Source organism: Pseudomonas sp. RGM2987, assembly GCF_022952855.1.
Taxonomy (GTDB): domain Bacteria; phylum Pseudomonadota; class Gammaproteobacteria; order Pseudomonadales; family Pseudomonadaceae; genus Aquipseudomonas.
Genome location: NZ_JALJDX010000217.1, coordinates 1 through 57,671, shown reverse-complemented (window position 1 = coordinate 57,671; position 57,671 = coordinate 1). Strand labels below are relative to the sequence as shown.

Annotated in this window: 43 protein-coding genes (1 of these 43 running past the window's edge); 13 read left to right on the top strand and 30 right to left on the bottom strand. The window is 61.8% G+C overall.

Features of this window, described 5'->3' with window-relative positions; all coding sequences use genetic code 11:
* A protein-coding gene (locus RGM2987_RS22760) for an efflux RND transporter periplasmic adaptor subunit (protein ID WP_245145062.1) crosses the window boundary here: on the bottom strand, positions 1 to 809 show its 5' portion. The gene continues 301 nt to the left of window position 1, outside the view; 809 of the gene's 1,110 nt are visible here — the first part of the coding sequence; it begins with the start codon at positions 807 to 809; its stop codon lies beyond the left edge, outside the window.
* Positions 810 to 1,029: 220 nt separating this feature from the next.
* On the opposite strand from RGM2987_RS22760, the gene RGM2987_RS22755 reads away from it, so the two are divergent.
* Together RGM2987_RS22755 and RGM2987_RS22750 are read left to right on the top strand one after the other, a co-directional pair.
* Positions 1,030 to 2,487, top strand: a complete 1,458-nt coding sequence (locus RGM2987_RS22755; RefSeq protein ID WP_245145061.1) for an efflux transporter outer membrane subunit — start codon at positions 1,030 to 1,032, stop codon at positions 2,485 to 2,487.
* Positions 2,488 to 2,629: 142 nt separating this feature from the next.
* The gene (locus tag RGM2987_RS22750) at positions 2,630 to 3,415 is read left to right on the top strand and encodes an SDR family oxidoreductase (RefSeq protein WP_245145060.1); all 786 of its coding nucleotides are present in this window, start codon (positions 2,630 to 2,632) and stop codon (positions 3,413 to 3,415) included.
* Between the two features lie 58 nt (positions 3,416 to 3,473).
* Here the strand turns inward: RGM2987_RS22750 and RGM2987_RS22745 are convergent, their stop codons facing one another.
* The 24 genes from RGM2987_RS22745 to tssB all read right to left on the bottom strand — a co-directional run bounded on the left by RGM2987_RS22745 (position 3,474) and on the right by tssB (position 33,713).
* A complete protein-coding gene (locus RGM2987_RS22745) occupies positions 3,474 to 4,745 on the bottom strand; it encodes an outer membrane protein transport protein (RefSeq protein ID WP_245145059.1) in 1,272 nt (423 codons plus the stop codon).
* A 50-nt stretch (positions 4,746 to 4,795) separates the two neighbouring features.
* Positions 4,796 to 5,575 carry a thioesterase family protein gene (locus RGM2987_RS22740; RefSeq protein ID WP_245145058.1) on the bottom strand — a complete coding sequence of 260 codons (780 nt, stop codon included), beginning with the start codon at positions 5,573 to 5,575 and terminating at the stop codon, positions 4,796 to 4,798.
* Positions 5,576 to 5,799: 224 nt separating this feature from the next.
* Positions 5,800 to 6,420 carry a TetR/AcrR family transcriptional regulator gene (locus RGM2987_RS22735; RefSeq protein ID WP_245145057.1) on the bottom strand — a complete coding sequence of 207 codons (621 nt, stop codon included), beginning with the start codon at positions 6,418 to 6,420 and terminating at the stop codon, positions 5,800 to 5,802.
* 278 nt (positions 6,421 to 6,698) lie between these two features.
* Positions 6,699 to 7,826 (bottom strand): OmpA family protein, encoded by a 1,128-nt coding sequence (locus RGM2987_RS22730; protein ID WP_245145056.1) that lies wholly within the window; start codon positions 7,824 to 7,826, stop codon positions 6,699 to 6,701.
* Between the two features lie 22 nt (positions 7,827 to 7,848).
* Positions 7,849 to 8,286 carry a type VI secretion system baseplate subunit TssE gene (gene tssE / locus RGM2987_RS22725; protein ID WP_245145055.1) on the bottom strand — a complete coding sequence of 146 codons (438 nt, stop codon included), beginning with the start codon at positions 8,284 to 8,286 and terminating at the stop codon, positions 7,849 to 7,851.
* Between the two features lie 3 nt (positions 8,287 to 8,289).
* Positions 8,290 to 8,823 carry a type VI secretion system lipoprotein TssJ gene (gene tssJ, locus RGM2987_RS22720; protein ID WP_245145054.1) on the bottom strand — a complete coding sequence of 178 codons (534 nt, stop codon included), beginning with the start codon at positions 8,821 to 8,823 and terminating at the stop codon, positions 8,290 to 8,292.
* Positions 8,804 to 9,901 (bottom strand): type VI secretion system baseplate subunit TssG, encoded by a 1,098-nt coding sequence (gene tssG, locus RGM2987_RS22715; RefSeq protein WP_245145053.1) that lies wholly within the window; start codon positions 9,899 to 9,901, stop codon positions 8,804 to 8,806. The genes tssJ and tssG overlap by 20 nt, the downstream gene beginning before the upstream one ends.
* Complete coding sequence (gene tssF, locus RGM2987_RS22710) at positions 9,865 to 11,634, bottom strand: type VI secretion system baseplate subunit TssF (RefSeq protein WP_245145052.1); 1,770 nt, start codon at positions 11,632 to 11,634, stop codon at positions 9,865 to 9,867. The genes tssG and tssF overlap by 37 nt, the downstream gene beginning before the upstream one ends.
* Positions 11,635 to 11,659: 25 nt before the next feature.
* Positions 11,660 to 13,240: a type VI secretion system protein TssA gene (gene tssA, locus RGM2987_RS22705; RefSeq protein WP_245145051.1), complete on the bottom strand. Its 1,581-nt coding sequence runs from the start codon at positions 13,238 to 13,240 to the stop codon at positions 11,660 to 11,662.
* Entirely contained in the window at positions 13,237 to 16,539 is a 3,303-nt protein-coding gene (locus RGM2987_RS22700) for an ImcF-related family protein (protein ID WP_245145125.1), read from the bottom strand. The genes tssA and RGM2987_RS22700 overlap by 4 nt, the downstream gene beginning before the upstream one ends.
* A gap of 52 nt (positions 16,540 to 16,591) precedes the next feature.
* Positions 16,592 to 17,740 carry a hypothetical protein gene (locus tag RGM2987_RS22695; protein WP_245145050.1) on the bottom strand — a complete coding sequence of 383 codons (1,149 nt, stop codon included), beginning with the start codon at positions 17,738 to 17,740 and terminating at the stop codon, positions 16,592 to 16,594.
* The gene (locus tag RGM2987_RS22690) at positions 17,737 to 17,994 is read right to left on the bottom strand and encodes a PAAR domain-containing protein (RefSeq protein ID WP_245145049.1); all 258 of its coding nucleotides are present in this window, start codon (positions 17,992 to 17,994) and stop codon (positions 17,737 to 17,739) included. The genes RGM2987_RS22695 and RGM2987_RS22690 overlap by 4 nt, the downstream gene beginning before the upstream one ends.
* A 4-nt stretch (positions 17,995 to 17,998) precedes the next feature.
* Complete coding sequence (locus tag RGM2987_RS22685; protein ID WP_245145048.1) at positions 17,999 to 18,586, bottom strand: DUF3304 domain-containing protein; 588 nt, start codon at positions 18,584 to 18,586, stop codon at positions 17,999 to 18,001.
* On the bottom strand, positions 18,573 to 20,864 hold the full coding sequence (locus tag RGM2987_RS22680) for a DUF2235 domain-containing protein (protein ID WP_245145047.1): 2,292 nt from the start codon (positions 20,862 to 20,864) through the stop codon (positions 18,573 to 18,575). The genes RGM2987_RS22685 and RGM2987_RS22680 overlap by 14 nt, the downstream gene beginning before the upstream one ends.
* The gene (locus tag RGM2987_RS22675; protein WP_245145124.1) at positions 20,852 to 21,337 is read right to left on the bottom strand and encodes a DUF3304 domain-containing protein; all 486 of its coding nucleotides are present in this window, start codon (positions 21,335 to 21,337) and stop codon (positions 20,852 to 20,854) included. Before RGM2987_RS22675 ends, RGM2987_RS22680 begins: the two co-directional genes overlap by 13 nt.
* Positions 21,338 to 21,401: 64 nt before the next feature.
* Positions 21,402 to 22,175 carry a DUF4123 domain-containing protein gene (locus tag RGM2987_RS22670; RefSeq protein ID WP_245145046.1) on the bottom strand — a complete coding sequence of 258 codons (774 nt, stop codon included), beginning with the start codon at positions 22,173 to 22,175 and terminating at the stop codon, positions 21,402 to 21,404.
* Positions 22,172 to 24,568, bottom strand: coding sequence for a type VI secretion system Vgr family protein (gene vgrG, locus RGM2987_RS22665; RefSeq protein WP_245145045.1), 2,397 nt, complete (start codon positions 24,566 to 24,568; stop codon positions 22,172 to 22,174). The genes RGM2987_RS22670 and vgrG overlap by 4 nt, the downstream gene beginning before the upstream one ends.
* Positions 24,565 to 27,228, bottom strand: a complete 2,664-nt coding sequence (tssH, locus tag RGM2987_RS22660) for a type VI secretion system ATPase TssH (RefSeq protein ID WP_245145044.1) — start codon at positions 27,226 to 27,228, stop codon at positions 24,565 to 24,567. The genes vgrG and tssH overlap by 4 nt, the downstream gene beginning before the upstream one ends.
* Positions 27,229 to 27,339: 111 nt before the next feature.
* Entirely contained in the window at positions 27,340 to 27,831 is a 492-nt protein-coding gene (locus tag RGM2987_RS22655) for an Hcp family type VI secretion system effector (protein ID WP_245145043.1), read from the bottom strand.
* Between the two features lie 21 nt (positions 27,832 to 27,852).
* Positions 27,853 to 29,574 (bottom strand): OmpA family protein, encoded by a 1,722-nt coding sequence (locus tag RGM2987_RS22650; RefSeq protein WP_245145042.1) that lies wholly within the window; start codon positions 29,572 to 29,574, stop codon positions 27,853 to 27,855.
* A 7-nt stretch (positions 29,575 to 29,581) separates the two neighbouring features.
* Entirely contained in the window at positions 29,582 to 30,262 is a 681-nt protein-coding gene (tssL, locus tag RGM2987_RS22645) for a type VI secretion system protein TssL, short form (protein WP_245145041.1), read from the bottom strand.
* On the bottom strand, positions 30,259 to 31,614 hold the full coding sequence (tssK, locus tag RGM2987_RS22640; RefSeq protein ID WP_245145040.1) for a type VI secretion system baseplate subunit TssK: 1,356 nt from the start codon (positions 31,612 to 31,614) through the stop codon (positions 30,259 to 30,261). Before tssK ends, tssL begins: the two co-directional genes overlap by 4 nt.
* Positions 31,615 to 31,638: 24 nt before the next feature.
* Entirely contained in the window at positions 31,639 to 33,174 is a 1,536-nt protein-coding gene (tssC, locus tag RGM2987_RS22635; RefSeq protein ID WP_245145039.1) for a type VI secretion system contractile sheath large subunit, read from the bottom strand.
* A 44-nt stretch (positions 33,175 to 33,218) separates the two neighbouring features.
* A complete protein-coding gene (gene tssB / locus RGM2987_RS22630; protein ID WP_245145038.1) occupies positions 33,219 to 33,713 on the bottom strand; it encodes a type VI secretion system contractile sheath small subunit in 495 nt (164 codons plus the stop codon).
* An 865-nt stretch (positions 33,714 to 34,578) separates the two neighbouring features.
* Between tssB and RGM2987_RS22625 the strand changes: the two genes are divergently transcribed.
* The 7 genes from RGM2987_RS22625 to RGM2987_RS22595 all read left to right on the top strand — a co-directional run bounded on the left by RGM2987_RS22625 (position 34,579) and on the right by RGM2987_RS22595 (position 46,225).
* A complete protein-coding gene (locus RGM2987_RS22625) occupies positions 34,579 to 35,343 on the top strand; it encodes an ABC transporter substrate-binding protein (protein ID WP_245145037.1) in 765 nt (254 codons plus the stop codon).
* Between the two features lie 197 nt (positions 35,344 to 35,540).
* Complete coding sequence (gene mexE / locus RGM2987_RS22620) at positions 35,541 to 36,809, top strand: multidrug efflux RND transporter periplasmic adaptor subunit MexE (protein ID WP_245145036.1); 1,269 nt, start codon at positions 35,541 to 35,543, stop codon at positions 36,807 to 36,809.
* A gap of 15 nt (positions 36,810 to 36,824) precedes the next feature.
* Positions 36,825 to 40,004 carry an efflux RND transporter permease subunit gene (locus RGM2987_RS22615; protein ID WP_245145035.1) on the top strand — a complete coding sequence of 1,060 codons (3,180 nt, stop codon included), beginning with the start codon at positions 36,825 to 36,827 and terminating at the stop codon, positions 40,002 to 40,004.
* Positions 40,001 to 41,422, top strand: a complete 1,422-nt coding sequence (locus tag RGM2987_RS22610) for a TolC family protein (RefSeq protein WP_245145034.1) — start codon at positions 40,001 to 40,003, stop codon at positions 41,420 to 41,422. The genes RGM2987_RS22615 and RGM2987_RS22610 overlap by 4 nt, the downstream gene beginning before the upstream one ends.
* Before the next feature lie 369 nt (positions 41,423 to 41,791).
* The gene (locus tag RGM2987_RS22605) at positions 41,792 to 42,847 is read left to right on the top strand and encodes a tetratricopeptide repeat protein (protein WP_245145033.1); all 1,056 of its coding nucleotides are present in this window, start codon (positions 41,792 to 41,794) and stop codon (positions 42,845 to 42,847) included.
* A gap of 208 nt (positions 42,848 to 43,055) precedes the next feature.
* A complete protein-coding gene (locus tag RGM2987_RS22600; RefSeq protein WP_245145032.1) occupies positions 43,056 to 44,558 on the top strand; it encodes an ATPase domain-containing protein in 1,503 nt (500 codons plus the stop codon).
* Positions 44,555 to 46,225 carry a response regulator gene (locus RGM2987_RS22595; RefSeq protein ID WP_245145031.1) on the top strand — a complete coding sequence of 557 codons (1,671 nt, stop codon included), beginning with the start codon at positions 44,555 to 44,557 and terminating at the stop codon, positions 46,223 to 46,225. The genes RGM2987_RS22600 and RGM2987_RS22595 overlap by 4 nt, the downstream gene beginning before the upstream one ends.
* Before the next feature lie 188 nt (positions 46,226 to 46,413).
* Here RGM2987_RS22595 and RGM2987_RS22590 read toward each other — a convergent pair whose 3' ends face one another.
* From RGM2987_RS22590 to RGM2987_RS22570, 5 genes are read right to left on the bottom strand one after another with little or no spacing between them, the layout of a single operon-like run.
* Positions 46,414 to 46,791 carry a response regulator gene (locus tag RGM2987_RS22590; RefSeq protein ID WP_245145030.1) on the bottom strand — a complete coding sequence of 126 codons (378 nt, stop codon included), beginning with the start codon at positions 46,789 to 46,791 and terminating at the stop codon, positions 46,414 to 46,416.
* Positions 46,784 to 48,064 carry a hybrid sensor histidine kinase/response regulator gene (locus tag RGM2987_RS22585; RefSeq protein ID WP_245145029.1) on the bottom strand — a complete coding sequence of 427 codons (1,281 nt, stop codon included), beginning with the start codon at positions 48,062 to 48,064 and terminating at the stop codon, positions 46,784 to 46,786. Before RGM2987_RS22585 ends, RGM2987_RS22590 begins: the two co-directional genes overlap by 8 nt.
* A 5-nt stretch (positions 48,065 to 48,069) precedes the next feature.
* Complete coding sequence (locus RGM2987_RS22580) at positions 48,070 to 48,657, bottom strand: chemotaxis protein CheB (RefSeq protein WP_245145028.1); 588 nt, start codon at positions 48,655 to 48,657, stop codon at positions 48,070 to 48,072.
* On the bottom strand, positions 48,654 to 49,469 hold the full coding sequence (locus tag RGM2987_RS22575) for a protein-glutamate O-methyltransferase CheR (RefSeq protein ID WP_245145027.1): 816 nt from the start codon (positions 49,467 to 49,469) through the stop codon (positions 48,654 to 48,656). Before RGM2987_RS22575 ends, RGM2987_RS22580 begins: the two co-directional genes overlap by 4 nt.
* Positions 49,469 to 52,957 (bottom strand): response regulator, encoded by a 3,489-nt coding sequence (locus RGM2987_RS22570; protein ID WP_245145026.1) that lies wholly within the window; start codon positions 52,955 to 52,957, stop codon positions 49,469 to 49,471. The genes RGM2987_RS22575 and RGM2987_RS22570 overlap by 1 nt, the downstream gene beginning before the upstream one ends.
* A gap of 259 nt (positions 52,958 to 53,216) precedes the next feature.
* On the opposite strand from RGM2987_RS22570, the gene RGM2987_RS22565 reads away from it, so the two are divergent.
* The 4 genes from RGM2987_RS22565 to RGM2987_RS22550 all read left to right on the top strand — a co-directional run bounded on the left by RGM2987_RS22565 (position 53,217) and on the right by RGM2987_RS22550 (position 57,593).
* Positions 53,217 to 53,588, top strand: a complete 372-nt coding sequence (locus RGM2987_RS22565; protein ID WP_245145025.1) for a response regulator — start codon at positions 53,217 to 53,219, stop codon at positions 53,586 to 53,588.
* A gap of 76 nt (positions 53,589 to 53,664) precedes the next feature.
* Positions 53,665 to 54,957: a glycosyltransferase gene (locus tag RGM2987_RS22560; protein WP_245145024.1), complete on the top strand. Its 1,293-nt coding sequence runs from the start codon at positions 53,665 to 53,667 to the stop codon at positions 54,955 to 54,957.
* Positions 54,958 to 55,040: 83 nt separating this feature from the next.
* A complete protein-coding gene (locus RGM2987_RS22555; protein ID WP_245145023.1) occupies positions 55,041 to 55,946 on the top strand; it encodes an AraC family transcriptional regulator in 906 nt (301 codons plus the stop codon).
* 336 nt (positions 55,947 to 56,282) lie between these two features.
* Positions 56,283 to 57,593: a sugar ABC transporter substrate-binding protein gene (locus RGM2987_RS22550; protein ID WP_245145022.1), complete on the top strand. Its 1,311-nt coding sequence runs from the start codon at positions 56,283 to 56,285 to the stop codon at positions 57,591 to 57,593.
* Positions 57,594 to 57,671 lie beyond the last annotated feature (78 nt).

Here is a 57,671-nt window from a genome sequence, read left to right as displayed (position 1 = left end):
CCCAGCGGTGCATTGGCCAGGGCACCTTCGAGCACATAGCGGGCTTCAAAGGTGCGGGTCACCCGGTCAGCCGAATCGGACAGCAACCTCAGTTTCGCGGCGACCGCCCCGCTGGAGCTGCCATAGAGCGTCGCCTGGGCGCTGGAGCCGACGGCGGGCCGCAGGGTTTCGGGCAGTTGCACGACGGCTTCGCGCTGCCCGGCGCGTGCCAGGCGAACAACAGGCTGACCGGGGCTGACGACCTGCCCCGGCTCGGCCAGCGTTTCCATCACCACGCCATCGGCGTCAGCGACGAGCACCGCGTAGCCGGACGCATTGCGGGCCACATCCGCTTGCGCCTCGGCGGCACTGAGTTGGGCCTTGGCGGTATCGGCAGCAGCTTTGATCTGGTCGTAGCCCGACGCCGAAATCGCCCCGGCGGCCACCAGCTCGCGATAGCGCGCTTCATCATCGGCGGTCTGCTTGGCCCGAGCGCGCGCAGCCGTGACCGCTTCTTGCTGGGCTCGCGCCTGCAATCCCAGGTCGATCGGGTCCAGACGCATCAAAGGCTGGCCCTTTTTAACGGTCTGGCCGGCATCCACCAATCGCTCCAGCACCTTGCCGGACACGCGAAAGCCCAGGTCGCTCTGGACCCGGGCCGCCACGACCCCGGTGAACGAACGCGCGCTGACGGACGAACCCTGCACCTGCGCAACCCTTACCAGAGGGGCAAGCGTGCGCGGATCGGTGGCGGTGGATGAGTCACCACACGCCGTGAGGACGAGCGGCAACAAGCAGGCGGCAAGGGTGACAGGTCGGAGCCGGAGCATAGGTTCCCTTTATTGAGCAGAGGACTGGGAGCTCATTCTTACGCCTGTGACCAATACTGTCAATGGTCACTAGTTGAGGTTTCATTCCTCTCCCGTGTGATCATCTACAAATCCTTAGTAAATAGGGCGCCTTGGATCCATACAGTCGTGCTCACCACCAATTGACAGGTTGTGACCATACTATAATATGGTCACCAATATCGATTCCGAGGAAACCTCAATGCCCCCCTTTCGCCCCCTTGCTCTTTTAGTAGGCGTCAGCTTGATGGCCGGCTGTGCGGTCGGTCCGGACTATCAGCGCCCGGACGCTGCGCTCTCGGATCGGTTCCTGGGCCAGCCTTCTGTTGAACAAAGGCACGGCGCGACTCAGGCCAGCCTCACAACCTGGTGGGAAGGTTTTGGCGACCCGGTACTAAACGATTTCATCGCCAAGGCCCTGGGGCAGAACCTCGACCTCGCCCAGGCATCGGCTCGCGTGGCCCAGGCCCGGGCCGGCCTTGGCGCAGCCAACGCCGCCCTGCTGCCCTCGGGGAACATCAGCGGCCAGGCCGCACGCGCCTATCAATCGGTCGAGACGCCGCAGGGCCAGATGCTCAATTCGACGCCTGGCTTTGATCGATACGGCAATGCCTACGAGCTGGACCTGGGCGCGAGCTGGGAACTGGATGTCTTTGGTGGCCTGCGACGCGGGCGAGAAGCTGCGTTGGCCGAGTACCAGGCCTCCGAGGCCGGCGCCGCCGCTACCCGGCTGGCCGTCGCCGCGCAGACTGCGGACATCTACGTCACCCTGCGCGGCTTGCAGGCACGGCTCGACATTGCGAACCGCCAGATCAAGACCCAGCAGGAGCTGCTGGAGAAAGTCCAGTTGCTCTACAGTAAAGGCCTCGCCGCCAGCTATCAGGTCCGCCAGACCGAGGGCGCGCTTGCCCAGGTCCAGGCAACGGTGCCCGTCCTGCAAACCGGCCTGGATGCCGCCATGAATGCATTGGATGTGATGCTCGGCACCCCGCCAGGCACCCATCGCCAGCAGCTGGCCGAGACCGGCAGCATTCCCCTGCCCCCGCAAATCAGCGGGATGGGAACGCCGGCCGACCTGCTGCGCCGCCGCCCGGATCTGATCGTCGCCGAGCGCCGTCTCGCCGCCTCCAATGCCCGCATCGGTGAGGCCATCGCCGAGTACTACCCGAAATTTTCCCTCAGCGCGTTGCTCGGCAGTGCCACCTCCGTTTCGGCCGGGCATTTGTTCTCCGGTGGTGCCAGCCAAGCCTCGGGCGCGCTGGGTCTGCGCTGGAGACTGTTCGACTTTGGCCGCATCAACGCGCAGATCGACCAGGCCAAGGGACAGGAAGCCGAAGCGCTGGCTGCCTACCGCCAGTCTGCGCTACGGGCCACTGAGGATGTCGAGAACGCACTTTCCGCCCTGGTGAACCGAGAGTCCCAGGCCACCACGCTGACCGCAGGCGAAGCGTCACTGACCGAAGCGCGCCAGTCGTCCTTCATCGCCTATCAGAAAGGCGCCGCCAGCCTGATCGACGTGCTCAATGCCGATCAGACGCTGCTCCAGGCTTCCGATGCCCGGGCGCAAGCACGGACCGAATCGGCCAGAGCAGCGGTCGCGACCTTCCGAGCGCTTGGCGGCGGCTGGCAAGCGCCACAGCAGCCCGTGGCGATTAGATGATCTGCCATGAACATCAAGCCCTCATCGCGAGCAGGCTCGCTCCCACAGGGTTAGCGCTCGTTCCCTGTGGGAGCGAGCCTGCTCGCGATGAGGCAATCACAGTCACTGTTGTTTTCAATCTTTACCACCGGAGTCCAGCAACATGAAAACCAACGAAAACTCCTGGGTGCTCATCACAGGCGCTTCCAGCGGCTTTGGCGAGGAGTTCGCCCGGCAATACGCAGCACAGGGAAAATCCCTGGTTCTGGTCGCCCGCAGGCTCGACAAACTCGAAGCGCTGTCGAAAGAACTGCGTGAGCGTTTTGGCATCGAGGTGATCAACGAACAAGTCGACCTGTCTTCGATTCCGGCAGTCATCGAGCTGCACAAACGGCTGGCTCAGCAGGGTATTACGGTCGATGTGCTCATCAACAACGCCGGCCATGGATTGCAGGGCTCGTTCGTGGACCACGCCGTTGACCAATCCCTGTCAATGATCAATCTGGACATCGCCAGCCTGACCACCATGACTCGCCTCTTCGCCGCGGACATGCGCATCCGCCGCCGCGGCCACATTCTGCAAGTCGCCAGCGTGCTGTCTTATCAGGGCGTGAAAAACTTCGCGGTTTACTCGGCGGCCAAGGCCTATGTGCTTCGCTTTTCCGAGGCGTTGCATCAGGAACTCAAGGGCGACGGGGTCGTCGTGACCGCGCTGTGCCCGGGCCTGTCGGACACCGGATTTGTGCAGGGCGCCAGGCAGAAACTCACCCCAGCGCTGAAGATGGTGATGATGCAACCCCAACCAGTGGTTCGCGCCGGCATCCGCGCGCTGCAAGCCGGGCGCATGAGTGTCGTACCCGGTTTAGGCAACAAGGCGATCACGGTGCTGACCTGGGCCACACCACGTTGGCTTCACCAACGTATGATGGCCAATGTCATGGGTGTATGAGTTGGGATGTAGCAAAGGGCCGGGAGCCCCGCTGGCTCCCGACACACGCCATATTGCGTTAGAAGCGATAGCTGACTGAAGTGCCGAAACCGCTGGCACTGTTGCGGTATTTGGAGCTGTACGACCCACGAGCCGCAGAGGATTGATCGACTCGCACGCTCTCTTCCTGCAAGTACGAATAAGCCACGTCAATCGTGACATCTTCCACCGGCGTCCAGCCCGCACCGAAGCTCAGCACCGTCCGGTCTCCGGTCGGAATACGCGGTCCTCGGTTGGTGTTGTTGGCCGGCGACTGGTCGACCGTCAAACCTGCGCGCAACACCCACTGGTTGTTCAGTTTGTACGCCGCGCCGATCGCGTGAGCCCAGGTGTCATGCCAGTTCTCTTCTTCGGTGACAGTACCCAGCGCGCCACTGAGCAGAGGCGGCAAGCCGGAGTTCTCGATGGTCAGCTCCTTGAAGCGACTCCAGCGTGTCCAGGTGCTACCCAGGTACAGGGTCCAGTCATCATTGAGCTGATGGGTGAGCGAGAGATCAACCGACTCCGGGAGGTCCACATCCAGCGACGCATCGTAGCTACGCCCACTTACGCCTACTACGCTGAAAATCCCGCCGGTGAGCTTGGACTTGGCATCCAGGTGATAACTGACCTTGGAGTGATAAGTCAGTCCCAGACGGGTCTGATCCGTGGCTTGCACCAGGATGCCGGCATTGAAGCCGAGCGCCGTATCATCGCCGTTGCTTTTCAGCTTTCCATCATTGCTGCCGGGGCTCAGAGGATTGGGCACCATCCCGGTGATCTCACCGCTGATGCGGTTGATGGTCGGACCGAACCCGATCGACACCTTGTCGTTAAAGGCATAACTGACGGTGGGCTGGAACGTCAGCGTCTGCACCTCGCTTTTATTGCCGTAGTAACGCCCGGCAAAGTCGCTGCCGTAATCGGTGATCAAGCCGAACGGTACATAGAAGCCAACGCCGACCGCCCAGTGTTCATCGACGGGCTTGACGTAGTAACCCATCGGTATCGTGGAGGTCGGCACCATGTCGCCGTCTTCCCGGCCACCGAAGGTGCTGCGGGTCTGGCTGATATCACTTTTGGCAAACAGTGTCGCGGCCCCCACGCTGACCTGCTCTTTCTTCAAGCGAGACATGCCGGCCGGATTGCCGAAGACCGTGCTTGCATCTTCAGCTGAAGAAGAGCGCCCGGCAAAGCCCGATCCCATCCCGCTGACGCTCTGTTCGTTAAGCGCGAAACCGCTTGCCAATGCCTGGGAAGTTGCAAGCGCAACGGCGAGCCCCAAGGGGGCCTTGAGTAAGATTTTTTTCATTGTTAGAACTCTAGGAACAGTCGCTTAGGTTGTGGAACAGTGTTTTTGTACTAGGTAAAAATCGCTACGGTCTGACGCGCCCAAAGTACTCGCCGACCGCTTTCGTCCCAGACCTCCATGTCCTGTAGTGAATAGCCTTCCAAGGCTTGCTGACTGAAAGAGCTGATGAGGAACCACTCGCCGGTAACGGCCGGCTGCGGCAGATCGATCGTCCATGACGCCGAGCTGATGGCAGCCGGTTCGGTGAAGCACGTCATGGCTGCGGGCGGCAGGCTGTCAGCCAGTGCAATCAATGCCACTGCGGGATCCACCCCTTGGGCATCCAAATGGCGGACCCACATCAATAATTCAGGATTTTGCGCACCGGACACCGGCAGCGAACCGCCTGCGGGGCGCATTTCGAAGTTGAAGGCGCAGGCGGGCGCAATGCGGTTGTCCAGCTCCAGCGTGGTGTACCGCGACGGCCCCTCTACCAACGGGCATCCCCACGCCTCATGGGTAATTCTGCTGGCTCGTGGTTGAGCGAACAGCAAGGTCGTGCGCAGCGCCAGCTCATCACCGGACTTACAGTCGACCGACACCGACGTCACCGATCGACCTTCGCGCAACACGCTGGTATCGAACGTCTGGGGCTGCGTGACCGGACCTATGAAGGACACCTGCGCGGATTTGAACGGCGGGAAGCCCTTCGGGCGTTCGCGCAGCACCGTCTCCAATGACAAGGCCGCAGACAGGCCGCCAAAGATCGTCCGCCCCTGCTGCCAATTGGCCGGAGAAACAAACGGCACGCTGGGATCAAATTGCGCCAGCACCTGAGCAAAACTGGTCATGTCCACACGCTCCAATTGCACTGAATCTGCGCCCGGAGACGGAACGAATGTAGTTGCCGATGCGTACTCATGGCGATCACTCAAAAGCCGATACGTCATATTTATTCATGTGACCATTTGTGTCAACAGTCACCAGCAAGGCAAATAGAGACCCATCAGTCAGATACAGACCGAATGCAAGAGAAGTCGTTGAGCGGGTATGGCTGCAACCAGCAGCCCTACCCTCAGGGCATCAGGCTACGCAGGATGAGATTCGCGGTCAGCGTCGGCGCAACCTCGACGTGATCGAGGCTGTACTGCAGCAGCAGAGGATTGACGAAAGGCCGAAGCGTCAGGTGGATCGATTCGACGGTTTCATCCAGGGGCGTCTTGCGCTCGAACTCACCGCTCTCGCGCCCTTCGCGCACCACCTGCACCACGAACTGCTTGATTTGCCCGTCATATACCTGGGAGCTGGGCCAGCGCTCCGATGCGGAGAATGCGGCAATGTCATAGAGCTTGCGATCATTGAAGAACAGGTCGATTCCGGTGGTAATCAGGGTCTTGACCAGGCGGCGAAAGCGCTCTGTCGAGGAGAGCCCTTGCTCGTTGACGGCCTCTTCCACAGCCTCCACGATCCTTGCAAGACAGCCGGCGCAAATGGCCTCGCCAATCGCCTGCTTGGAATCGAAGAACTTGTAGATATACGCCTTCGAGAAGCCGATGGCCTTGGCCAGGTCGGACACCGTGGTCTTGGCGTAACCGTATTGACTGAAATGCTCTTTGGCCGCCGCGACAATCTGGTCGCGAATGTCATGATCGGCAGGGCCGCGAGTGCTGGGCGTAGGTGCTGGTGACTGGTTCATGGGGGCAGCTTACGCATCCCGGCGGGCGATGACAACTTGTGACTACTTATGAATACCGTCACTAAGCAACCATTCGTCAGTTGCAGGTTCCGCCGTGGCAATGGAGGTGGCTTTCGCTCGGCTGAATAGTTCATCCGGGCGACTGCGATGGGGCTGCTTTGCAGCCCAGCGGGAGCAAGCTCCCTCGCCACAGGGGGGGTGATGAACATAATTAATTGCGCACCAATCCCGTGGCGAGGGAGCTTGCTCCCGCTCGGCTGCGCAGCAGACGCAACCCATCACAAGGATGACGCCTCAGCCACTCCTGTTGTGGAGGGTTCACAAGCTCCCACTTGGGGCACCAGCCGAATATCCACGCGTCGGTTGGCCATTCGCCCGGCCTCGATGAGGTTGTCGGCAATCGGCTGGCTGGCGCCGAAACCCTGCACAGCGAAACAGTCGGCGGGGATGTTTCCCATCCGCTGCATCCAGTCGCGTACCGCTGAGGCGCGGGCCTGGGACAACTGAAGGTTGTGTGCATCGGGGCCCGTTGCATCGGTATGCCCGGCAATCACGATCAGCCAGCCTGGCTGGGCCTTGATATCCATCAGCGCGTTAACCAGTACGCCGGTTGACCCGGGCTTGAGTGCCGCGCTGCCGGTGTCGAACAGCGACAGGCTGTCCAGCCGCACTGGCTCTGGCAAGACCGGTTCGTCAGCAGAACCTGTCAGCCCCACGCGCCAAGCCAAGCCAATCACCAACGCCAGCATGATCCCCCCTGCGCACGCCCACAGTGCGATGCTGCGCTCGCCGCTCCTGGCCCTCGGCGGGGGTGAGAGCAGGACTGGCATCACAAACCCCGCAGCCGCGCTGCTGACGGGGTGCAACGGCCTTTCGTGGATTGCTCTGCTTCGCTGCAAGGCCGTGATGAGGCTGACGACTTGCCGACGCAGGCTCACAAGCGTGGGCAGCGGCGCGCAGGTCTGATTGACCAGGCGCTCATCCAGGCTCGCCAACAAACGGTCCAGCTCGATGAGTGTCGATACCGCGTGTGCCGCCAGCGAAAAACTGCGCAGCAGCCGTTGCAGTTGGGCAAACAGCCATTCCAGGATATCCAGGCGCATGGAGTCGGTCGGCGGCCAGAGCTGCGGCCATTCAGCGCTTAGCGTATCGAGCAACCCCAAGCCCTGGGCCATGCCTTGCAGGCCTGTGCGCTGGCTACGGGCCAAGGTGTAGAAACTCACGGTTTGCAGTTCCGCCCCGTTTTGCCGGAGCAATATGAGGCACAGTTGCTCCACTTTGTTCCAGTCCACATCGGGACAGGCCGGGTGGCCTAGCTTTGCCAGTTCGTCCCACAGGGCACTGAATTCTTCATGGTGGCGCGGGTCACCGCCGACCCGGATATGCATCTCCAGCCATACTGTCATTGCGTTCCCTTCTGCGATCCGTTCATGACTGGGGGGCATCCTGGCCCGTCAGAGAGCGCACCAGGGCCTTGCCTTCGGCTACCAGCGTCGTGGCGAAACGCTCCCGGCGGCCGCCTTTGAGCTGCACGTCCAGGGCAAACTCCAGGTACCCCGGCGACACCTGGGGCAGCAGCTCGACAGCGACGCTGGCCAGACGTGGCTCGTACTTGAGCAGGACAGTGGTCATGGTCGCGATCAGCGTATGCGCGGCAGCTGGCAGCCCCTGCAGGACAGTGCCCATGTCCGGCAATCCGTAATCCGGCAGATGACTGAGGGCGCCCGCCCGGCTGTCGAGGATGCGTTGCAGATTGTCCAGCACCGAAAGCACTGGCTGGTCTTGCTCGTCGACCCGTTCCAGGTCCAGCTCGCCTGCAAAGTTCTGCAACAGCAGCTCATAGAGCGAAGGGTTGAGTTCAGTCATGACTCATTCCTTCGCCAGCGGGGCCAGCGTCAACCCGTTATCGCCCAGCTCGACCAGCCGTGCCCGGTCGGCGAGCAACTCGTCGCGTGTCAGCGTCAGGCGCCAGGTATTGAGCTGGGTATCGGGCCGATGGAACAGCGCCACCACCGCGACAGCCTGGGTGTCCTTGTCCATGGGCACACTCAGGCGGGACTTGTGCTCGGGCTTCACCACCACCAGCCGCTTGTCCAGCAAGGCGCTGGAGAGCGGGCGCTCTTCGTTCAACACACCCTCGTAGGTGATCTGCTCCAACGCCTTGCTGTCGCGCAGTTGGTACACCCGCACCAGGGTCGGTAGCGACAATGCACGCCTGTGCGCCGTGTCAGTGTCGTGCGTCGTCGCAGCGCTGAGATCCAGGTGCAGGGTTGTCACCTGTCTATGGAAAATCGCCTTGGTAGTAGAGGCGGTGCCGTCTGCCACGGTCTGGGTCAACCCGCACCCACTGAGCCAAATGGCAACCATCGCGAGGGTCATTGGATTAAAAACGATACGTGACATGCTGTGCCTCCCTGAAACGGGGGTTAGGTGTAAGGCCTCGGTATGGGCCCAGGTTGATGCTGATGGAGTCGTGTTCCGCCACCTGCCAGCCATCGCCGCCCAAGCCCAGGACGCCGGTCATGCCGAGCCGGATGGGCGCTTTTCCCAACACCGGTGCCGGCAAGCTGTGCACCGGCAGCGACAGCGCAAGCTTTGCGCTGCAACGCCAGCCCAGGTACACCCGCAGCAGGACCAGGAGATCGCCATGCAACTGCCCTCCGGGCAACCAGCCACCGGCTTCCTCCAGGTCTTGGGTGAACAGCGCCAGGTGCAATTGGCTGTTCACGTCGTGACCGACACTGCCCAACGGCGTGCCCTCGGACAGCCCCACCGGGCGCGCCGTACACAGGCTGGCGGGGTGTGCCAACGGCACTTTGCGCGGCCAGTGCGGGGTTACTCGCGTCCGGGTGCCCGGGGCCAGCAGCCTTACCAGCGCTTCAATGCCTTCGGCGGTGCGGGTGGGCAGCCGCATCACACTCAGCAACGCCAGGAAGCGCGAAACCGGTGTAGCGATCTGTTCGGCAGTGCCGGGAATCCCCAGCCCGATCAACCCCAACAGGCACTGGGAGGTCGCATCGGTGCCACCCGCCTCGAAACTGGCCGGGTAGGAATACTTGCGCCAGATCCGATAGAACTGGGTAAAGATGCGGTGGTTGAAGATGTCGAGAAACGCCTCAAGTGCCTCGTGGCCTTCACGGCGCCGGGCGATATCGTCCAGGAACGCCGTCGGCATTGGCGAGTCGACGCCGTACAACCCCAACAAGCGAGTACGCACCGTGGCCGCACGCCCGGGATGATGTGCGTCGACCTCAATCGCCTTCAGCTCGCCAGCCGGAAACCCCATGCCCGGGTCAGGCCGGAAGCGCACCGGGTCGTCTGCCGGGTGAGCCGTGCTCCCCAGGAGCGGATGGCCGGGTAAGGCCTGTTCCAGTAACTGGCAAAAACGATACAGGCTGGCCTCGGCCACTCGCCCCTTGAGCGCGTCCAGCAAACCGCCGGCCTTCAGCCGGGAATACGCTGACTGTGATTCTCGGTCCATTGCAGGCACTTTCCGGTAGGTTGCAGGATCAGCGTGAGCCGGGTGAACAGGTGGATGTCGGCATAGAGGGCAAAGAAGCGGTTGAGCATTTCGCCGAACAGGCTGATGTCGCCCTCCCCCGAGAAACCGTTGGCGTCCAGGGTGATTTCGATGTCCACCCCACGCAGTAGAAAGCCTTTCTCAAAGCGCTGGGCCAGGTGATGGTTCACCTCGACGATCGCCGCCAGACGCCGCCGATTCAGCTCGCTGCCCGTCCAGTCGTACAGCGCCAGGGTCCCTCGCAGCACTTCTGCGCTATCGAGCATCGGCAGGAAATTCGAACCCAGGTGACTGAGGAGGCGCCAGTGAAAACGGTCGCGGTTCGGTGGATAGCAAGGCAACGTTGGCGCACACAGGTTACGCACCCGCAAACCCGACTCGCTGGATTGCACCAGCGTGTCGAGCACGGTGCGCTGCAAGGCCTTGCGTGGGAGCTGGCCATGGGTGCCGGTCAAGCGCAGCGAAAGGCTCTGCCCGTCGTGCAGCCGATCTTGATCAAAGCCATCACCGCCCAGGATCAGCCAGGTGTCATGCAGCCCGTTGGCCGCCCGTTTCAAGCGTGTATGGAAATAGCGTTCGGGCGCCTCATCGCTCAGCATCCCGCCCTTGTGACGAAAACTGGTAAACGGCACATAGTCATGACGCTCGGCGTTCTTCGATGCGGTGACGCCATCCACCGAATAGATTTCCATGTGGCCGTCCTGCAGACGCATGGGGCGCAGCAGGTAATCGGTCTGCAACGGCGCCAGCGCCATCGGGTCGGCTTCCAGGGCAAACAGGTTGATCACCGGTACACAATGCAGGCGGATGTGCTCGGTGCCCAACTCGAAGGTCGGCGGCCAGGGCTCACGCAACACCACTTCCAGTTCAAACCAGGGGGCGCCGGGTGTCATCACCAACTGCTCCAACCCGCAGAGGGTCACGAACATGAATTTTTCCCGGAAGGTGAAATACTCCAGCAGCAACTGATAGCCGCTGAAGGCACTGTCGCCCTTGGGCCACAGCCGATCCTCGTCGGCGAAGCCCTTGGCCGTGAAGTAGCCGTCGAGAGGCTGGCGGTCCGGCTGATGCGGCATGCGTATGAACATTGCCTGGCTGTTCAGCGTCAGCGCGTGGTGCAATGCGCTGGCCAGCGGCGCATCGGCGCTGAGGTACAGCGGCAAACGGCTCAGGTCGAGCTGCGTCCAGTCTGTGAGCGCGCCACGGGTAAAGCGCAGGCGCAGCAGCGTGCGGCCGTCCGGCTCATGGTCACGCTCGACCGCGGTCAGCGCCAACGGCTGGAGCATCAGGTCCTGGGTGGTGGTGTAGCGGCAGCGGGTGTGTTGCGGCCCGATGGGTTGCGAGAGTATTTCAAAACCCCGGTCGATCCGCTGGCTACGCTTCATCTGCCCGAGATCAGGCATAAGTTCGATGATCGATAGCGACGGGATGGTCCGCAAATAGTGCGGCCACAACAGGCTGACCAAACCTTCGGTCAGCTCCGGCAAATCATCGTCGAGCTTCTCCCGAAGGCGCCCCATCAGAAACGCAAAGCCCTCGAACAGTCGCTCGACATAGGGGTCCTGGGCCCCTGGCTTGTCCAGGTTGAGTTGCGCGGCGCGGTCCGGAAACGCCTCGGCGAATTCCTTGCCGGCCTCGCGCAGATAACGCATTTCGGCATCGAAATAGCGCAGTGTCAGGTTGTCCATGCTCATGGAAAAACTCCTTTTTGAATTCGTGTCAGCCACACAGCACGGCGGCCCGTACCGGATCAGCCGTCACCAGAGCGGCCAGCAACGCCTCCATGCGGCGAGCCAGGGCGGGTTTGTCGGCATCGGGGCGCTGGGCCTTCAAGCGCAGCAACCGGAGCAGGCGAGCCTTGACTTCGAAACACAGCTCGGGCTCCCACGCGCTCAGGTCCTGGCGCTGTACCGTGGCGTCGAGTTCTGCCAGCAGGTGGATCGACAGGTCGCTTTTGCCAAACTGTTCGGCCACCCGCGCCATGAGCAGGCGCAGCAACCAACCCTGGCGTGCGGTCTGCACGCCAGGGCGGGTCGCCAGCCAGGCCAGTGCCTGTTCCACGCCCTCCCGGTCTGCCTGCGCCAAGGCCTCGCTTTCCAGCGCCAATAGGTCGGTGTCGCCAGTGGTGGGCGCCAGGGTGGGTAGCCATTGCTGAGGGCGGTGGTCGCTCAGGTGGCGGGCGATCCACTCTCGGGTGGTCTCATCGGCAAACGGGCTGCCGTCACTCCAGCACAACGCCTCCAGACCCGGCAGTCGCTCAAGGAACATGCCCAGGTCGTGCAAGGTAATCGCGGCCCAGCGGTCCTGGGGCGCTGGTTGCTTGCTCAACGCCTGGTACAAGTACCATTGCAGGTCCAGCCAGAAGTGATTCACCCCCTCGGCATAGATCCGCTCAACGTGATCGAGCAGTCCAGGCCAATCCTGTTGCAGGTACAACCGCTTGAGCTGCGCGCGGTAGTCAGCACGTGGCGGAACCAGACGGGTGTTGCCGTTGGCGTCCTGCGGCGGCGCCTGATGGACAGTGTCCCAGCGCAGGCTCTTCATCAGCCGGTGGGCCGCCAGCCAGCCCTGTGGCTGATCGCGCAGATAACCGGCCAACGCCCGACCGTTGTCCAACAGATCCCGTCCAGACTTGATCGCGGTAACCGGCGCCGCCCCGCCCTGCCCTTGGGATGCCTGACCGGCGGCGTTCTGTGGCACCAACGCGTCCACGCCACCCGACTGTGCCAGGCGCGCCGATAGCGCGGCGTACAAGGGTTCCAGGCTGGGACGCTGCTCCTGGGGCCAGGTGTCCAGCCCCTGTTCCAGCCAGGCCAACGCGGCGACGGTTCGCTCGGCCTCGGCTTTGACCACCTCCGGAAACAACGACAAGGTGTCCAGCAGCTTATTGCCGGCCAGCCATTGCACGGCCATCTTGCGGCTGTTGGCCCGCACCGGCAGCACCGTCTCGGCGAAGTGGGCCACCAAGGCCGCCAACAGGCTCAAGCCATCGGCCAACCCCGCCTCCCCGTCCTTGTGCAGGCGCGCCCACAGGTAATAGGTGGCGACGCGCAGGTCCTTGCACGTGTGGGTGAGCAACTTTTCGGCCAGCGCAATGACCCGCTCGATATCGGCGCCGGACAATTTATCGACCTCTTCGCGCATGCGCTGGAAGTCATCGTCATAGCCGGGATCTTCACCGACTGCAGAGTTCGCGTTGATGGGGCGCAGCCAGGGTTGCCAGCGTGCAGCCTGTTCCCGGGCGATGGCCAGGGGGTCGCGCTGCCCCAGGCAACGGTCGATCAGGTTGGACAAGCTCATTCGACAACCTCGTTGTGGGCATAGGCGCCAGAGGCCTGATCGGCGCCGAGAAATATCTGCCGCGGCAGCGTGAACCCGCGCAGCCTGAGCAGCGCCAGCGGCCCCGCATCCAGCTCGGTGCGCAAGTGCCAGGTCAGGTTCGCGCCATCGCCCGCGTCGATCACCATCCGGAAGTGGCTGTCACTGTCATCCAATGGCGTGATCCGGGCGATTTCCAGCAGACGGATCAGGCCCCAGGTGCCGGCGTAGTCGCCGAACAGTTGTTCCTCGCCGACCAGGCCGGTCCAGGTCAGGCGTACGCCCGGGTAGTCGCTGCGGCCCGGCCAGTTGAAGCGCTGCCAGCGTTCCCTCTGGTTGAAATAATGATGTTTCTCGCCGTTGAGGGTGAAGGTGCTCTGGACCACGTTGGGCAGCGGTTTGCCGCGCAGTTCGAAACTCAGGCCCAAGCCGCCGTCGGTATAGAGCACATCGGCCAGCTCATTGAGCTGATTGACCGCCGCCAGGAACCGCGGATTGAGCCGCAATCCCTGGCCGTGGCGCGGATCGGCCACCCAGCGGTTGCCCTCCTTGCGCAGCACACCGCTCAACTGGCTGTGCAGGAACCGCTCGATGCGCCCGGAGTCGGCACGGATCATTTGCCCCAGCATCGGCAACGAGGCGTCGCTGGTGGTTGCAGCGAATGGGTAGCGCCCGGCAAAGGCCGCGTTCCAGTGATCGACAATCGAGCGCTGCCATTGACTGTTGAGCCCCGCCGCCGACGGCTGCAACACCTGTTGCCAGGCTTGCTCCAGCGGCTGAACGAACAGCGTTTCGCCGACCCTGGCCCATTGCGCGCCGAGGCTGGCGGCCATCAGCCGGCCATAGGACTGGGTGTCGGTCAGGTCAATGCCGCGGCCTTGAAACACCGTCTGCGCCAGCGCCTGGGTCATGTCCAGCGGGTCGGCGGCGCTGCTGACCTGTTGCAACTTCAGGCGCATGCGAGTGACCCGGGTGAGGAACGTCTGCAAGCTCAGGTCAGCACTGCCGCCGTTGGCCTCCGGGCCCTTGCCCACCAGCGCCAGCAACGGCCCGAACGTGATGTCCAACGGCCCACTTGGCAAGTCGCTCAGTTGATCGATCACCGGCACCGTATTCGGCCCGATCAGCTTTTGCGCAGACTTCATCAGCGAGTCGGCCAGGGCCTGGGTGCGCTGGCCGGCCTGGCCCTGGTAGGCCAGGGTATTGATCAGCGCGATCAGCGGCGACTGGCGCACGTCGCTCATCAACGTCAACTGGTCGATCACTTCGCTCAGGCTCGCCGGTTGACGTGTGCGCAGGCTGTTGAGAAAGACCAGCCAGGCGCTGGCGTAATCCTGGAAGTAACGCTCGGTGAGCCGTTGCTTGAGCTCCTCCGCCGACAGCCGTGAATCGACCTCGCCGGGCTTGTCACTGAGCACCCAGTCGATCTCCTCACGACGCGCCTGGGCGATCTCATCGATGGCCCGGCGTACCTGGCCTTCCCAGGCCTGACGCGTGAACACGCCCGCAACGCTGGCCGAACTGGAAAACAACCCGGCGGCTTCGGTGTCGCCCACCATCTGTTGCAGCCCCAGGGCCGGATAGTGTTGAGCCGCCTCCTCCAGGACCTGTTGGTACAGGTTGGCTTCGGCATTGCGTTGCCCCAACTGCCCGAGCAACACCTGGCGGACCTGGGCCACCAAACGTGGGTCAACCTCGATGCGCCACTCGGGGTGTGCGGGCAATTGCTGCGCATAAAACTGCCACAGGTTCGGCGCCAGGCTTTGCCAGAGCCCCGTCGAGAGGCCGCCGCGTATGGGCTCGACGCTGCCCAGGGTCTTGGCCAGAAGGCCGGCTTCGGCTTTTTCCGGTCGGGCCATCATCAGGTAGGCCTTGAGCTGATCGTAGGCGTCACGCGCCCGCTCGGCGCGGGCGGGGTTGTCCGGCGCCAGCTGCACCAGCGCGCTCAACTGCTCGCGCAGACGGGCCGCCGCCGGGTCACGAATCAGCCGGTTATTGGCCGCCACATAATGCGGCCACAGCACCTCACGCAGCGTGTCATTACGGTTCAAGCCAAACCGCTGGTACCAGGGCGCACCGTGCACCACCCGGTCGTCCAGGCGCGCCAACTCGCGGACCAACTCGTGCAAGGCCAGCAACTGTTCATTGTCGTGGGATGATGACTGCTGCGACGCCTGCTGCAGCGTTGTCAGCAAGGACTGCACCTGAAGGATCTGCGCACGGTTACTCACAAAGGACAGCGACATCCCCGCGCCCCACACCACGGCCAGCGCCATGAACACTGCAAAAGCCCATCGCGGCGAGCTCCAACCCAGGCGCTGACTGGATGTCCGGTCGCCCTGCACACCGCGCCACGCCGGGTCGGCCAACCAGAAATGCTCGGTGTCATCGCCCAACCGACGCACCGGCAAACTGAACCACAACCCGCGCAACGGCACCCCACGGGCAAAACCGTCCCACCAAGGCGCCAGCACCTTGCACCAACGGGCAATCCCTTCGGTCTGTAAGCTGCCGGACAGGCGCACCAGAAAATCGTGCAGCATGTCCCCCTGCATCTGCGCCCAGCCCTGGCGGCGCAGCGGCTCGACCAGGGCCTGCAGAGAATCTTCCAGCATTGACGGCGTCGCACGCCGGTCCAGCAGACAGCCCACCGGTTGCGTCGGCCGTGCATCCTGAGGCCAGGCACTTTCGCAGACCTGCCACAGATGCACCGGCAACTGCCAGCGCACCTTGCGGGCCAGCTCCCGCAGATGCTGCAAGCCAACCCTCATCGCCTTGCTATCGACGCCTTGCTGCCGGGTCACTGCCCAGACCACACCGTCCAGCGGACGGCCATGGCCGAAGTTCAGCCGCGAGGTATCCAGCTCGGCCTGTGGACTACCGCCCCACAGGAGGACGGTGTTTTCACCTTCGAGCCACAGTTGTTTCGCAAGGTTGGGGGCGATGGCATCGATCTCGGCGGGCTCGCCGATGACCAGCAGGATGCGGGTTTTGCGGCGCCAGAAGTGACCGTGGTTGTGACGCAAACACTCGACCATATCCACCGCACTGGCCGACGGCTTGGATAACTCAATTTCGCTTTTTGAGGGTGTCGGCTGGCTGGCCTTCACCAGCTTTCGGATGCCGCCCTGCGTGACCTGGCAGGTCAGCATAGCCATCGCGAACAGTAGCAACCAGGCAAACAGCGCTTTGAATGAAAGGTCCGAGAGCCAGGCGCTGTCGACGGGTTGACCGGCCCACAACCACCAGGCCAAGCCTGCTACTGCAACGAGCACCGCCATGACCAGAGCCAGCAGGAGCGTCGTAAGCCAAGAGGACAATTTCAGAGGTTCATTAGCTAAAATCATGGGGTTTCACAACTCCAAGGGCCAAGGTGTAATGCGGGTCACAGGCCAACCAGGCACAGGGCACGCCGTGATGCTGCGCGTAGCTGGCGGCAAGGGTCTGCACCACCATGGCCTCCAGATTGGCTACCGCGCCAAAGTGGCGGTCTTGCACGTTTCGTTTGGTGTTCCAAAGGATGGTGGGCAGCTCGGGTACATCGGGCTGGGAGAACGACATACACACATCGGCAGGCGCCGACAGTTCGCTCTGTTGCACCGCCCGCTCGGCCACCCACCCAAGCGACTCGCTGTCGTCGAACCATTCACCGCGGGAGAAAACCACGCTCTGCTCGGGACCGAACAACCACATCAATGCCGCTTCTCCAGCCGGTAGCCGGCCGTCCCGTTGCGGAGGGGACGATTGGCAACCGCCACAGAGAATCCGGGCATCTGAGGGAGCGCCCTGCAATTGATCAATGATCGAGTCCAGGCTGCGGATGCCCAGCCAGGGTTCGGGTCGTTCGGGCAGCTCAACCTGCGGGCAGGACGTGGCCATCTGTTCGACGAAGGCCTGCCAGGACTCAAGGGATCCCTGCCAATAGCAACGCAGTGGCTGCAACACGACCGGCCCGGCTTGCTGCGCACGCCATTGCAGGGCGAGCACACGCGCCAGCTGTCGCTCACGCTCGACAAGATCATCTCCCAGCACCTGAGGCAGCCGAAGCACCATGCCTCCTGGTTTTTTCTCCGGTATGGGAGGTGGATGGTCCGGGTGGAAAAGCGCCTGCCGGTGCTCAGGCGTCTGGCAGCCCGGCCCCAGCAACACCGACTCGACCAGCGTCGCTTTTTGCCGATGCCGCGCCCACCAGGCTTGTTGTATGTGACGCGCTGTCTGGATATAGCATCGCGCGTTGTGCCGGCTCAGCCGGTAATACACCACGCGCAGCAGGAAGGCGAGCATCCATGCCAGCAGTGCGATGGCAAACCCGGCTATGGCTATAAGCGATCTCATCCCGTCCCCGGCGCTATGGTCGCCGTTCACAATAGCCACGATGTTACCAACCAGCAGCGCCAGGAGACCTAGCCCATAGGCGACCCAGCGCGAGTAGGCCGGCGGTCGTGCCGCAGGGTCGGTTGCGAACTCCGGCGCCGGGATCACGATGCCACCTGCGTGTCGGGCATGGAGCTGACCAGGGTGCAGTTGCAAGCACAACGGTGACCATCCAGCGCAACCGGGCGCCCATCGATGTGCATCAGTTCACTGCCTTCAGCGATCCTGGTCCGGCCATGCAACGCACAATGCACGGCATCGCCCTGACAGGCGATGGGAAGGCCTTCACTCTCGTAATGCCCCTCCAGCACCTTGCCTCCATATTCCCTGAGTGTGTCGCCCATACGAACAATGGCTTTCATGGTGTTACCTCTGGCCTTTCGGCGCTTGTGGCTGTGGACATGACGAAGGCTCCGGCAGGTGCAACGGCGTCTTGATCGGGTATTCGGGGCTGCGGTAGGCGTAGCAGGAAGTGGTGACCTGAAGCTCATCGCAAGGCAGGAAGTGCACGGTAAGGCCGCAGACTTTTTCGCCGGTGTAATCGGGGACGGGGACGATTTTGGTGTGTTGGCGTTTTTGGGCGCGGACCTTATTTCTCCAAACTAAGTACTTCGCCTCATCAGCAAAGCCAGGAAAGCCGTCGGAATATGCCGAGCCGGTTTCCCAATCCACTCGCACCGTCATCCCCGGCTGCCAGCGCGCCGGGGCGATATAACAGCAACCGCCCCCGCCGCCCTGGTAGGGACCGATGATGTCGATGCCCGAACGGCCATCGACGCTGAACCGGTTGATCGCCCAGTGGGTGTGGTTGATGGCGCCGAGGCTGCTGGCCTGGGCGTTGTTTACACACCCAATTGCGAGCAGGCCGCACAGGGCCGCGAGCCAGGCAGCAAGGTTGCCTTGTAGGAAAGCGCCTCGGGCCAAGGGGCGCGAGAGGGCTTCAGACCGGGGCATGGCTCTTCACCTCTTCGGCGCTGGCGTAAAAGTCCTGCCACAACGCATCGATGGCCTGTAGCGCCTCGGCCTGACGCTCGGCGTCCATGACCAGGGCATGCGCCTCAGGGTACGGCGAGGCGTTGCCCTGCGCGAGCTGCGGTGTGCCGTTTGCGTCATACAGCACCAGGTCCCTTCTGCCGGCGTCGCCAAAGAACACCATGCGTTCACGCAGGTAGCCGCCAAACGGCTCGCGGGTACCCAGAAAGGCATAAAGGAACCAGGCGCGGGAGTCATGGACCTGGTCGTCGAACAACGCCCGTAACAATCCCTCGGGCTGGGTGGCGTTGCGGCTTTCATCGACATTGCCGCGACGTTTTTCATCCACATAGTCGCGCTCACCGATCGGTCGCGGGAACAACTGGCGAACCCAGCGATGCGCCGCCAGCTTCATGGCCTCGCGTTCGGTGCGCATTTCGGCAACCGCCTGCAAGCCGGGGCCCAGCAGGTCGCGGGCCATCCAGACCGCGAATGACAGTGTCACGTCGGAGCGATAGTCCTGGGCGAATTCCTCGGCGGCTTCACGCAACTGGGTTTGCGCCAGGTCCGGGTCGAAATCCTTGACCCCGGGTTTGAGCGGTTTGCTCGGCTCACGGCCCAGGCGTTCCCCGGCCAGTTGCTCCAGGCGTTGCTTCTCGACTTCGGCCTGTGCCGCTTCACGGGCAGCCTCGGCTTCCTTGCGTCTGCGCGGGTCGCCATGGCTGTCGCTGGCCTGAAGGTAGAACGGCGCCAGTTTCAGGCTGCCAAAGGCATAACGGTCGATGCGCCAGGCGGTGATCCAGCCCATCTGCTTGCGCAAGGCCTGTTCCAGCGTGTCGGGGGCTGGTATCGGTTGGTAGTGTTCGGCTCGCTCGGTGGGTAGCGGTTGGGTTCCGGGGGTGAGACCTAAGGTGACTTGCCGCCATGCGTTAAAACGGTCAACTAGAACTGGAGAAACCCCAAAATCCTCGATCAGTTCATCTTCCATTGCTCGCCATAGCTCATGGCTAAGCTCGTTTGGCAAAGCGTCCTTTGGGACCTTCAATGGTGCCCCATGTGCAAAGGCATCGACATATAGATCGTTGAGAGCAATCTGTGAAAGAAGCAGACGATCATCATCACCAACGGCCTTCCCCTGATCCCCCGGTGGATACCCACCGCCCTGATCCGAATGCACCCCAGGATGCAACACCTCCACGCTATTGTCCGGGTACTCACCGCTTTGACGGCGGATCGAATCCAGCGGAAAGCACAGGCGTTGCTCATGACTGGCGACGATATGCAAGCAGCGCTTGACCAGCCCACCGACAGGCAGCTCCTGGGAGCCATCGGCCCAGCCCATATGCCCCTGGGCCCACGGCATGATATCGGCGACCCCCACCGAGGCCACGGTATCCAGCAACCCGAGATACTCCACACTGATGGGCAACTGCATATCGAGCACTTCCAGGGCCCCGGAGCGGGACAGCAACTGGCTCAACCAGCAGACAAAGGCCCGCGCCGCGGCCGCGCCCCGGGAAAACCCGTAGACATACAGCTTGATGCCCAGCAACTTGGATTGGCCCGGGCTCGACTGGCTCAAGGCGATTCCCAAGGGATCGAGCAGGGGCGCGAGCTGTTTGTAAAACTCGCGACGCCGGTTGCCCTGGCCGGTGATGGACTCCAACCCATGGGCACTGCCCATGGCGTTGACCACGGCCAACAGGGTGCTGTTGCCCTGGCGCGGCAGCCCGAGCATGCGCCGCAGGGCATCGATGATCATCAACAGGCCCCAATTGACGCGTGCTTCACCGTAAGTGGCCAACGCCAGGCCAAAGCTGGTGTAATCCAGATCACCGACCTCCGGGAACGACGTACCCACGCCCGGCATGTAGTACTTGAAGTACTGGCCGTTGCCGGTGCCCGGCGCATCGGTCAACCACTGAGCCTCGTTGCTATGGCTGGTGCCGCCGGCATAGCCGTCGCCAATACTGGCGCGGAACATCCGCGCAATATTGGTCGGGTGCCGGGGATTGGACAGATAAAGGTCGTTATTCAGGTTATTGCCGGTACCGTCGAAGCACAGGCTGATGTGCAAGGTCTTGCAGCACGGCGTGGTCACTCGGCGCCCCGCCGCCACGCACAGAGCATCGTGGTAGTCGCGCTCCAATTGGCACTGGCGTTGAATATTCTGCTGGACCTGGACGGGCCGAGTGGGCAAGCGGCCCTGAATCGGAAACTGTGGTGGGTACCAGACAGGGGGATGCTTTATCGTGGACATGACTGAGGCTCCGGCAGGTGCAACGGCGTCTTGATCGGGTATTCGGGGCTGCGGTAGCCGTAGCAGGACGTAGTAACCTGGAGTTCATCGCAAGGCAGGAAGTGCACGGTGAGGCCGCAGACTTTTTCGCCCGTGTAATCGGGAACGGGGACTACTCTGCTATGTCGGCGTTTTTGCGACTCGATTTTGTCGACCCAGGCCTCATACTTGGCTCTATCAACAAAACCGGGGAAGCCTTTCGAACTACCCACACCAGTTTCCCAATCAACCCGTACCGTCATCCCCGGCTGCCAACGTGCCGGTGCGATGTAACAACAACCGCCCCCGCCGCCCTGATACGGACCAATGATGTCGATACCCGAACGGCCATCGACACTGAAGTGGTTGATCGCCAAGTGGGTGTGGTTGATAGCACCGAGGGTGCTGGCCTGGACCCCTGGGGTTAACCAGATCGCAGCCAAACCACCACCCATCGCAAGAAGGCGCCTGGTTATCGCAAATGTAGGCATAAGATCGTTTCCTTTCGTTGAAGACCGGTCATTCGGGCGCAAGCAATCTTTCAAGGGCAAAAGCTTCACGCTCGGAAACCAGAAGCAATCCCGCTTCGGTGGCCTCGATCATGGCGGCGTAACACTGATGAAAATATTGTTCAGCCCCCCAATGCGGCGTACGGCCGGCAAGCAGATTGCCCATGGCAAGGGTTGCATCACTGGCACAGCCGAGGGTTTCCAGCTGGTTATCGCTCAGCGCCATGGGTAAACAGTCATCAGCGGCCAGGGGGACACCGGGGCAACCAGGGAGGTACGCAGGCATATCGTCGCGATCCAGCCAACTCCAGAACACCGCGGGGCGCAGCAAGAGCTGCTGTTGCTCGGGTTGCAGCACATGGCTGAACAGCAGTGGAAACAGCCTTGGGTCGTAATAACGCAGCAGCCCGTCGCAGCCGCCATTGGTGGCTTCCAGACAACGGCCGAGGTATTCGGCCAGCGCCGCAAAGGGCCATGGCGAAGCCAGGATCAGCAACTGTGAGCGCCCCCGTGACGCCTGGATCAGGTTGCCCAGCCATTGCCGTTGCAGGGGCTGTATCAAGTCGACACGCAGCAACAACGGCGCCAGCTCGGTAGCGCCCTCTTCGGGCAAACCGGTGAACAGCGACTGCCACTGCAGCGGCGGTGCTACACAGCGCACGCTGGGCAATAACGGGACGTCACTGGCGGCCTGGTCCACGATGACGTCGAGATGGGTAAGGCCGCTCTTCGCACAAGACACTTCCAGTAGATCGAGCCAGGCATTGCAGTGAGCGGCGGTCATGCCGAAACCTCCCGAGGCATGAACCCCTGTGCAGCGGCCCGGGCTTTTTTCAAACACTCCTTGCACACAGAACCGGGTAATTCAGGCAGGGGGAACGCTTCGCTGGATGGTCCGCTGAGCCGGTGCTGTCCTTTTATGCTGACCACACCGGGGCTGTGAATCTGGATTTCGCCTTCGGCGGTAATCCGAATAAAGCCCCCACCACACCCCAGCGTGATGCCGTTCTTGGCCGTCACCTGCACGTGTCCCTGCACCGACTGCACGGTGATGTCCTGCTGGGCCTTGAGGTCCAGCACGTCGCCATGGGATTCGATTTCCAGCGGTCCCTTGCCGGAGACCAGGCGCATACCCTCCTGTTGCGCCAGCAACGAAATCCCCTGGTTGGCATGCGCCGACAGGCGCTTGGCGGCGGCGAGACTGATCTCGTCCTGGCTTTGCAGGTACAGGGCGCTTCCGCTTTCCAGCAGCAGGCTGGCCGGCGTCACGGCTCCAATGCCTTTGGGTGCGCTGAGCAGGATCGCGGGACCGCTGAGGTCCTTGGCGTCGGTCTGAAGCTGCCGCAACCCGTCAATGGCCGACGGGCGACTGTGGTGGGCCTGGGCGATCTGCTGCCAGCCAGTCATCTGTTGGCTAGCCGTCTGTACCCGTTCGGACGCGGGCGCCATGGCCAATACGTCACCGTTGGCCTTGGCCTGCTCATCAGCACTGATAAACAGCCCCTTACCCCCCCGAATCGCCCCCCAACCATCCGTACGCAGCTCAAACCCTTCCCCACGCTTCGCTTTCTCGCCATCCACCAAATGCCCCAGGTTCAACTGGCTCTTGCCACTGTGCTCAGTGCTGAGCTTGATATGCTCCTGGCCGCGCAGGTCGTCCATGCGCAGTTTGTTGTTGGCCGGGGTGCGCAGGACGTTGCGTTTGTAGTTGTGCAGGGTCACCGGGTCGGGGTGTTCGTTGTCGTGCAGGGCGTAGGCGATGTAGGGGCGGTCGGGGTCGCCCTGTTCGAAGGCGACGGCCACTTCGGTGCCGTCCAGCAGGGGGAGGTGCAGGCCGTAGGTGTCGCCGGCGTAGGGCCGGGCCAGACGTAGCCAGAGGCTTTCCCGGCCGGGTTGCCAGGTGTCGCGGTCGAACAGGAAGCGGACTTTGTAGCGTCCTTCCAGATCGATCTCGGCGTACCGGTCGTTGCGCTCCGGGCTGCTGACGCGGGCCGGGACGGTGCCGGCGATCCGCGGCTTGGGCGGCAATGGCGGGCGGAAGCACACGGTTTCCGAATAGGGGATCGCTTCGAAGGTGGCAACGAAGCTGCGGTCGCGGGCGGCTTCGGTGCGCAGTTGGACGATCACCGCACCAGGGGCGAAGGCCTGGGGTGCGCCGCCGGAGATTTTAAGCTGTTGGCCCGGTGCCAGGATCGCGCTGCTGCTGGTGCCGCTGAGTCGGGTCCGTTGGTTGAGGTAGCGCTCGTGGCGCAGGCGGGCGTAGAAGAAACCGCTTTCGCTGAGCAGGTCTTCGTCCTGGGCGTAGCGGTCACCCAGTTCCCGGTAGGCTTCGGCGTAATGATAGGCCTCGCCGTAGGTGCCCGGGGCGCGCCGGGTCTGGTCGACTTCGCCGTTAAGGAAGGCGTGGGCGTCGCGGTAGTGATAGGCGCGAAAGTGGATGTTGCGTTCCACCACCTCGTGGGCGGTTTGCAGCTGCCAGACGCTGTCCTGGCCGCTGCTGGTCAAGCCCGATTGCGGCTGATAAGCCAGCTCGATGCCGCGCTGGTAATGGCGCTGGTCGTCGTGGAGTTCCACCACGTCGATGCTCAGGCGCTCGTGGCTGGTGAAGCGGTACCAGATGCCGACCTCGGCCAGCAGCCGGTCGATGAAGGCCAGGTCGCTTTCGTCGTACTGCATGACCTGTTCGCGCCGCGGGTAGTCACGTGCCAGCTTGAAGTAAAAGTCCTGGCCCTCGAAACCGTGGCGGCTGCGCAGGATGTGCTCGACGATCTCCGGCACCGATTGGTGCTGGTAGATCCGGAATTGTTTGCCTCGGGCCAGCAACCCCAGGCGCGGTTGCAAGGTGATTTCGTAGCGGGCTTCGTCCCTGGAGCCGGACAGCCGTTTGAAGCCGCACACCACGCCATGGAAGGTGCGTAACGGCTTGATCACCGGCGGCGTGAAACCCCGCGGGGTGGGCGGTGGCGGCATGGCGTAGAGGCTGAAATGGGCGTACTGGTTGAGCAACTCTTCGGCCGCCAGATCGCGTTCGGTGCAGGTGAATTCGATGCGATAGTGGTACGGCCGGCTCAGGTGCTCGTCGCCCTCGAAGGCCAGCACGTCGAGCTTGGCCTTGAGGTCGCCGACACGCAGGGTATGGCGGCTGTGGTCGAAGAAGGTGCGCACGGCGGTGTTCATTGGGCGGCCTCCATGATGACGGTGTCGTGTGTATTCACGGCATCGACGAAGCGCAACGTAACGCCCTCCTCGCGGCAATAGCCCAACCTCACTGCCCGGGTTCGCTGCCGCGCGGCCCGACGTTGCAACAATTGCTGGCTCAGCACCGGCAGGATCTGTTCGTTGAGCAGGCTGTCGATGTTGCGCGCCCCGGTGTCGGGCAACAGGCAGGCGCTCACCAGCGCCGTGTTGAGTGCGCTGTCTACCTCGCAGTCCAGGCCGTAGTGGCGTTGCAGCCGCCGGGCAACCTGGCCGAGCTTGATCGCGACGATGCGCTCTAGAGCATCGGCGAGCAGCGGGCGATAGATGAGGGTCTGGAAGCGCGCCAGCAAGGCGGGTTGGAAGTGCTCGCGCAGGATCGGTCGCAGCAGTTCGTGCAAGGCGCTATCCGGTGTGTCGGGCTGCGCGTTCAAATGGGCTTGCAGCAGATCGCTGCCCAGGTTCGAGGTCATGAGAATGACCGTGTTACGAAAGTCGATTTCGCGCCCTTCCCCGTCACGCATGAAACCGCGGTCGAAAACCTGGTAGAACAGGCTCAGCACATCGCGATGGGCTTTTTCCACCTCGTCCAACAGCACGACACTGTAAGGCCGCTGGCGTACGGCTTCGGTCAGTACCCCGCCCTGCCCGTAGCCCACATATCCAGGGGGCGAGCCTTTGAGCTGGCTGACGGTGTGCGCTTGCTGGTATTCGGAAAAGTTGAGGGTTATGAGGGATTTCTCGCCACCAAACAGACTGTCGGCCAGCGCCAGGGCGGTTTCGGTCTTGCCGACGCCGCTGGTGCCCACCAACAGGAAGACGCCCAACGGTGACTTGTCATCGGTGAGGCCTGTCTTGGCCGCACGCAGGCGCTGGGCCAATGCGTTGAGCGCGGTGGCCTGGCCGATGACGCGCTCGCCCAATCGCTGCTCCAGCATCAACAGATTGTCCTGTTCATCCTTGAGCAAGCTGCCCAGCGGAACTCCGGTCCAGTCAGCAACCACTTCAGCCACGCTGCGTGCGTCAACGTCCAGGGACAGCAGGGGTTGACTGTCCTGGACCTCGTCCAGGCGTCGTTGCAGTTGCGCACAGGCCTCACGCTGCGGTGGCTCTGCCTGGCGCGCAGCGAGCAGTTGTTGGGTCAGGTCGAGGGCCTGCCGATACTGCCGCTCAAGGGTGGATTGCTGACGCTGCAAGTGGAGGTACTGCTCAGCGATTTGCCCCAGGCGCTGGGTATCGGCACAGCCACTCAGCTCCCGGTCGGCTTCCAGCGCTTGTTGCTCCTGCGCCAAGGCGGTCTGGCTCGCTCTCACCCGGACCAGCGCCTGGGGTTCGCAGTCCAGGCTCATGCGTACCCGTGCACTAGCGGTGTCCAGCAAGTCGACGGCCTTGTCGGGCAATTGGCGGCCCGCCAGGTAGCGCCGCGACAAACTGACGGCAGCCTGCACCGCTGCGTCCAGGATGTGCACGCCATGGTGGCTGGCATAGCGGCCTTTGAGACCGCGCAGCATCAAGCAGGCAGTCGCGTCGTCCGGCTCGTCGACCTTGACCCTCTGGAAGCGCCGCTCCAGCGCAGCATCGCGCTCGAAATATTGTTTGTATTCACTCCACGTGGTGGCTGCAATGGTGCGCAATTCACCACGGGCCAGGGCGGGTTTGAGCAGGTTCGCCGCGTCGGCGCCACCCGCCTGGTTGCCGGCGCCGATCAGGGTGTGGGCTTCGTCGATGAAAAGCAGGATCGGGGTGTCGGATTGCTGCACGGCATCGATGACGTTTTTCAGGCGCTGTTCGAACTCACCTTTGACCCCGGCGCCGGCCTGCAACAATCCGAGGTCAAGGGCGCGCACGCAGGTCGACTTGAGCCGGTCGGGAACCTCGCCCTGGGCAATGCGCAGCGCCAGGCCTTCGACCAGCGCGGTTTTACCGACCCCGGGTTCGCCCACCAGGAGTGGATTGTTCTTGCGCCGGCGACTGAGGATATCGATGACCTGGCGGATTTCATCTTCCCGACCGAACACCGGATCGATCTCCCCTCGCCCCGCCTTCGCGGTCAGGTCCTGGGTGAATCTGTCCAGCAGGGCTTGCTGTGCACCAGGCTGCTGCGACGCGGGACCAGAGTCACTCATGGCGCCCACCGCCCCGTCCACAGCCAGCTGTTTCTGGATCTCGGGTCGTTCTTCGGAAGTTTGTTCAAGCAAAGGAAACAGACGCTGGAATTGCGCCTCGCTGAGGCTGAGCAAGGGCCACGCGGCCTCGCAGGCCAGCAGGCCGGGCGTGTCCATCAGGGCGCCGAGCAAATGTATGGAGCGCAGTCTGTCGTTATGATCATCCATTGAAGCGCGCAGCCAGGCGTTGCCGATCAGTTGTAGCAGGGGCTCCGCCAGCTGCGGCTTGCCCTGTACGCTGCGTGGCAGGGTGTCGATGTGGTTGAGCAAGCCGTACCACAGCGCCTCCAGGTCCCACTCGTAACGGCGCGCGATCAACGTCAGATCACCTTCGCCCTGACCAAGCAGCTTGAGCAACCAGTGTTCGATGGTGACCTGGGCGTGGGCGCGGCTTTGACACAGCGAGGCCGCCGCACTCAACGCCTGGGCGCAGTAAGGGTTGAGACGACGAAGCAAACGAGTGGAGCTCTGTGCCATGAGGGGCGTCCTTGTGCGGGTTTTCCGTGTGTCGGTAGAGCAAGTTGCGGATCAAGGGCGATGTCTCGGGTGAAGCGTCCGCGAACGGACGCTCAACCGGCCCTTTGTGCGTCAGGCGCTCTGGCGCTCAGTCCAAGAATCGGAGTGGATGATGTTGCCGTCCTTGTAGGTCCAGGTGACCTTTTCGTAGCGCAACTCAATCTGTTCCAGATGGTTGTGCTTCTCTTTGGTCGGGTCCTTGATGTCATGCATTTGCGGAGCAACCCTGACGACCTTGACTTTTTCCAACCGGGTAATGAAATACACGGTTTCCTGCCCGGCATCGTCGATGCGGTACCACTTGAATTCCGCGCTCTCCAGGGTTTCGCCGGTGGTTACTGCCTTGTAGAGATAAGGGCTGGAGGCATCGATTTCCTTGGAAAACAGAAATGGCGCATGCACCCGCGTACCGGTCAACTTACCGGTGTTGTTATCCGTGGGGATGTACAGGCTGTGTTCCTGGGCGAGCACCTCGATACTGCCCTCGCGCTCTCGCACATCAACCGAGCCCTTGATGGCCTCGTTTGCGTCCTTGTGCAGCCAGAGGTAAATGGGAATTGCCATGTGAAGCTCCTTTTCTGAGGGTTAAAAGTCGCGGAATGCGACGGGGGGTTGCGTGTCCGGGCCTGCCGTGGGGGAGGCACAGGCCCCCTCTTCAGGCACCAGACGGATATCGACACGACGATTGGCCGCGCGCCCTGCCTCGGTGTCATTGCTGGCGATCGGTTGGCTGGCGCCGAACCCTTGCACGGCGACACACCGGTCCGGAATGCTGCCCATGTGCTGCATCCATTCATGCACGGCGGCGGCCCGGGCGCGGGACAGCTGAAGGTTTTGCCATTCATCTCCAGTGGCATCGGTGTGCCCGGCGATGACGATCAGCCAACCGGGCCGGGCCTTGATCCCGAGCAGTGCATTGATCAATACCCTGGTCGAGTCCGGCTTGAGCCGGGCGCTGCCCGGGCTGAACAGCGACAGGCTGTCCAGGCGCACCGGTTCCGACTGCGCAAGCATTGGCACAGCCGGCCCACCGTGACGGGCAATGACCGTCAGCAGCGGTCCCCTGAGCTGCTCGCCCCGATACAGGCCCAGGCCCAGTGCCAGCGGGGCACCGTGACGGTAGTAGGTGTCCAGGCGCCTGGCGGTCTGACGCAGGACCGTCATGGCGTCTTCGCGCAATGCCGATTCGCCGTGGCGGCGCGGAACCGACTCAGGGATCGACGTATAGCGACGCAGGTCGTCGCTGACCTGACGCACCAACAGGGTGTTCTGCCAGGCCGAACTGGTGAGCGCGACCGCACCGGCCAGCGCAAACAGCCACAGGGCAACGACACTGGCGCGCTGTGTCGACGTGGGGCCGACGCGCAGTGGGATCAGGTTCAGCAAAGGATCCGGGAATGGCAGCGCCGCATCCGTCACGGCTTGCCTGTTGTCCGTCAGCACCAACCGCTTGCGCAGCCATTTTCGCCATAGGTTTTCGTGCATCACCTGGGGCAATGCCGATACTTGCCTGATTGCGCAAATCGTTACCGATCCGAACGGTCCGGTAGCCTCGCGGATGGCGAGGTGTGGCAAGACGGCTTCATGCAGCCAGGCCGCGGCGCTGCTCAGTTGCACGCAGGCATGCATCCGCGTTGCTTGCACTGACGAATCGGCGGCGTGCAATTGCCAATCCGTCAGACTGACGCACGCCCCGGCGTCACGAACGCGAGGGCTGCCCTCGCCATTCGCCCAGCAGAACCATGAGTCCTCACCTTGCCGGGTTTGAAAGTAACTCACCAGCATCAACGGCAGCGCCGTCCCCTGCCTGCGCGCAATTGCCGCCTGGTGGCGAAACGTGCGCAGCCGTCCGGCCAGCACGCCACTGTCGGTGTGTGCGCAAGGATTGAGGACGAGCATGACACTGAGTTGGGCGTGCCACTGCGGGCGCAACGCCAGGAGGCTTTCAGTAATGTCCGGCAGTTTCTCCAATGCCGGCACGCACACATAGCAGCCCTGATCCGTATGCCTCAAGGCAAGCCGCTCGGCGACGACTGTGCCGAACAGACTGTCCATGCCATCGCCACATACGAGCACGACCGGCCGACGAAACGAAGCCGGGGGCAAGGACACCGTGTCAGCCCATAGGCCCCCTGCACGCTGATGCGCGGCGCGACGCCTGGCCAGAAACCAACCCAATGACACACCGCACACGACGATCAGAGCCACGACGATGCGCACCGGACCAGCAAGCGGGATGATGGCGAGCAATCCAAGGATCAGCATTCCCGCCCAAAGCCCGAGGGCGTGTTGCAATCTGGTCGTCATTTGCAAGTCATGCCTCACCGGGTGAAAGCGAGGTCACCACGCCATGCAGCAAATGATCCATTGCCCACCAGACACCGACGAGCAAGAGTGCGACCATCAGGGCATGGAACAGCGGTGATCGGCGCTGGAACAGGCCGCCAATCACTGTGCTGCGCGCCGGCTGCAAGACCAGTTGCTGGTCTACGACCAAGGGCGGTACGTGCGCGTTGAGTGCCGCCAGTATCTGTTCACGCTCAGGATCGGCCGCCTCCGGATAGCGCCCCCGAAATCCGAGCAGCAATACCCGCTGGAAGACTGTCAGCACACGCTTGTCCGGGGCAGGCGCGCGCAAGACTTCGTGCATCTGCTCGTAGAGAAAGATCCCGGCCTGATGACGATTGAAAAACTTCGCCTGAAGCGGTTCGCAGGCCCATTGGGCGCGGATGTCTGCTGTGCTACAGCTGAGCACAGTCTCATCGAGCAAGGCGCATTGAGCATGGCTGACATGATCGATGCTGGACTGATCGAGGCCTGCCTGCCCCAGTTGCCGTCGAGTATCCTCAACCTGCTTTACGCATGCCTGCCATAGCTGCTGGATCTGAGGCGTCGAAGCACCCTGGCGCAACTCGACCACCAACATGTAGGTATCGTGCAGCAGGGCATCCATGTCCGCCGCGATTAAAGACTGTTTCTGGTTAGTCCGATTCATGCGCGCAACACCGCAAACAGTTCAAGCTTCACGTCCGCCAAGGTGCTCGGTACATAAAAGGCAAAGGTGCCCACGGCCAGCATGGCCTGCCCCTCGGGATGGCTGAGATCGAGGGCGAAGTACTGATTCTCCAGACGCAGCGCAATCGCCGCCGGTACATGGCGCAGGGACAGCAGCGGGACCCCGTCGAGAGCGGCGTTGATCAGCTGATCGACATCGTCCGGCGCGCCGACCTTGCATAGGCGCGGGAATTGGTCCTGCAACTGCGCCGCCGGCAACAGGCTACGCACCGACAGGTAGAAATCCGCGCCATCGGGTTCGCGCAAGCGTGCGTCGTTCAGCGTCACCTGCCAGCGGTTGGCGCCCGGTTCCTCCAGCGCCAAGGCAACGACCCGCGATGGCAGGCTGGCTTCCAGCAACTTGGCGATGGTGCGCATCAGTGGCGCAAACACCGTTTCCAGTTGCTCATGCCGATAGGCTGGAATCTCGTCGGTATCGTGCTCCAGGGAGAACGTCAGCAGGCTTCCGGCCAGTTTCACCAGCACTTGGTAAACCTGCTCGGGATGCCGCTGCGGGAATGACTTGAGGTCGTCCAGTACCGGCTGATAAGTGTTCAGCGCATTGAGCAACCAGAACAGCGACACATCAGCGACGGCAAAGTCGGCCATGCGCTGATTGCTCTCCCGACGCATGCCCATCAGTCGCTTGCGCTTGGCGGACAGTTGAGTCAACAGATTGTCCAACTGGCCCAGGAGTCCCGGATGCGCGGCGAAACTGAGCAGTGGCGGCACATAGGCCGGATCGAGGCCCCACCCACCTTGCCCATCGCGCACCAGGCGCGCGACCGGACAGGTCAGGTATTCGCCGTTGTCGTCGCTGTCCAGACGCAGACCGAGGATGTGTTCCAGTACACCGATGGACTGGATATCGTCGGCGTAGATGTCCTGGACCGCTCGCCAGTCCTGGCGATAACGGGTTGGCCGGTCGGCCCGGCCTTCCTGCATCAAGCAATTGTTGCCATTGGCCTGCTCCAGCGGCAGCGCCAGCAGCAGGACCGCTTCCTGGGCATCGTCGGACAGCAATCGTGCCAGCTCCAGTGCGGGCGGCAGTCGATCTACCCGTTCGCTATCGACCAGGGTGCCGTCGGGCATACGCACATGCAGCCGGGTTGCCTTGAGCTTGCCCAGGCGCAATGCGTCCAGGTCAAACGCCACAGCGCTCACACCCCAGGGGTGCACCAGTGCCAGCTGCGCGAGCTGCTCATTCGCCCATGCCTCCCAGCGCGCCTGTTGCTGGAACTGTTGCGCAGACAGCAGGGTTCCAGACGCCCATAAAGGGCGGTCAATTTTCATGGCATCGTTTCCTTCGAAGAGAGGTCAGGCTTTCGCCTTGGGCATCTGCGAAACCAGCGACAAGTTGACGTCCATGCCCTCGACTTGAAAGTGCGGCACGGCATACAACTTCACACGGAAGAAGCCGGGATTGTCCTCGATATCTTCCACGGTGACTTTCGCCTCACGCAGCGGATGGGAGGCTTGCAGGTCGTCCCCGGGGTCGGTCATCTGCGTGACCAAGCCACCGATCCACTTGTTCAGTTCCAGCTCCAGCACGCGCCGGTCCTTGGTGGTCCCGATATTTTCCCGCTGGATCAATTTCAGATAATGGGCAATGCGCGAGAGCAGGAAGATATAGGGCAAGCGCGCATTGATCCGGCTGTTGGCGGTGGCTTCCACCGCGTCGTACAACGCCGGTTTCTGTGCAGAGCTGGCGGAGAAGAAACACGCATAGTCACGATTCTTGTAGTACGACAAAGGAATGAAGCCGAGGTTGGCGAACTCGAACTCGCGGGTTTCCGGAATCATGATCTCTGAAGGGATCTTTACCTGGCTGCCAGTGCCCAGGTCGTACAAGTGGATCGGCAAATCCGCTACCGCGCCGCCGGACTGCGGCCCACGAATCTGCACGCACCAACCATTGGCAATAAAGCTCTTGACCATGTTGGCGGCGAAGGCAAAGGAGGCATTGGTCCACAAGTACTTATCGTGGTCTGGTCCCTTGACGTTTTCGATATAGTTGAAGCTGCGCACTGGCAGCGTATCCGGCCCATAAGGGAGACGACCCAGGACTCGTGGCATGGTCAGACCGATATATCGGGCATCGTCACTGTCACGGAACGCCTTCCACTTGATGTACTCGGCTCGATCGAAATAGTTGCCAATGTCCTTGATGGCCGCCACTTGCTCCATCGACTCCTTGCCAAAAAAACCTGGCCCGACCGAACCGATGAATGGCATGTGCGCTGCTGCAGCCACTTTCGAAATATTGCGCAGCAAGGCAATATCCTGCGGACTGCGGTCAAACTCATAGTTTGAAATAGCCGCGGCAATAGGCTCGCCTCCCGGCATATCGTATTCGCGGGTGTAAGTATGCAAATACAAACCGCTCTGCGCGATCTCGGGAGCGTCTTCAAAGTCTCGCACCAGATCGGATTTACTGATATCCAGCAGTTCAACGCGCACGTTCTGGCGGAAATCCGTCTGGTCAATCAGGGACTTCACGCCGCGCCAGGTCGATTCGACCGCCTGGAAGTCAGGGTGATGCATGATCGCGTCGAGTTGGCGACTGATCTGTCCGTCCAACGAAGCGATATGTTCGTCGAGCAGCACTTTGTCCAAGCGCTCCACTTTGCGCGATGACTGTTTTAGCAACTTCAGGAATACCGATACGGCAGCAGTGACCCGCTCATCGGCCGAGGCTTCGGACAGCGCCTCGGGATGCTGGAAGGTTTCAATATCTGCAAGTTCTGTGATGGGACTCAAATTGATCCGACTGAAAAGAGCAGCATAGACTCCACTATCTTCAGACAACACTGTAGCGCCGCGCGATTGCACGCTTGAACTTTCAATGGGCATGATAAAACTTCTCTTTTTGCCTAAGACAGAATGAATGAGCGACTTTATTTCCGAGCTAAAGCCGTCAACTCTGCTCGTAGTTCATCACTGAGTGAATCGTCTTTTAGAATACGTTCCAGTTCGTGACGAAAAGTCATGTTATCCAACAGGTTCGATTTGAGATCGCGTAACAAATTGCGCATGGCCAACAGCGCACGCAACTGCGGGATCTGCCGCGCAACCTGCTCAGGCTCGAAATCCTTCATGCGTTGGAACTGCAACTGGACCGCAAATTCGGCTTCATCACTGACCAGCGTGTTATGCGCAGCGAATTTGACGCCGGGCGAAAACTCCCCAAGGACACTGTCCAGATTATTCTTATCGACATTGATCTTGTTTCTGTCCGATAACGGCCGCGTTTCCTTGCCGTTACTGTAGTCGCCCATCACCATCAGCTTCAGCGGCAGTTCGACTTTTTTCTGCGCTCCGCCGGTATGTAAATCGAGCTTGATGTTAACCCGCGCCTTGGGCACCTCATTTTGGAAACTGTTTGAAGTCATATCCCTTCCCTCCCAGACTTTTCAAGGCATTGGATGCCGGATAAATACGTCACGAGCCCGCGCGCCTTCCCCTGTTGCCAGCCACTCTTCTCTCACGCTGAGCATGCGCGCCAACTGCTCGATTCGTGCCTCGGGAACGCCTCGGGCGAACCAGTTGGTCAGGCACTGCGGGCTGATACGAAGCAGTTCAGCGAAGCCCGCGAAAGAGATGGCGTATTCCCCAAGCGTGGCTCTTAAACGTTGCCCGCTGGCCGGTTGGGAGCGTGGCTGCAAATGTCTACGCGCTCGTCCTGAGCGTTGATCGTTAATGATGCCGTGCCTCCTGTGCCTCCGATTTGCGAGACCCAATGTAGGTGACAAAGTGCGGGATGGGATAGGGCTAAAAGTGCCCCAATTTGTAGAATAGGAACCGCCCCACGCCTCGCGGACAAAAGACCTACAGACGTTGCCTAAGCGGAGGCTTGTCGACCCCATATTGCGGCTGAAAACCTCACTTTCTGACAGAAAAGGTTACAACTCATGGGCGCCATCGCGAGCCGGCTCGCTCCCACAACGGCCTTGGGTGGACTCAGAACCCTTGCTGATCTCACGGAAGTCCGATGCTGGCCTACCCGGGCAGTCCACCAAGCCACTGCACATCCGAATTCAAGGCTTGCGCCGAGCAAATGATCTATACCTTCAGAAACACGCAATCAGGCCAAGGCGGCGGTACTGACGTGACTGGATGGGACGTGTGACTGGATGGGACGGTGGTAGCGGATCTGTCCGGATCGCGGGCTCTTATAATGAAGCCGGCCTGTAGACGTATATCCGGCGCCCTTACGCTTGGATTGGCGCACCACTTTCAATGCCTGAAGTATCGTCCATGAGCCCGACCACGCGCGTTTTGAATGCCTCGACCAAAGCGCTTTACCGGCTTTGTCTGTTGCTGCCGCTGCTGGCTGCCCATGGGGCGAGCGCCGAACCTCCAGTCATTGAACTGCACATCCTCGATGCGCCGCCCCTGACATTTGTCGATGATCCCCGAGGCCATGGCATCGTTGGCGATGTCGCCGTGGCAGCCATGACCAAGGCCGGGTATGCGGTGAAGATTCATGTGCTCCCTTGGGCCAGGGCCCAGAAGCACGTAAGCGAGAGTCAGGACCATCTGATCACGCCGCTGTCACGCATACCCGGGCGTGAAGACCACTACACCTGGATCGCCTCGATCATGCCCATGGAGCGCGCTTTTTTCAGCCTTGATCGGAAAGTAGACAGCTTTGCGCAGGCCAAGGACAGCTTCCGTAAGATCGGCGTCGGCCTGGGCAGCGCACAGGAGGAGATCCTGCGCACCCAAGGCTTCAGCGATGAGCAGATCTACCCGCTGGCAATCGGTGACAATCCGGCGCAGATGCTGCTGAAGGGGCGCATCGACGCGTGGTTCAACGGTGTCCCGGAGAGCCGCTACATCTGGCCGAAGGTGTCCAAACGCAAGCTGTTGATGAGCCCGGTCGGCAGTAACGCCGACCTGTACCTCGCCTGCTCCAAGCAATGCTCCGCCAAGATGGTCGAAGACCTGCGCAACGCCGTGGAATCGCTTCGCAAGGATGGATCGGTCAAGCGCATCCATGACCTTTATTTACCCGAATAAACGAACCGATTAATGATTGCGATCATACTCAAACCATCAATCTGATTGATAGCACGCTAACAAAAGCCCCGAACTAGAGGGCTCGTCGATGGCTTATATCATTCCGAATGATAGTTACCTTTGTTTCATTCGATTCGTTCCGCCGCTTCGCGCCACGCATCATCCGCCCATTCTCAATACATTGGCGGATGCTATCCATGGACCATTCACTTCCACAACAGTCACTTTCAAAACTGCGTTTCCCCCTTGCGCTGCTGGCGGTGCTGGTGATGAGCGCCTGCGGCAAGACTCCCGATACCGCTGCCTCGATGCCGCCAGCCAAAGTCAGTGTCGCCAAGGTGCTGGAGCAGCCGGTCAACGAATGGGATGAGTTCACCGGTCGCCTCGAAGCCCCGGAGACCGTCGAGATCCGTCCTCGCGTGTCGGGGCAGATCGATGAAGTCGCCTTCACCGAAGGCGCACTGGTCAAGAAAGGCGACCTGCTGTTCCAGATCGACCCACGCCCATTCCAGGCTGAAGTCCGTCGCCTGGAAGCCCAGGTCGCCCAGGCCCGTGCCACCGCGACCCGCAGCGAGAACGAAGCCCAGCGTGGCGAACGCCTGCGTCTGAGCAATGCCATTTCCGCCGAACTGGCCGACTCGCGCACCACCGCCGCCCAGGAAGCCCGCGCGGCCGTCGCTGCCATCCAGGCACAACTGGACCTGGCTAAGCTGAACCTGAGCTTCACCCGTGTGACCTCGCCCATCAGCGGTCGCGTCAGCCGCGCGGAGATCACCGCCGGCAACCTGGTGACCGCCGACACCACGACGCTTACCAGCGTGGTCTCCACCGACAAGGTCTACGCCTACTTCGACGCTGACGAGCGGGTCTTCCTCAAGTACACCCAACTCGCTCGCCAAGGCCAGCGCGGCCAGGCCACGCCGGTCTACATGGGCCTGTCCAACGAAGACGGCAACCCGCACCAGGGCCAGATGAACTTCATCGACAACCAGGTCAACCCGCAGACCGGCACCATCCGTGGTCGCGCCGTGTTCGACAACAAGGACGGCGCCTACACCCCAGGCCTGTACGCTCGCCTGAAGCTGGTCGGCAGCGGCACCTATTCCGCCGTGCTGATCAACGACGAAGCCGTGGGCACCGACCTGGGCAAGAAATTCGTGCTGGTGATGGACGCCGAGAACAAGCCGGCCTACCGCGCCGTCGAGCTCGGGCCGAAGATCGAAGGTCTGCGCATCGTGCGTAGCGGTCTGAACAAGGACGACACCATCATCGTCAAGGGACTGCAACGGGCACGTCCGGGTTCGCCGGTCACGCCTGAAACGATTCCAATGGCCAGCGAGGAAACCCTCGCAGCCCTGGCACAGCAACGTAAAGCGCTCGAAGCCAGCAACCTGCCGCAAGTCGCGCCGTCCAAGGCGGCGTCCGGCTCGGCAGGCAAACTGGCCGCTGCGACCCCACGCGGTTAAGGGACTGAATCCAAGATGAAATTTTCCCAGTTCTTCATTTCGCGGCCGATCTTCGCAGCGGTGCTTTCGCTGCTGATCCTGATCGCCGGCGCCATCTCGCTGTTCCAGCTACCGATCAGCGAATACCCGGAAGTCGTACCGCCGACCGTGGTCGTGCGCGCCAACTTCCCCGGCGCCAACCCCAAGGTCATCGGCGAAACCGTGGCCGCGCCCCTGGAGCAGGCCATCACCGGCGTCGAGAACATGCTGTACATGTCCTCGCAATCGACCGCTGACGGCAAGATCACCCTGACCATCACCTTCGCCCTGGGCACCGACCTGGACAACGCCCAGGTGCAGGTGCAGAACCGCGTCACCCGGACCGAGCCCAAGCTGCCGGAAGAAGTGACCCGGATCGGTATCACTGTGGACAAGGCCTCGCCCGACCTGACCATGGTCGTGCACTTGACCTCGCCGGACAAACGCTACGACATGCTCTACCTGTCCAACTACGCCCTGCTCAACATCAAGGATGAGCTGGCGCGCCTGGGTGGCGTGGGGGATGTGCAGCTGTTCGGCATGGGCGACTACTCCCTGCGGGTCTGGCTGGATCCGAACAAGACCGCTTCGCGCAACCTGACCGCCACCGACGTGGTCACGGCCATCCGCGAGCAGAACCGCCAGGTCGCCGCCGGCGCCCTGGGTGCGCCACCGGCACCGAATGCCCAGGCGTTCCAGCTGTCGATCAACACCCAGGGTCGCCTGGTCAATGAAGAAGAGTTCGAGAACATCATCATCCGCTCCGGTGCCAACGGTGAGATCACTCGCCTGAAGGACATCGCGCGGGTTGAGCTGGGCTCCAGCCAGTACGCCCTGCGCTCGCTGCTGGACAACCAGCCGGCGGTGGCGATCCCGATCTTCCAGCGTCCTGGCTCCAATGCCATCCAGATCTCCAATGACGTTCGCGCCAAGATGGACGAACTGAAGAAGGGCTTCCCGGCCGGCATGGACTACAGCATCGTCTATGACCCGACGATCTTCGTACGCGGTTCCATCGAAGCAGTGGTTCACACCCTGTTCGAAGCGCTGATCCTCGTGGTGCTGGTGGTGATCCTGTTCCTGCAAACCTGGCGCGCCTCGATCATCCCGCTGGTGGCAGTTCCGGTCTCGCTGATCGGCACGTTCGCGGTGATGCACCTGTTCGGCTTCTCACTCAACGCCCTCTCGCTCTTCGGATTGGTGTTGGCCATCGGTATCGTGGTGGACGACGCCATCGTGGTGGTGGAGAACGTCGAGCGGAACATCGAGCTGGGCCTGGCCCCGGTGGAAGCGACCAAAAAGGCGATGGGTGAAGTGACCGGGCCGATCATCGCCACTGCCTTGGTGCTGTGCGCGGTGTTCGTACCGGCGGCATTCATCAGCGGCCTGACCGGACAGTTCTATAAGCAATTTGCCTTGACCATCGCGATTTCCACGGTGATCTCGGCGCTCAACTCGCTGACCCTGTCCCCTGCCCTGGCCGCCGTATTGCTCAAAGGCCACGATGCGCCCAAGGACCGTTTCTCACGGTTCCTGGATCGGATCCTCGGCAGCTGGCTGTTCCGTCCGTTCAACCGTTTCTTCGAACGGGCCAGCCACGGCTATGTGGGCACGGTCGGTCGCGTGATCCGCAGCAGCGGCATCGCCCTGTTCGTCTACGCAGGCTTGATGGTGCTGACCTTCTTCGGCTTCTCCAGCACGCCGACCGGTTTCGTGCCCGGCCAGGACAAGCAATACCTGGTGGCCTTCGCGCAACTGCCGGACGCCGCGAGCCTGGACCGCACCGAAGACGTGATCAAGCGCATGTCCGACCTGGCCCTCAAGCAACCGGGCGTTGAGAGCGCCGTGGCGTTCCCGGGCCTGTCGATCAACGGCTTCACCAACAGCCCGAACGCCGGCATCGTGTTCGTAACCCTCAAGCCGTTCGACGAGCGCAAGGACCCGAGCCAGTCGGCCGGCGCCATCGCCGGCGCCTTGAACGGCCAGTTCGCCGGAATCCAGGAAGCCTACATGGCGATCTTCCCGCCGCCGCCGGTACAGGGCCTGGGCACGATCGGTGGTTTCCGCCTGCAAATCGAAGACCGAGGCAACCTGGGCTACGACGAGCTGTACAGAGAAACCATGAACATCATCACCAAGAGCCGCAGCGTGCCGGAACTGGCCGGGCTGTTCACCAGCTACACCGTGAACGTGCCCCAGGTCGATGCCGCCATCGACCGTGAGAAAGCCAAGACCCACGGCGTGGCCGTCAGCGACATCTTCGACACCCTGCAGATCTACCTGGGTTCGTTGTATGCCAACGACTTCAACCGCTTTGGCCGCACTTATCAGGTCAACGTCCAGGCCGAGCAACAGTTCCGCCTCGAATCGGACCAGATCGGCCAGCTCAAGGTGCGCAACAACCGTGGCGAGATGATCCCGCTGGCGACCTTCATCAAGGTCAGCGACACCTCCGGGCCTGATCGCGTGATGCACTACAACGGCTTCATCACCGCTGAGATCAACGGTGCCGCAGCTCCAGGCTACAGCTCCGGCCAGGCCGAGAAAGCCATCGAGAAACTGCTCAAGGACGAACTGCCCAACGGCATGACCTACGAGTGGACCGACCTGACCTACCAGCAGATCCTCTCGGGCAACACCGCGCTGTTCGTGTTCCCGCTCTGCGTGCTGCTGGCGTTCCTGGTACTGGCGGCCCAGTACGAAAGCTGGAGCCTGCCATTGGCGGTGATCCTGATCGTGCCGATGACCCTGCTGTCGGCGATTACCGGGGTGATTCTGTCCGGTGGCGACAACAACATCTTTACCCAGATCGGCCTGATCGTACTGGTGGGACTTGCCTGTAAGAACGCGATTCTGATCGTCGAATTCGCCAAGGATAAACAGCTCGAAGGCATGAACCCGCTGGCAGCGGTCCTGGAAGCCTGCCGCCTGCGTCTGCGGCCGATCCTGATGACCTCCTTCGCGTTCATCATGGGCGTGGTGCCCCTGGTGTTCTCCAGCGGTGCCGGTGCCGAAATGCGGCATGCCATGGGTGTGGCGGTGTTCTCCGGGATGCTCGGGGTGACCTTCTTCGGTCTGCTGCTGACACCGGTGTTCTATGTGCTGATCCGTAACTTCGTCGAACGCAGTGAGGCTCGCAAGGCGGCCCGGGCTTTGAAACTGGAGGCGCAACAATGAGTTTGAAAGCGTTCATGCCGAGCCTTTTGGTACTGGCGCTAAGCGCCTGCGCTGTAGGCCCGGACTACAAGGCACCGCAGACGGAGGCGGCGAATATCACCACCGCCACCGACGGCGCCGCCGGCCAGAAGAATTTCGACCGTGCCCGTTTCGAAGGCGTGTGGTGGCAGCAGTTCGACGATCCGACGCTCAATGCGTTGGTGACCCACTCGCTGGAGGGCAACCGCGAGTTGCGCGTGGCCTTTGCCCGTCTGCGGGCCGCCCGGGCGATTCGCGATGACGCCAGCAACGACGTGATGCCGACCATCACCAGCCGTGCCAGCAGTGACCTGGGCAAAGGCCAGATTCCGGGCCAGACCACTGACCGGGTCAGTACCGAGCGCTACGATCTGGGCCTGGACATGGCCTGGGAGCTGGACCTGTTCGGGCGCATCCAGCGCAACCTGGAAGCCACCGACGCCGACCAACAGGCGGCCGAGGCCGATCTCTACCAGTTGCAGGTGACCATGATCGCCGAGCTGGTGGACGCCTACGGTCAACTGCGTGGCGCGCAATTGCGGGAAAGAATCGCCCTGGCGAACCTGAAGAACCAGCAGGACTCGCGCAAGATCACCGAAAGCCTGCGGGACGCCGGTGTCGGCGACCAGCTGGACGTGGTTCGCGCCGATGCGCGCCTGGCCTCGGTAGAAGCCAGCGTGCCGCAGTTGCAGGCCGAACAGGTGCGCCAACGTAACCGCATCGCCACGCTGCTGGGCGAGCGCCCGGACAAACTGAGTGTGGACCTGAGCCCCAGACAGTTGCCGGCCATCGCCAAGGCCCTGCCCATCGGCGACCCAGGTGAGCTGTTGCAACGCCGTCCTGACATTATCAGCGCCGAACGGCAACTGGCGGCCGCGACTGCACGGATCGGCGTGGCCAAGGCCGACCTGTTCCCGCGGGTCAGTTTGAGCGGGTTCCTGGGCTTTACTGCCGGACGTGGTTCGCAGATCGGCTCCTCGGCAGCCAACGCCTGGGCGCTGGGCCCAAGCATTACCTGGGCGGCGTTCGACCTGGGCAGTGTGCGGGCGCGCTTGCGTGGTGCCAATGCCGAAGCGGACGGCGCCCTGGCGACCTATGAACAGCAAGTGTTGCTGGCTTTGGAGGAATCGGAAAACGCCTTCAGCGATTACGGCAAGCGCCAGCAACGGTTGATCTCGCTGATCCGCCAGAGCGAATCAAGCCGCGCCGCCGCCGACCTGGCCGAGATTCGCTACCGCGAAGGCACCGTGGACTTCCTGGTGCTGCTCGACGCCCAGCGCGAGCGCCTGGCCGCCGAAGACACCCAGGCTCAGGCCGAAGTCGACCTGTACCGCGGCATCGTCGCGATCTACAAGGCCCTGGGCGGTGGCTGGCAACCGCAAACCGTCGCCAGCAACTGACCCACCCTTCCCAACCGAGCTCCTTTGGTTGGCCGCAACCAACCAATTGTTTGCCCCGCGCCGCATTCGGACGCGGGGCTTTTTTTGGCCTGCTACCCATAGTCGGTTCTGAAGTGAGCAAATCATGTAAACACCGCCAACTCACTGTGGGAGCGGGCTTGCCCGCGAAAGCGGTATGCCTGCTTGCATCCATGGTGAGTGTTGCGCCGCCTTCGCGAGCGAGCCCGCTCCCACAGGAGGATTGCGGCGGACGCAGGTCTTGCATACTCCAACAATCCATTGTGGGGGCAAATGCTTTCAAGGTTTGACTCAGGCCCCGGGCTGGTCGAAGCTTGCGGGACTTCACGCTTCTGGTCATGGATTTCCTGCATGCTTTCGCCCCGCCGCTATCTGCTCCTCAGCCTTTCGATCCTGTTGGCAATCGGTGTTGTCGCCATTTGGCTGCGCAGCACCACACCGCAGATCCCCGAGGCGATCAAGCGGGGCTACAGCGAGGCACTGGGACAGGCGCGCAATGGCCTGCCGGGCGCGGCGCGGATGCTGTATCAACAACTGGGCCGCCCGGACATCTCGCCCAAGCGCCGGGTGTGGCTGCATGCCGAGCTGCCCAACTACCCGAGTCCGCAAGCGCTGAAACTGGCCGATGCGGACCTTCACCACGAATCGCCGGATGTGCGTCGAGCCGCCATCACCAGCATCGTCGGCCTGGTGCCGACGGGCCAGCGTGCGCTGCTGATCGGCCCGCTCCTGGATGACGACGACCAAAGCGTGCGTTTTGCCGCAGTGAACGCCCTGCTGGGCTTGTCGCCAGATGACCTTGGTCTGTACTTCGGGGCGATGCAGCTGGCAATCGATACCTGGGAGCAAGTGCTGGAAGACGCTCCACCGACCGCCGAAACCCATTATCAGCTCGCCCGCTTGCACCTGCACAACGCCGAGCTGAAGAAGGCGCAACAAGCCCTGGAACAAGCCCTGAAGCTGCAACCGGACAACCTGCCGGCGCTGGTCATGCAAATCGAGGTGCTCGACAAGCAGGGCCAAGGCGAAGCCGCACGCCAGTTACTCGCCCGGCAGTTGCAAACCCAGCCGGAGTCGGCTTATCTGCAACATGCCTTGGGCATGTGGCTGCTGCACCACGGCCAGAGCGAATTCGCCCTGCTCGGCCTGTCCAAAGCCGTGGAGCTCGAACCGCAGAACCGGCAGTACCGTTACGACCTGGCGACTACACTGCACGCCGAGCAGGAAGTGGAAGCGGCGCAGAAACAGCTTCAGGAGATCGTCCAGCGCTACCCCGCCGACCGCAAGGCACGCGTGCTCTTGATCAATTACTGGAAGGAGACCGGGCAGTTGCAGAACGTCCAGATCCTGCTGGCGCAACTGGAGCAACTCAACCCCGACGACCCGGCGTTGCAGCAAGGCCTGTAGGCCCTCCACGGTCGACAAAGGTCACGAGACTGCGCGGTAATCGAGCCACCAGCGACACCCGACAGATCACAGCAAAACTTGTGCAGTACCCCACGTTTTGTAAAAGCAAGCGGAACCGCCAACAGCGCCAAAGGTCAAGTATTCAGGCAGTTCATTTACAGGCGCACATTGCCTGCTGCCGACTCCCGTAGTCATGAGAGGGCTATTTTTGTCTACATCCAATGAGTTGCTCAGCGCTAAAGCCGCCACCGGTATCGAAGGACTGGACGACATCCTTGCCGGTGGCTTGTCCCGCGGCCATGTGTTCCTGCTCGAAGGGGAACCCGGGACCGGCAAGACCACGGTCGCGTTGCAATTCCTGATGGCCGGTGCGGAGGCCGGCGAACGAACGCTGTACATCACACTGTCGGAAACCGAGCGCGAACTGCGTCAGGGCGCGCAATCCCACGGCTGGACGCTCCCCGACAACATGCATATTTTCGAGCTGACCCCGGCCGAAGACCTGCTCAATGCCGAGCACCAGCAGAGCCTGCTGTATTCCTCGGACCTGGAGCTGGGTGAAGCGACCCGGCAGATTTTCGAAGTGGTCGAGCGGGTCAAGCCGACCCGGGTAGTGCTCGACAGTCTCTCGGAGATCCGTCTGCTGGCGCAAAGCTCCCTGCGCTACCGACGCCAGATCCTGGCGATCAAGCACTACTTCGTGCGCTATGACGCCACCGTCCTGCTGCTGGACGACCTGACCACCGAATCCCTGGACAAGACCGTACACAGCGTGGCCCACGGGGTCATTCGCCTGGAAGAGCTGACCCCCGCCTACGGTGCCGAGCGCAGGCGCGTGCGGGTGGTCAAGTATCGCGGTCAGAAATATCGCGGCGGTTTCCACGACTTCACCATCATGGCCGACGGCATACACGTCTTCCCGCGCCTGGTGGCCGCCGAACACCGCAGCGGCTACCTGCGCCAGCAGCTGTCCAGCGGCATCAGCGGTTTGGACGCCTTGCTCGGCGGCGGCATCGAGACGGGGTCCAGCACTTTGATCCTCGGTCCGGCCGGCACCGGCAAGTCACTGATTTCCATGATCTTCGCCGTCGCGGCGGTAAACCGTGGCGAGAAAGCCGCTCTGTTCATTTTCGACGAAGAACTGGGCTTGCTGTTCGAGCGCATGAAAAACCTGGGCATCGACCTGGACGCCTTGCAAAAAACCGGCAACCTGCTGATCGAACAGGTCGATGCCGCCGAGCTGTCCCCCGGCGAATTTTCCCACCGGGTGCGCCGTTGCGTCGACGAAGGCGGCATCAAGACCGTCATCATTGACAGCATCAACGGTTACCAGGCGGCCATGCCGGAAGAAAATGCCCTGGTGCTGCACATGCATGAGCTGCTGCTCTATCTCAATCGCAAGGGCGCCGCGACCTACATGACCGTGGCACAGCATGGCCTGGTGGGCGACATGCAGGCGCCGGTGGACATCACCTACCTGGCCGATACCGTCGTGTTGTTGCGCTATTTCGAGGCGCTGGGCAAGGTTCGGCGGGCGATCTCCATCATCAAGAAACGCACCGGCAGCCACGAGTCCACCATTCGCGAATACCGCATCAGCGGCGATGGCCTGACCATCGGCGAGCCTCTGGAAGCCTTCCAGGGCGTGCTGCGCGGAGTGCCCACCTACCTGGGAGAAGGCATTCCGTTGCTCAAGGATGATCTGCGGTGACGTTGGTCGAGCCTTTGCACGAGCGGGCGCTGATCCTTGCACCGCTCGGGCGGGACAGCCAGATCGCCCTGAAGATACTCAACGAGGCCGGTTTCGCGGGCATGGTCTGTCTACACCTGGTGCAGCTGTGCGAAGAGTTGGAGCGTGGCGCCGGGCTGTTGGTGGTTTCCGCTGAGGCGCTGCTCGGACCTGGCCTGGAAACCTTGTTCCACCTGATCGAACAGCAGCCGGCCTGGTCCGACCTGCCGATCGTCTTGCTGACCCATCACGGGGGGCCGGAACATAACCCGTTGGCACGTCTCGGCGCACAACTGGGCAACGTGACGTTCCTGGAGCGGCCTTTCCACCCGGTGACCTTGATCAGCCTCGTCACCACGGCCCTGCGCGGGCGACGAAGGCAATACGAAGCCCGGGACCGCCTGATCGATCTCAGTAACAGCGAGCAGCGCCTGCAAACCATCCTGGAAACCCTTGAGCAGCAAGTGGAAGAGCGGACCGCGCAGTTGCGCCACAATGAAGAAGCCCTGCGCCAGTCGCAGAAAATGGAAGCGGTCGGCCAGCTCACCGGCGGTATCGCCCACGATTTCAACAACATGCTCACCGGGATCATCGGCAGCCTGGAGCTGTTGCGGCGACGCCTGGCCCGGGGCCGCACCGAGGACCTGGACAGCCTTATCGACCTGGGCGTGACCTCGGCCAACCGCGCCGCCGGCCTGACCCATCGCCTGCTGGCTTTCTCCCGCCGCCAGTCACTTGACTCCAAAGCCGTGCAGATGAACACCCTGGTGTTGTCCATGGGCGAACTGCTACAACGCAGCCTCAACGAAAGCATCCGCCTGGACATGCGCCTGGACGACCAGCTCTGGATCGCCGAAGCCGACCCCAACCAGCTGGAAAGCGCCCTGCTCAACCTGGTACTCAATGCCCGCGATGCGATGCCCGACGGCGGAACGCTGGTGGTGCAGACGTTCAACCGGCACCTGGATGCCGGCTTTACCGACGCCTACAGTAACCTGGAACCCGGCGACTATGTGGTGCTCAGCGTTCAGGACACTGGCTGCGGCATGCCCGAGTCGGTGATCAACCGGGCATTCGACCCCTTCTTCACCACCAAGCCGATCGGCCAGGGCACCGGCCTTGGCCTGTCGATGATCTATGGCTTCAGCAAACAGTCGCGCGGCCACGTGACCATCGACAGTGAAGTCGACAAGGGCACCACGGTGAACCTGTTCCTGCCACGCTTCATCGGCGAGGAAATCGCCGAGCCGGTGGTTGGCAAGCCGCATGCGCCGCAAGCACAGGATGGCGAAACGGTGTTGATCGTGGAAGATGATCCAGCGGTGCGGGTGCTGGTCAGTTCAGTGCTGGGTGAACTGGGCTACGCCTTCGTCGAAGCTGCCGACGCCGACAGTGCCGTGCCTATCCTGCAGTCAGACCAGCGCATCGACCTGCTGATCAGCGACGTAGGGCTGCCCGGGATGAATGGCCGGCAACTGGCGGAAATCGGTCGACAGATCCGTCCCGGCCTGCGGGTGCTGTTCATCACCGGTTACGCCGAGCATGCAGCGGTACGCGGCGGCTTCCTCGACCCTGGCATGCAGTTGATCACCAAGCCGTTCACCTTCGACCTGCTGACGGCCAAGGTGCGGGAGATGATCAAGGGTTGAGGTGCTGGAAGCCTGCCTGATCCCTGTGGCGAGGGAGCTTGCTCCCGCTGGACTGCACAGCAGGCCCATGGTGGTGAATCTGATTGGACGGCGTCTGCCTTAGTGGGGGGTCGCTTCGCGGCCCAGCGGGAGCAAGCTCCCTCGCCACAGCAAGCTCCCTCGCCACAGGTCAAGCGTGCTCCGCGGGTTTACGACAACATCTTGCGCATGATTTCCTGCAACTCATCCAGGTCAAACGGCTTGTCCAGGATCGGCGCCTTGCGGGTGATAGGGCTGTCGGTCTCGCGCACTTCCTGGGCGTAGCCGCTGATAAAAATCACTTTCAGGTCGGGCCGCAACTTCACCGCCGGCTCGGCAATCTGCACCCCCGAGATCCCGCCCGGCAGACGAAAATCGGTGATCATCATGTCCAGGTGCGGCTTGCTCGCCAGGATCTCGAAGGCTTGCTCGCCGTTTTCGGCCTGCAACACCCGATACCCTTTGTCTGCAAGAAAATGAGACAGCACCATCAGGATCGATGGCTCATCCTCGACGATCAGTACAACATCTTGCGCATCTTCACTCATGAGAAGCCTTTGTTCGATCAATAGCTGCTGATACGACCCTGGAGTCACTCAGAGGTTGCGTCTGTTCGGCGGTTTTGTGCGCACCGGTCTTCAGCAAGGGCAGGCACACGCGAAACAACGACCCTTCGTTGATCCGACTGTCCACCGTGATAGTACCCCCATGTGCGGTGACAATCTGTTCGGAGATGAACAATCCCAGCCCCAGGCCAGCCGCCGCCGCTTTGGATGACACCCGCTCGAACTGCTGGAAGATGCGTTTCTGGTTCTCCTCGCTGATGCCGATACCGTGGTCCTGGACCTCGACGCAGGCATGCTCGCCGGTCTGGTACACGCGCACTTCGATCGGGCCCTTGCCGCCGTAGCGCAGGGCATTGGTCAACAGGTTCGAGACCACCTGCTCGATGCGAAACTCATCCCAAAGGCCCTCGACCACCGGCTCTGCCGTGTACTTCAACGAGCATTCGGCGACCGCAATCTGCGGTTGGAAATTGCGCAGCAGGTTTTCCACCAGCGCCGTCAGGTTGAAACGACTCGGACGGATCGACAGCTTGCCGGTGCGGATCCGCGAGACGTCGAGCATGTCCTCGATCAAGCGAATCAAACTCTTGATCTGCCGCTCGTCGCGCTCGACCATGGCCCGGACCTTGTCCAGGCTGAAGGCGGCGGCGTTATCCCGGGCCAGGTGCATCTTGCGCAGCTGAGTCTCGAGGATCAGGCCGTTGAGCGGCGTGCGGACCTCGTGGGCAACGATGGACATGAAGTCGTCGCGCATGCGCACCGCCTGCTCCAGTTCGCCGCGAGTGGCCTCCAGTTGCTGCACCAGCAATTGTTGCTCGCGCCGGCTCTGCTCGAGGGCAATGACCTGCTCTTTCACCGCTTTTCGCTGGCGATAGAGTTCGACGAAGACGTTGACCTTGCTTTTGACGGCATGGGTGTCCAGCGGCTTGTGCAGGAAATCCACCGCACCGTTTTCGTAGCCGGTGAAGGCATAGTTGCGCTCACGGCCGGCGGCGCTGACGAAAATGATCGGGATGCTGCGGGTCTTTTCCGTGCCACGCATCAACTCGGCCAACTCGAAACCGTTCATGCCCGGCATCTGCACGTCGATGATCGCCAGGGCGAAGTCATGTTGCAGCAACAGCGACAGCGCTTCGTCCGCCGACTGGGCCTTGAAGACCTGACGGTCGTCGCCCCTGATCAGCGCTTGCAGGGCCAACAGATTCTCAGGCAGATCGTCGACGATCAGCAGTTTGGCGTGAATATTTCTTGGCATGTGGTTCATTCCAGCCCGGCCAGTAACTGGCCGATGCCTAGCAAAGTAAGGATATGGTCGGGCTGGTGCAGGGCCAATGCCGCTTCAGGCATGGTCGAGACCTGGGCTTCGTCGGGGTCCTGGACCACTGTGGTTCCGCCCAGTTCCCTGACCCTCGCCATGCCACGGGCGCCGTCGCAGTTGGCACCGGTCAGCAGCACCGCCAGCAGGCTTGGCCCGTAGACATCGGCAGCCGACTCGAACAGCACGTCAATCGACGGCCGGGAATGGTGCACCGGTTCCTCCAGACTCAACGACAGGCTTCGATCGGCCTCCACCGACAGGTGATAGCCGGGGGTGGCGAAGTACAGCGTACCGGGCACGATATCCAGTTTGTCCTGTGCTTCCAGCACTGGTACCGCGAGGCGATGGCCAAACACCTCGGCCAATTGGCTGTCGCGCTGGTCCGGCAGATGCAGCACCACCATGACCGGCAAGCCGAAGCCCTTGCGCAGGTGCCCGAGCACCTTGAGCAGCGCTTCGACGCCGCCGGCGGATGCGCCCACGACGATGGCCTCGATGGGAGGGCCGGATCGGTCCGTCAATTGGTTCATAACTTGCGATAGATCCGTTCCTGTTTGACCAACGGCTCGAAGTGCCCGCCGTAGGCCGAGAAATCCAGGGTCTCCTTACTGCCCAACACCAGGAAACCGCGATGACTCAAGGACTCATGAAACAAGCCGAACGCGCGATCTTGCAGTTTTTTATTGAAGTAAATCAATACATTACGACATGAAATTAATTGGGTTTCTGAAAATACACTGTCGGTGGCCAGGCTGTGATCGGCGAAGGTCACGTTCTTGCACAGGGTTTTGTCGAACATCGCGTAATCGTAGGCCGCCGTGTAGTAATCGGCAAACGACTGTCGGCCTCCGGCACGCTGGTAATTCTGCGTATAGGTGCGCACGCTTTCCAATGAAAAGATGCCTTGCTTGGCTTTTTCCAGCGAGCGTGGATTGATATCGGTGGCATAGATGAATGTACGGTCCAGCAAACCTTCTTCGCGCAACAGGATCGCCATCGAGTAGACCTCTTCCCCCGTACTGCACCCGGCGATCCAGATCTTGATCGAGGGGTAGGTCCTGAGCAGCGGCACCACTTCCTCGCGGATCGCGAGGAAGTGCGTTGGGTCGCGAAACATCTCGCTGACCGGGATCGTCAGCAGTTGCAGCAACTGCATGAACGCCCCCGGGTCGTGCAACACCCGCTCCTGCAACGCCGAGATGGTCTTGCATTCGAACTGGCCCAGTGCATGGTGCACCCGGCGCTTGATCGATGAGCCGGAGTAATCGCGAAAATCGTAGCTGTACTTGAGGTAGATCGCTTCGATCAACAACCGAAGTTCAATGTCAGAGTCTCGTTCCACTAAATTCTTTCCATATTCGGCAACCACACGCGAATCAGCGAAAACAGGCGATCCAGGTCAATCGGCTTGGCCAGGTAATCGTTGGAGCCAGCGGCCAGACAACGTTCCTGGTCATCTTTCATGGCCTTGGCCGTCACGGCAATGATCGGCAGCTTGCGCCAGCGCGGGTCCTTGCGGATCCGTGCGGTGGCTTCGAAACCGTCCATCTCGGGCATCATGACGTCCATCAGCACCAGGTCTATGTCTTCGACTTCGTTCAGGCGATCGATCGCCTCGTAACCGTTACGGCCTATGACAACCACGGCCCCCTTCGCCTCAAGCGCGCTGGTCAGGGCAAAGATGTTGCGCACATCGTCATCCACCAGCAGCACTTTGCGGCCTTCGAACACCTTGTCGCGGCTACGGGCTGTCTTGAGCATCCGTTGCCGCTCATGGGACAACCGCGATTCGACTTTGTGCAGAAAAAGTGTGACCTCGTCCAGCAGGCGCTCCGGCGAACGGGCGCCCTTGATGATGATCGAGCGCGAATACTTGCGCAGATCGGCTTCCTCATCCCGGGTCAGGTTGCGCCCGGTATAGACGATGACCGGTGGAAACGAACAGATGTCTTCGGTGGACATGCGCTTGAGCAGGTCGTTACCCAGCATGTCCGGCAGTTTCAGGTCGATGACCATGCAGTCGTAGACATTGGTGCGCAGCAGGTCCAGGGCCTGTTGGGCGAGGCCGACGGCGGTGATCTCGATATCGTCGTCGCCAATCAGCCGGGTGATGCTGTCACGCTGCAGATCGTCGTCTTCCACCAGCAGCACCCGCTTGACCTTCTGTGTCAGCTTGGCTTCCAGGCGGGCGAAGACCTCCTTGAGCTCCTCGCGGGTGGTAGGCTTGACCGCATAGCCGATGGCGCCCATGTGCATCGCGGCCTCGACGCGGTCTTCGACGGAAATCACATGCACCGGGATGTGCCGCGTCTCGGGCTGTTCCTTGAGGCGCTGCAGTACCGTCAGGCCGGAGTGATCCGGCAGGCGCATGTCCAGCAGAATCGCATCGGGGCTCAGTTGCGAGGCGAGGTCGAAGCCCTCGTCGGCACCGTGGGCCACCAGGCATTGGTAGCCCAGTTCGTGGGCCAGGTCGAAGAGAATCCGGGCAAACTTGGGCTCGTCTTCGATCACCAGGATGCAACGGGTGTCGAACGGGGCTTTGTCGCGATCGTCGGCGAACCGGGCAATAGGCAGGTCGACCTCGGCGATCAGCGGTGCAAGGGCCGTTGCGCGTGCCTGCGGAGCCGGTGCCGGCGCGGTCGCCGTCGGGGTGAAGGTTCTTGGCGCTACCGGCGTATCTCCCGGCTCGACGTAGCGTTCAGGCAGCACCAGGGTAAACACACTGCCCTGCCCCGGTTCGCTGGAGACCGAGATCGAGCCGCCCAGCAACGTGGCCAGGTCGCGGGAGATCGACAGCCCCAGGCCCGTACCGCCATAACGGCGGTTGGTGGTTCCATCGGCCTGGCGGAAGGCTTCGAAGATGCTCTGCTGCTGATCGGCAGCGATGCCGATCCCCGAGTCACGCACCATGAACGCGATGCCCGCGCCGGGCTGACCGGCTACCGACAGGCTGACGCCGCCTTGCTCGGTAAATTTCAGGGCGTTGGACAGCAGGTTCTTGATCACCTGCTCCAGGCGTTGGCGATCGGTATACAGCATCGACGGTGCGTCCGGCAGCACCTGCACCTCGAAACTCAGGCCCTTGTCGGTAGCCAGCGGCGTGAACATGTCCCGCAGACCCTCCACCAGGCGCTGCACGCTGGTGTTCTCCGGGCGCACTTCCAGCTTGCCGGCCTCGACCTTGGAAATGTCCAGGATGTCATTGATCAGGTTCAGCAGGTCATTGCCGGCGGAGTAGATCGACTCGGCGAACTTGACCTGCTCCTCGCTGAGATTCTGCTGCGGATTTTCCGCCAGCAGCTTGGACAGGATCAACGAACTGTTGAGCGGCGTGCGCAGTTCATGGGACATGTTCGCCAGGAACTCGGACTTGTACTTGCTCGAACGTTGCAGCTCTTCAGCACGCTCTTGCAACTGGATCTGGGCCAGGTTCAGCTCGCTGTTCTTCTGATCCATGGCGTCGCGCTGCTCGGCCAGTTGTTCGTTGGTCTGCTCCAGCTCCTGTTGCTGGGTTTCCAGATGGGCCTGGGACTCCTTGAGAATGCGCGACTGCTCCTCCAGCTCCTCGTTGGCGGTCTTGAGCTCTTCCTGCTGGACTTGCAGCTCTTCATTCAACTGCTGGGTTTCGGTCAGTACTTCCTGCAAGCGCTGACGATAACGGGCCACTTCGATGGACGTGCCGATGTTGCCGGCCACCAGTTCCAGCAGCTCGATGTCGCGCTCGGTCAACGGCCGCAGGAAACCCAGCTCGATGACGCCATTGATCCGGTCGTCGTCGCGAGTGGGTACCACCACCACGCTGTTGGGTGAGCCCTGGCCGAGGCCTGAGCTGACTTTCAGATAGTCGTCGGGCACTTCGTCCAGGCGGATGAGCCGGCCTTGTTTGACGGCCTGGCCGGCAATGCCTTCACCGTCGAGGATCGATTGATGCTGTTCGTCGTCCTCCTGGGACATACCGTAAGTGGCGACGCGCCTGAGCACACCGTTTTCTTCGCGCGCATACAATGCGGCCACGACAGAACCCATGTATTGGGCGCAGAACAGCAGGATGTTGCGCCCCAGCAGGTTCAGGGTCAGTTGCCCCAGCACCTGCTCGGCCAACTGAGTCTGGCCATTGCGCAGCCAGGCTTGCTTCTCCAGGTGCTCAGCGCTTTGCCGCTGTTTCCTGAGGGTGGCGCCATAGCTGTTGGACAGGTTCAACAGATCCCGGCGACCGATATAGGCCAGCAGCCCGCTGACGACGGCGACAAACAGCAGGTACAGGGCAATGCTCCAGACTGTGGTAGCGCGTACCTCTTCGTTGCGGGCCACGCGCAGATGCTGTTCAGTCTCGACGATATCCTCGAAGGTTTTACGGATCTCGTCGGTCAAGCGCTTGCCTCGCCCGGCCTTGATCGCACCCTTGTAGTCGCCGCTGGCCCGTTGCAGGTCAATCATGCTTTGCGCGTACGTGGCCCACTCCTGCTGGAGCGCCTGCACCTTGCGCAGTCGGTCGGTCTGGACGGGGTTGTCGGCTGTCAATTCCAACAATGTATCCAGCGCAACGGCGATGCGTGGCTTGGCGACTTCATAGGGGTCAAGGAAGTGCTCGTCGCCGCTGAGCAGGTAGCCACGCATACCGGTTTCCAGGTCCACGCTCAACTTCAGCGCTTCGTTGGCATTATTGATCACCCGGTCGGTATGCCCGACCCATTGGATCACCGACAGCAGATAAGTGATCAACACGATGAAAAACACCGCGCTGAGGGCACCTATGCCCAGCGGCAGGCTGATGTTGCGGCTCAGGAGCTTGCGAAAGCTATGCTCGTCAACCGTAGACGAAGGAGTCATGGAATAGGCCTTGGTGGACAGTTGAAAACCGTGGAGTTTGCCCGAAAAATGCCGGTTGGATCCACATTTCTGACGAGGTAAAGGCACAAATCCCACAGCGCACTGCCGTGTCGCAAGGAAGCGACTATCCTTGTCAGCTCTTGTACTATAGATCCTTTCTTGTACAACCTCGGGAACTTGTGCCGCCTCGCTACTTACTGATGCAGGAGGCCGTTTTTATTTACGCTCTTCCCGATTTCAATTTTTGAGAATGCCGACTATGTCCACCCCAGCGCCCACCGTCCAACCCACCATTCTGGTCGTCGAGGACGACGACATCGTGCGAATGCTGATCGTCGACGTACTCGAAGAACTGGAATACCAGGTGCTGGAGGCGGACGGTTGCGAGCAGGCGCTGGCGTTTTTGCGCGACGACGCGCAATCCATTGCCCTGATGATGACGGACGTCGGCCTGCCGGTGATGGACGGCCGTGAGCTGGCAAAGCAGGCGCGGCTGGTGCGGCCCGGGCTGCCCATCCTGTTTGCCAGCGGTTACGCCGAGAGCATCGATGTGCCGGAAGGCATGGCGGTGATCGGCAAGCCATTTTCCATCGATCAGCTGCGCGACAAGGTCAAACGCATTCTTCCTTGAGCCGGATCGAATTGTTGGTCACTATCGGCGCCCCGCGCGCCGACTGCGCCTGATTCGCTCCCAGGAATGCCCGCTCATGCGTCACCCCACTGCCACCAAGGTCCTGGTCATCGGCTATGTCTGGCCCGAGCCGCGCTCATCCGCAGCCAGCGGTCATGTCATGCAGATCCTCGAAGCCTTCCTCGGCGAAGGCTGGGACATTACCTTCAGCAGCCCGGCAGGCTTCGGCGAGCACCGCGCCAACCTCGCTGCGCTGGGCATCCGTGAGGTGCCGATCGAACTCAACAGCAGCAGTTTCGACGCATTCATCCAGGCGCTGGCACCAGATATCGTGCTGTTCGATCAATTCATGATGGAAGAGCAGTTCGGCTGGCGTGTCGAGAAACACTGCCCCGATGCGTTGCGTGTGCTGGAGACCTCCGACCTGCAAAGCCTGCGTCACGCCCGGCATCAGCGCCTGAAGGAGCGGCTCAAGGCCGATGACGCCTCCCAGGATTTCAGCGACCTGTTTGCCCCGGCCCTGCGCGAGGAGTTCGAACTGATGGCCGACACCGATCTGGCCAAGCGCGAAATCGCCGCGTTGTACCGCTGCGACCTGAACCTGATGGTCTCGCAGGTGGAAATCGAGCTGCTGGTGGAGCACTTCAATCTGCCCCGCCGACTGTTGCACTGGTGCCCATTGATGCTGGAGTTGCCCAGCGAACCGCTCGTACCGTTCGAAGACCGGGCGCATTTCCTGAGCATCGGCAACTTCCGCCATGCGCCGAACTGGGACGCCGTGCTCTGGATGAAAAATGCCGTGTGGCCGCTGATCCGCCAGCAACTGCCCGGCGCGCAACTGCATTTATACGGTGCCTACACCCCGCCCAAGGCCGCCGCCCTGCACAACCCGGCCCAGGGCTTTCACATCATGAACTGGGCCGAAGACGCCTTGCAGGTCATGTCGGCGGCGCGCATCTGCCTGGCGCCGCTGCGTTTCGGGGCTGGTATCAAGGGCAAACTGATCGATGCCATGCTCTGCGGCACACCGAACGTCACCACCCCGGTCGGCGCCGAGGCGATGCACGGCGACATGCCCTGGCCTGGATCGATTGCCCAGAGCGCCGAGGGTATCGCCCACGCGGCAGTGCAGTTGTACAGCGACCCGGCGCGCTGGACCCAGGCCCGGGACGCCGGCCTTGCCCTGCTCGCCAAGCGCTATCGGCAGCAAGTGCACGGGCCGGCGCTAATCGAGAGCATCAATGCCTGCCGCGCGGACCTTGCACGCCACCGTCGGGATAACTTCACCGGCAGCATGCTGCGCCACCACCAGCACAAGAGCACCCAGTACATGTCCCAATGGATCGAAGAAAAGAATCGCAACCACTAGAGTGCCGACCGGCCGTCCGGGCTGGCAACGGACCGGTGAAGGGGGCATTATCCAGCGGCAATAACAATAAAAGTGCCAGTCCCATGACCCGAACCGCCAGAGTCACCGACCCTTCCTATGAGTTGATGGATGACCACAACGGCCTGTCCATCATTTACCGTCAGCATGGCTTCCCGTGCCCGCTGGTGCGCTGGCATTTCCACAAGGAATACGAGCTGCACCTGATCACCGCCAGCTCCGGCAAGGTATTTATCGGCGATTACATCGGCAACTTCTATCCCCAGACACTGTTCCTCACCGGGCCCAACCTGCCCCACAACTGGATCAGCCAGGTGGCCGAGGACGAGGTGGTGCCCAAGCGTGACATGCTGGTGAACTTCACCGATGAGTTGTTCGACAACGGCCATCAGGTGTTTGCCGAACTCAAGTCCGTCGCGCCACTGCTTGAACGGGCGCGGTACGGCATCGAGTTTCGCTGCAAACGCACCATTCGCCAGGCAACGATCCTGATGCAACGCATCGCCGACTCCCAGGGCATGAGCCGCCTGGGATACTTTTTCATCCTGATGGAACTGCTCGCCGCCAGCGATGACTATCAGTTGCTGTCCGGTGCCACATCCACGCAATCGACCGATGAGCACAGCATCGACCGCACCAACCGCGCCGTGGATTACATCTTCGCCCACTACGCCCGAGAGCTGTCCCTGGAAGAAGTCGCCGAGCACCTGGGCATGAAACCCACCTATTTCAGCCGGGTGTTCAAGCAGGCCACCGGCCGCTGCTTCATCGAATTCGTCAATCGCCTGCGCATCAGCAAGTCCTGCGAACTGCTGGCCGACGGGGATAAACCGGTGACGGACGTGTGCTTTGAATCGGGTTTCAACAATATTTCCAACTTCAACCGTCGCTTCCAACAGCTCAAAGGCATGACCCCTTCCCACTACCGCCGGCTGGCGGTGCAGCGCCTGACCGAGCAGAACCAGGGTTGATACTCCTGAGTCATCCCTACCGCAGTTTTTTTGTGGGAACAGCTTGCCCTCTCAGATAAACGAAAATCCCCGGTGGCGAGGGAGCTTGCTCCCGCTGGGCTGCGAAGCGGCCCCATTTTTTTGCGGCTGCTATGCACCCGAGCGGGAGCAAGCTCCCTCGCCCCAGGGGGTACACCGCTCAGCTCAGTGCAAAAAAGTATCAGCACAAGTGCGACGGATGATTTGTCACGCCGTCCATAGAGGGCTGTAATCAGCGCACATTCTTCCCTTCATCCGGAAGACACAAAAACAATAACTGTCCTTCTGTAGCCTACCGGCGCGGAAAAGGAGTGCGCGATGAAACCTTCGGTAAAAGCTCTGCTTGTCTCCACCTGCATGACCCTCAGCAGCGTCAGTTTCGGCGCGCAGACCCTGACCATTGCCACCGTCAACAACAGCGACATGATCCGCATGCAAAAGCTCTCGAAAACCTTCGAGACCGAGCATCCGGACATCAAGCTGAACTGGGTGGTGCTTGAAGAAAACGTGCTGCGGCAACGCCTGACCACGGACATCGCCACCCAGGGCGGGCAGTTCGACGTATTGACCATTGGCATGTACGAAGCTGCACTCTGGGGCGCCAAGGGCTGGCTGGAGCCAATGAAAGACCTGCCAGCCTCCTACGACCTGGATGACGTATTTGCTTCAGTGCGGGACGGCTTGTCCGTCAAGGACTCGCTGTACGCCCTGCCGTTCTATGCCGAAAGCTCGATCACCTATTACCGCACCGACCTGTTCAAGGACGCCGGGCTGAGCATGCCCGAACACCCGACCTGGGCCCAGATCGGCGAGTTCGCGGAGAAACTCACCGACAAGTCCAAGGAGCAGTACGGCCTGTGCCTGCGGGGCAAAGCCGGCTGGGGCGAGAACATGGCGCTGATCACCACCCTCGCCAACGGTTATGGCGCGCGCTGGTTCGATGAAAAGTGGCAACCACAATTCAATGGGCCTGAGTGGAAAGATGCGCTGAATTTCTACGTCAGCAATATGAAGAAATCCGGCCCGCCAGGCGCGTCCAGCAACGGTTTCAACGAAAACCTGGCGCTGTTCAACAGCGGTAAGTGCGCGATCTGGGTCGACGCCAGCGTCGCCGGCTCGTTCGTGACCGACAAGACCCAGAGCAAAGTCGCCGACCATGTCGGCTTCACCTTCGCCCCCCACGAGAAAACCGACAAGGGCACCTCGTGGATGTATTCCTGGTCGCTGGCGATCCCCACCAGTTCGAAAGCCAAGGACGCCGCCAAGGTCTTCACCACCTGGGCCACTTCCAAGGAATACAGCCAACTGGTCGCCAAGACCGACGGCATCGCCAACGTACCGCCAGGCACCCGCACCTCGACCTACAGCGACGAGTACATGAAGGCCGCGCCGTTTGCCAAGGTGACGCTGGAGTCGCTGAAAGTCGCCGACCCGAAAGCACCGACCCTCAAACCAGTGCCATACATCGGTATCCAGTTGGTGACTATCCCTGAATTCCAGGCCATCGGCACCCAGGTGGGCAAGTTCTTTTCGGGGGCGCTGACCGGCCAGCAGACCGTGGACCAAGCCCTGGCCGCCGCGCAGTCCACCACCGAGCGCGAGATGAAGCGCGCCGGGTATCCAAAATAAGGTCTGAACTGTCCACTTGTGGCGAGGGAGCTTGCTCCCGCTGGGCCGGGCTGGCGCTCCAGCGCGCAGCGGCCCGGG

Coding starts and splice junctions, on each gene's coding strand:
- RGM2987_RS22755 (WP_245145061.1), top strand. CDS start 1,030: ATGCCCCCCTTTCGCCCCCTTGCTCTTTTAGTAGGCGTCAGCTTGATG.
- RGM2987_RS22750 (WP_245145060.1), top strand. CDS start 2,630: ATGAAAACCAACGAAAACTCCTGGGTGCTCATCACAGGCGCTTCCAGC.
- RGM2987_RS22745 (WP_245145059.1), bottom strand. CDS start 4,745: ATGAAAAAAATCTTACTCAAGGCCCCCTTGGGGCTCGCCGTTGCGCTT.
- RGM2987_RS22740 (WP_245145058.1), bottom strand. CDS start 5,575: ATGACCAGTTTTGCTCAGGTGCTGGCGCAATTTGATCCCAGCGTGCCG.
- RGM2987_RS22735 (WP_245145057.1), bottom strand. CDS start 6,420: ATGAACCAGTCACCAGCACCTACGCCCAGCACTCGCGGCCCTGCCGAT.
- RGM2987_RS22730 (WP_245145056.1), bottom strand. CDS start 7,826: ATGACAGTATGGCTGGAGATGCATATCCGGGTCGGCGGTGACCCGCGC.
- tssE (WP_245145055.1), bottom strand. CDS start 8,286: ATGACTGAACTCAACCCTTCGCTCTATGAGCTGCTGTTGCAGAACTTT.
- tssJ (WP_245145054.1), bottom strand. CDS start 8,823: ATGTCACGTATCGTTTTTAATCCAATGACCCTCGCGATGGTTGCCATT.
- tssG (WP_245145053.1), bottom strand. CDS start 9,901: ATGGACCGAGAATCACAGTCAGCGTATTCCCGGCTGAAGGCCGGCGGT.
- tssF (WP_245145052.1), bottom strand. CDS start 11,634: ATGAGCATGGACAACCTGACACTGCGCTATTTCGATGCCGAAATGCGT.
- tssA (WP_245145051.1), bottom strand. CDS start 13,240: ATGAGCTTGTCCAACCTGATCGACCGTTGCCTGGGGCAGCGCGACCCC.
- RGM2987_RS22700 (WP_245145125.1), bottom strand. CDS start 16,539: ATGGCGGTGCTCGTTGCAGTAGCAGGCTTGGCCTGGTGGTTGTGGGCC.
- RGM2987_RS22690 (WP_245145049.1), bottom strand. CDS start 17,994: ATGAAAGCCATTGTTCGTATGGGCGACACACTCAGGGAATATGGAGGC.
- RGM2987_RS22685 (WP_245145048.1), bottom strand. CDS start 18,586: ATGCCCCGGTCTGAAGCCCTCTCGCGCCCCTTGGCCCGAGGCGCTTTC.
- RGM2987_RS22680 (WP_245145047.1), bottom strand. CDS start 20,864: ATGTCCACGATAAAGCATCCCCCTGTCTGGTACCCACCACAGTTTCCG.
- RGM2987_RS22675 (WP_245145124.1), bottom strand. CDS start 21,337: ATGGGTGGTGGTTTGGCTGCGATCTGGTTAACCCCAGGGGTCCAGGCC.
- RGM2987_RS22670 (WP_245145046.1), bottom strand. CDS start 22,175: ATGACCGCCGCTCACTGCAATGCCTGGCTCGATCTACTGGAAGTGTCT.
- vgrG (WP_245145045.1), bottom strand. CDS start 24,568: ATGAACACCGCCGTGCGCACCTTCTTCGACCACAGCCGCCATACCCTG.
- tssH (WP_245145044.1), bottom strand. CDS start 27,228: ATGGCACAGAGCTCCACTCGTTTGCTTCGTCGTCTCAACCCTTACTGC.
- RGM2987_RS22655 (WP_245145043.1), bottom strand. CDS start 27,831: ATGGCAATTCCCATTTACCTCTGGCTGCACAAGGACGCAAACGAGGCC.
- RGM2987_RS22650 (WP_245145042.1), bottom strand. CDS start 29,574: ATGACGACCAGATTGCAACACGCCCTCGGGCTTTGGGCGGGAATGCTG.
- tssL (WP_245145041.1), bottom strand. CDS start 30,262: ATGAATCGGACTAACCAGAAACAGTCTTTAATCGCGGCGGACATGGAT.
- tssK (WP_245145040.1), bottom strand. CDS start 31,614: ATGAAAATTGACCGCCCTTTATGGGCGTCTGGAACCCTGCTGTCTGCG.
- tssC (WP_245145039.1), bottom strand. CDS start 33,174: ATGCCCATTGAAAGTTCAAGCGTGCAATCGCGCGGCGCTACAGTGTTG.
- tssB (WP_245145038.1), bottom strand. CDS start 33,713: ATGACTTCAAACAGTTTCCAAAATGAGGTGCCCAAGGCGCGGGTTAAC.
- RGM2987_RS22625 (WP_245145037.1), top strand. CDS start 34,579: ATGAGCCCGACCACGCGCGTTTTGAATGCCTCGACCAAAGCGCTTTAC.
- mexE (WP_245145036.1), top strand. CDS start 35,541: ATGGACCATTCACTTCCACAACAGTCACTTTCAAAACTGCGTTTCCCC.
- RGM2987_RS22615 (WP_245145035.1), top strand. CDS start 36,825: ATGAAATTTTCCCAGTTCTTCATTTCGCGGCCGATCTTCGCAGCGGTG.
- RGM2987_RS22610 (WP_245145034.1), top strand. CDS start 40,001: ATGAGTTTGAAAGCGTTCATGCCGAGCCTTTTGGTACTGGCGCTAAGC.
- RGM2987_RS22605 (WP_245145033.1), top strand. CDS start 41,792: ATGCTTTCGCCCCGCCGCTATCTGCTCCTCAGCCTTTCGATCCTGTTG.
- RGM2987_RS22590 (WP_245145030.1), bottom strand. CDS start 46,791: ATGAGTGAAGATGCGCAAGATGTTGTACTGATCGTCGAGGATGAGCCA.
- RGM2987_RS22585 (WP_245145029.1), bottom strand. CDS start 48,064: ATGCCAAGAAATATTCACGCCAAACTGCTGATCGTCGACGATCTGCCT.
- RGM2987_RS22580 (WP_245145028.1), bottom strand. CDS start 48,657: ATGAACCAATTGACGGACCGATCCGGCCCTCCCATCGAGGCCATCGTC.
- RGM2987_RS22570 (WP_245145026.1), bottom strand. CDS start 52,957: ATGACTCCTTCGTCTACGGTTGACGAGCATAGCTTTCGCAAGCTCCTG.
- RGM2987_RS22565 (WP_245145025.1), top strand. CDS start 53,217: ATGTCCACCCCAGCGCCCACCGTCCAACCCACCATTCTGGTCGTCGAG.
- RGM2987_RS22560 (WP_245145024.1), top strand. CDS start 53,665: ATGCGTCACCCCACTGCCACCAAGGTCCTGGTCATCGGCTATGTCTGG.
- RGM2987_RS22555 (WP_245145023.1), top strand. CDS start 55,041: ATGACCCGAACCGCCAGAGTCACCGACCCTTCCTATGAGTTGATGGAT.
- RGM2987_RS22550 (WP_245145022.1), top strand. CDS start 56,283: ATGAAACCTTCGGTAAAAGCTCTGCTTGTCTCCACCTGCATGACCCTC.